This window comes from Glycomyces arizonensis DSM 44726 (genome assembly GCF_000482705.1).
GTDB lineage: Bacteria > Actinomycetota > Actinomycetes > Mycobacteriales > Micromonosporaceae > Glycomyces > Glycomyces arizonensis.
Map to the genome: position 1 here is coordinate 1 of NZ_KI519474.1, position 54,860 is coordinate 54,860.

At 70.4% G+C, this 54,860-nt stretch carries 57 protein-coding genes and 1 pseudogene (1 of these 58 running past the window's edge); 21 read left to right on the top strand and 37 right to left on the bottom strand.

Annotation, left to right across the window (positions count from 1 at the left end; all coding sequences use genetic code 11):
* Positions 1-320: pseudogene (locus tag H613_RS28050) on the bottom strand (sugar ABC transporter permease); the annotation flags it as partial.
* A gap of 95 nt (positions 321-415) precedes the next feature.
* Positions 416-2,116, bottom strand: coding sequence for a type 2 periplasmic-binding domain-containing protein (locus tag H613_RS0120615; RefSeq protein ID WP_026925263.1), 1,701 nt, complete (start codon positions 2,114-2,116; stop codon positions 416-418).
* Positions 2,117-2,361: 245 nt separating this feature from the next.
* Between H613_RS0120615 and H613_RS0120620 the strand changes: the two genes are divergently transcribed.
* The 8 genes from H613_RS0120620 to H613_RS28060 all read left to right on the top strand — a co-directional run bounded on the left by H613_RS0120620 (position 2,362) and on the right by H613_RS28060 (position 11,127).
* Positions 2,362-3,519: an ROK family transcriptional regulator gene (locus H613_RS0120620; protein WP_084546815.1), complete on the top strand. Its 1,158-nt coding sequence runs from the start codon at positions 2,362-2,364 to the stop codon at positions 3,517-3,519.
* Positions 3,520-3,623: 104 nt separating this feature from the next.
* The gene (locus H613_RS0120625; protein ID WP_084546863.1) at positions 3,624-5,825 is read left to right on the top strand and encodes an alpha-galactosidase; all 2,202 of its coding nucleotides are present in this window, start codon (positions 3,624-3,626) and stop codon (positions 5,823-5,825) included.
* Between the two features lie 154 nt (positions 5,826-5,979).
* Positions 5,980-7,656: a cellulase family glycosylhydrolase gene (locus H613_RS0120630; RefSeq protein ID WP_051393629.1), complete on the top strand. Its 1,677-nt coding sequence runs from the start codon at positions 5,980-5,982 to the stop codon at positions 7,654-7,656.
* A 124-nt stretch (positions 7,657-7,780) separates the two neighbouring features.
* The gene (locus tag H613_RS0120635) at positions 7,781-8,977 is read left to right on the top strand and encodes an LppU/SCO3897 family protein (protein WP_026925267.1); all 1,197 of its coding nucleotides are present in this window, start codon (positions 7,781-7,783) and stop codon (positions 8,975-8,977) included.
* Between the two features lie 148 nt (positions 8,978-9,125).
* On the top strand, positions 9,126-9,518 hold the full coding sequence (locus tag H613_RS28055; protein WP_211234912.1) for a hypothetical protein: 393 nt from the start codon (positions 9,126-9,128) through the stop codon (positions 9,516-9,518).
* A complete protein-coding gene (locus H613_RS0120645; RefSeq protein ID WP_026925268.1) occupies positions 9,515-9,937 on the top strand; it encodes a MerR family transcriptional regulator in 423 nt (140 codons plus the stop codon). Before H613_RS28055 ends, H613_RS0120645 begins: the two co-directional genes overlap by 4 nt.
* Before the next feature lie 17 nt (positions 9,938-9,954).
* A complete protein-coding gene (locus H613_RS0120650) occupies positions 9,955-10,287 on the top strand; it encodes a YnfA family protein (RefSeq protein WP_026925269.1) in 333 nt (110 codons plus the stop codon).
* Positions 10,288-10,305: 18 nt separating this feature from the next.
* Positions 10,306-11,127: an SDR family NAD(P)-dependent oxidoreductase gene (locus tag H613_RS28060; RefSeq protein ID WP_035738853.1), complete on the top strand. Its 822-nt coding sequence runs from the start codon at positions 10,306-10,308 to the stop codon at positions 11,125-11,127.
* Between the two features lie 58 nt (positions 11,128-11,185).
* Here the strand turns inward: H613_RS28060 and H613_RS0120660 are convergent, their stop codons facing one another.
* The 3 genes from H613_RS0120660 to H613_RS32465 all read right to left on the bottom strand — a co-directional run bounded on the left by H613_RS0120660 (position 11,186) and on the right by H613_RS32465 (position 15,261).
* Complete coding sequence (locus H613_RS0120660) at positions 11,186-13,222, bottom strand: NACHT domain-containing protein (RefSeq protein ID WP_156926168.1); 2,037 nt, start codon at positions 13,220-13,222, stop codon at positions 11,186-11,188.
* Between the two features lie 242 nt (positions 13,223-13,464).
* On the bottom strand, positions 13,465-14,490 hold the full coding sequence (locus H613_RS0120665; RefSeq protein ID WP_026925271.1) for a LacI family DNA-binding transcriptional regulator: 1,026 nt from the start codon (positions 14,488-14,490) through the stop codon (positions 13,465-13,467).
* 57 nt (positions 14,491-14,547) lie between these two features.
* Positions 14,548-15,261, bottom strand: a complete 714-nt coding sequence (locus H613_RS32465) for a TetR/AcrR family transcriptional regulator (RefSeq protein ID WP_026925272.1) — start codon at positions 15,259-15,261, stop codon at positions 14,548-14,550.
* 90 nt (positions 15,262-15,351) lie between these two features.
* Here H613_RS32465 and H613_RS0120675 point away from each other — a divergent pair, with 90 nt between their 5' ends.
* Complete coding sequence (locus H613_RS0120675) at positions 15,352-16,221, top strand: NmrA family NAD(P)-binding protein (protein ID WP_026925273.1); 870 nt, start codon at positions 15,352-15,354, stop codon at positions 16,219-16,221.
* An 8-nt stretch (positions 16,222-16,229) separates the two neighbouring features.
* Here the strand turns inward: H613_RS0120675 and H613_RS0120680 are convergent, their stop codons facing one another.
* The 5 genes from H613_RS0120680 to H613_RS0120700 form a co-directional block, all read right to left on the bottom strand.
* Entirely contained in the window at positions 16,230-16,991 is a 762-nt protein-coding gene (locus H613_RS0120680; RefSeq protein WP_026925274.1) for an ABC transporter permease, read from the bottom strand.
* Complete coding sequence (locus tag H613_RS0120685; protein ID WP_026925275.1) at positions 16,988-17,779, bottom strand: ATP-binding cassette domain-containing protein; 792 nt, start codon at positions 17,777-17,779, stop codon at positions 16,988-16,990. The genes H613_RS0120680 and H613_RS0120685 overlap by 4 nt, the downstream gene beginning before the upstream one ends.
* A 131-nt stretch (positions 17,780-17,910) precedes the next feature.
* Positions 17,911-18,339: an SHOCT-like domain-containing protein gene (locus tag H613_RS0120690; RefSeq protein ID WP_026925276.1), complete on the bottom strand. Its 429-nt coding sequence runs from the start codon at positions 18,337-18,339 to the stop codon at positions 17,911-17,913.
* Positions 18,340-18,389: 50 nt separating this feature from the next.
* Positions 18,390-18,650, bottom strand: a complete 261-nt coding sequence (locus tag H613_RS0120695; protein WP_026925277.1) for a hypothetical protein — start codon at positions 18,648-18,650, stop codon at positions 18,390-18,392.
* On the bottom strand, positions 18,647-19,009 hold the full coding sequence (locus H613_RS0120700; RefSeq protein WP_026925278.1) for a DUF2089 domain-containing protein: 363 nt from the start codon (positions 19,007-19,009) through the stop codon (positions 18,647-18,649). The genes H613_RS0120695 and H613_RS0120700 overlap by 4 nt, the downstream gene beginning before the upstream one ends.
* A gap of 204 nt (positions 19,010-19,213) precedes the next feature.
* Between H613_RS0120700 and H613_RS0120705 the strand changes: the two genes are divergently transcribed.
* Positions 19,214-19,618, top strand: coding sequence for a hypothetical protein (locus H613_RS0120705; protein WP_026925279.1), 405 nt, complete (start codon positions 19,214-19,216; stop codon positions 19,616-19,618).
* 51 nt (positions 19,619-19,669) lie between these two features.
* Here H613_RS0120705 and H613_RS0120710 read toward each other — a convergent pair whose 3' ends face one another.
* A complete protein-coding gene (locus H613_RS0120710) occupies positions 19,670-20,026 on the bottom strand; it encodes an ArsR/SmtB family transcription factor (RefSeq protein ID WP_026925280.1) in 357 nt (118 codons plus the stop codon).
* A 56-nt stretch (positions 20,027-20,082) separates the two neighbouring features.
* On the opposite strand from H613_RS0120710, the gene H613_RS0120715 reads away from it, so the two are divergent.
* Complete coding sequence (locus H613_RS0120715) at positions 20,083-21,936, top strand: heavy metal translocating P-type ATPase (protein ID WP_084546864.1); 1,854 nt, start codon at positions 20,083-20,085, stop codon at positions 21,934-21,936.
* A gap of 29 nt (positions 21,937-21,965) precedes the next feature.
* On the opposite strand, the gene H613_RS0120720 is transcribed toward H613_RS0120715, so the two are convergent.
* The 6 genes from H613_RS0120720 to H613_RS28075 form a co-directional block, all read right to left on the bottom strand.
* The gene (locus H613_RS0120720; RefSeq protein ID WP_084546816.1) at positions 21,966-22,220 is read right to left on the bottom strand and encodes a hypothetical protein; all 255 of its coding nucleotides are present in this window, start codon (positions 22,218-22,220) and stop codon (positions 21,966-21,968) included.
* Complete coding sequence (locus tag H613_RS32920) at positions 22,217-22,843, bottom strand: hypothetical protein (protein ID WP_084546817.1); 627 nt, start codon at positions 22,841-22,843, stop codon at positions 22,217-22,219. The genes H613_RS0120720 and H613_RS32920 overlap by 4 nt, the downstream gene beginning before the upstream one ends.
* Positions 22,844-22,988: 145 nt before the next feature.
* Positions 22,989-23,735: an ABC transporter permease gene (locus H613_RS0120730; RefSeq protein ID WP_026925283.1), complete on the bottom strand. Its 747-nt coding sequence runs from the start codon at positions 23,733-23,735 to the stop codon at positions 22,989-22,991.
* Positions 23,732-24,670 (bottom strand): daunorubicin resistance protein DrrA family ABC transporter ATP-binding protein, encoded by a 939-nt coding sequence (locus tag H613_RS0120735; protein WP_026925284.1) that lies wholly within the window; start codon positions 24,668-24,670, stop codon positions 23,732-23,734. Before H613_RS0120735 ends, H613_RS0120730 begins: the two co-directional genes overlap by 4 nt.
* 58 nt (positions 24,671-24,728) lie before the next feature.
* A complete protein-coding gene (locus H613_RS28070; RefSeq protein ID WP_051393632.1) occupies positions 24,729-25,730 on the bottom strand; it encodes a class I SAM-dependent methyltransferase in 1,002 nt (333 codons plus the stop codon).
* 8 nt (positions 25,731-25,738) lie between these two features.
* The gene (locus H613_RS28075; protein WP_051393633.1) at positions 25,739-26,344 is read right to left on the bottom strand and encodes a TetR/AcrR family transcriptional regulator; all 606 of its coding nucleotides are present in this window, start codon (positions 26,342-26,344) and stop codon (positions 25,739-25,741) included.
* 107 nt (positions 26,345-26,451) lie between these two features.
* Here H613_RS28075 and H613_RS0120750 point away from each other — a divergent pair, with 107 nt between their 5' ends.
* The 4 genes from H613_RS0120750 to H613_RS0120770 all read left to right on the top strand — a co-directional run bounded on the left by H613_RS0120750 (position 26,452) and on the right by H613_RS0120770 (position 30,717).
* The gene (locus tag H613_RS0120750) at positions 26,452-27,858 is read left to right on the top strand and encodes an FAD-dependent monooxygenase (RefSeq protein WP_035738859.1); all 1,407 of its coding nucleotides are present in this window, start codon (positions 26,452-26,454) and stop codon (positions 27,856-27,858) included.
* 226 nt (positions 27,859-28,084) lie between these two features.
* The gene (locus H613_RS0120755; protein WP_026925286.1) at positions 28,085-28,660 is read left to right on the top strand and encodes a GNAT family N-acetyltransferase; all 576 of its coding nucleotides are present in this window, start codon (positions 28,085-28,087) and stop codon (positions 28,658-28,660) included.
* A gap of 753 nt (positions 28,661-29,413) precedes the next feature.
* Positions 29,414-29,710 (top strand): hypothetical protein, encoded by a 297-nt coding sequence (locus H613_RS0120765; RefSeq protein WP_026925288.1) that lies wholly within the window; start codon positions 29,414-29,416, stop codon positions 29,708-29,710.
* A gap of 134 nt (positions 29,711-29,844) precedes the next feature.
* Positions 29,845-30,717 (top strand): hypothetical protein, encoded by an 873-nt coding sequence (locus H613_RS0120770; protein WP_026925289.1) that lies wholly within the window; start codon positions 29,845-29,847, stop codon positions 30,715-30,717.
* Between the two features lie 77 nt (positions 30,718-30,794).
* Here H613_RS0120770 and H613_RS0120775 read toward each other — a convergent pair whose 3' ends face one another.
* Positions 30,795-30,989, bottom strand: a complete 195-nt coding sequence (locus H613_RS0120775) for a hypothetical protein (RefSeq protein WP_156926169.1) — start codon at positions 30,987-30,989, stop codon at positions 30,795-30,797.
* Between the two features lie 247 nt (positions 30,990-31,236).
* Here H613_RS0120775 and H613_RS0120780 point away from each other — a divergent pair, with 247 nt between their 5' ends.
* Complete coding sequence (locus tag H613_RS0120780) at positions 31,237-33,306, top strand: PhoX family protein (protein WP_035738862.1); 2,070 nt, start codon at positions 31,237-31,239, stop codon at positions 33,304-33,306.
* Between the two features lie 50 nt (positions 33,307-33,356).
* On the opposite strand, the gene H613_RS0120785 is transcribed toward H613_RS0120780, so the two are convergent.
* The 10 genes from H613_RS0120785 to H613_RS28085 all read right to left on the bottom strand — a co-directional run bounded on the left by H613_RS0120785 (position 33,357) and on the right by H613_RS28085 (position 41,516).
* Positions 33,357-34,376 (bottom strand): aldo/keto reductase, encoded by a 1,020-nt coding sequence (locus tag H613_RS0120785; RefSeq protein ID WP_051393634.1) that lies wholly within the window; start codon positions 34,374-34,376, stop codon positions 33,357-33,359.
* Between the two features lie 229 nt (positions 34,377-34,605).
* Entirely contained in the window at positions 34,606-35,454 is an 849-nt protein-coding gene (locus tag H613_RS0120790; protein ID WP_026925293.1) for a hypothetical protein, read from the bottom strand.
* Positions 35,455-35,456: 2 nt separating this feature from the next.
* Positions 35,457-36,083 carry a hypothetical protein gene (locus tag H613_RS0120795; protein ID WP_026925294.1) on the bottom strand — a complete coding sequence of 209 codons (627 nt, stop codon included), beginning with the start codon at positions 36,081-36,083 and terminating at the stop codon, positions 35,457-35,459.
* Positions 36,084-36,185: 102 nt separating this feature from the next.
* Positions 36,186-36,500, bottom strand: coding sequence for a YciI family protein (locus H613_RS0120800; protein ID WP_084546818.1), 315 nt, complete (start codon positions 36,498-36,500; stop codon positions 36,186-36,188).
* Positions 36,497-37,276 carry an AfsA-related hotdog domain-containing protein gene (locus tag H613_RS0120805; protein ID WP_051393635.1) on the bottom strand — a complete coding sequence of 260 codons (780 nt, stop codon included), beginning with the start codon at positions 37,274-37,276 and terminating at the stop codon, positions 36,497-36,499. The genes H613_RS0120800 and H613_RS0120805 overlap by 4 nt, the downstream gene beginning before the upstream one ends.
* Complete coding sequence (locus H613_RS0120810) at positions 37,273-37,560, bottom strand: phosphopantetheine-binding protein (protein WP_051393636.1); 288 nt, start codon at positions 37,558-37,560, stop codon at positions 37,273-37,275. The genes H613_RS0120805 and H613_RS0120810 overlap by 4 nt, the downstream gene beginning before the upstream one ends.
* Positions 37,554-38,291 carry an SDR family NAD(P)-dependent oxidoreductase gene (locus H613_RS0120815; protein ID WP_026925298.1) on the bottom strand — a complete coding sequence of 246 codons (738 nt, stop codon included), beginning with the start codon at positions 38,289-38,291 and terminating at the stop codon, positions 37,554-37,556. Before H613_RS0120815 ends, H613_RS0120810 begins: the two co-directional genes overlap by 7 nt.
* Positions 38,288-39,637 carry a class I adenylate-forming enzyme family protein gene (locus H613_RS0120820; protein ID WP_026925299.1) on the bottom strand — a complete coding sequence of 450 codons (1,350 nt, stop codon included), beginning with the start codon at positions 39,635-39,637 and terminating at the stop codon, positions 38,288-38,290. The genes H613_RS0120815 and H613_RS0120820 overlap by 4 nt, the downstream gene beginning before the upstream one ends.
* A gap of 133 nt (positions 39,638-39,770) precedes the next feature.
* Positions 39,771-40,496, bottom strand: a complete 726-nt coding sequence (locus tag H613_RS28080; protein WP_084546820.1) for a 4'-phosphopantetheinyl transferase family protein — start codon at positions 40,494-40,496, stop codon at positions 39,771-39,773.
* A 21-nt stretch (positions 40,497-40,517) separates the two neighbouring features.
* Positions 40,518-41,516 (bottom strand): DMT family transporter, encoded by a 999-nt coding sequence (locus H613_RS28085; protein WP_051393637.1) that lies wholly within the window; start codon positions 41,514-41,516, stop codon positions 40,518-40,520.
* 198 nt (positions 41,517-41,714) lie between these two features.
* Here H613_RS28085 and H613_RS0120835 point away from each other — a divergent pair, with 198 nt between their 5' ends.
* Positions 41,715-42,065, top strand: coding sequence for an ArsR/SmtB family transcription factor (locus H613_RS0120835; RefSeq protein ID WP_026925300.1), 351 nt, complete (start codon positions 41,715-41,717; stop codon positions 42,063-42,065).
* 186 nt (positions 42,066-42,251) lie between these two features.
* On the opposite strand, the gene H613_RS0120840 is transcribed toward H613_RS0120835, so the two are convergent.
* The 4 genes from H613_RS0120840 to H613_RS29550 form a co-directional block, all read right to left on the bottom strand.
* Positions 42,252-43,448 carry a sulfotransferase family protein gene (locus tag H613_RS0120840; protein WP_026925301.1) on the bottom strand — a complete coding sequence of 399 codons (1,197 nt, stop codon included), beginning with the start codon at positions 43,446-43,448 and terminating at the stop codon, positions 42,252-42,254.
* Between the two features lie 232 nt (positions 43,449-43,680).
* Positions 43,681-44,418, bottom strand: a complete 738-nt coding sequence (locus H613_RS28090; RefSeq protein ID WP_084546821.1) for an SDR family oxidoreductase — start codon at positions 44,416-44,418, stop codon at positions 43,681-43,683.
* 82 nt (positions 44,419-44,500) lie between these two features.
* Positions 44,501-45,205, bottom strand: a complete 705-nt coding sequence (locus H613_RS0120850) for an HAD family hydrolase (protein ID WP_026925302.1) — start codon at positions 45,203-45,205, stop codon at positions 44,501-44,503.
* Entirely contained in the window at positions 45,202-45,945 is a 744-nt protein-coding gene (locus H613_RS29550) for a helix-turn-helix transcriptional regulator (protein ID WP_051393640.1), read from the bottom strand. The genes H613_RS0120850 and H613_RS29550 overlap by 4 nt, the downstream gene beginning before the upstream one ends.
* A 494-nt stretch (positions 45,946-46,439) precedes the next feature.
* Between H613_RS29550 and H613_RS0120860 the strand changes: the two genes are divergently transcribed.
* Together H613_RS0120860 and H613_RS0120865 are read left to right on the top strand one after the other, a co-directional pair.
* Positions 46,440-46,742, top strand: a complete 303-nt coding sequence (locus tag H613_RS0120860; protein WP_026925303.1) for a hypothetical protein — start codon at positions 46,440-46,442, stop codon at positions 46,740-46,742.
* A 108-nt stretch (positions 46,743-46,850) separates the two neighbouring features.
* Positions 46,851-47,846 (top strand): malate dehydrogenase, encoded by a 996-nt coding sequence (locus H613_RS0120865; protein ID WP_026925304.1) that lies wholly within the window; start codon positions 46,851-46,853, stop codon positions 47,844-47,846.
* Positions 47,847-47,897: 51 nt separating this feature from the next.
* On the opposite strand, the gene H613_RS0120870 is transcribed toward H613_RS0120865, so the two are convergent.
* The gene (locus H613_RS0120870) at positions 47,898-48,503 is read right to left on the bottom strand and encodes a TetR/AcrR family transcriptional regulator (protein ID WP_035738865.1); all 606 of its coding nucleotides are present in this window, start codon (positions 48,501-48,503) and stop codon (positions 47,898-47,900) included.
* Between the two features lie 152 nt (positions 48,504-48,655).
* Here H613_RS0120870 and H613_RS28100 point away from each other — a divergent pair, with 152 nt between their 5' ends.
* On the top strand, positions 48,656-50,137 hold the full coding sequence (locus H613_RS28100; protein ID WP_035738867.1) for an MDR family MFS transporter: 1,482 nt from the start codon (positions 48,656-48,658) through the stop codon (positions 50,135-50,137).
* Positions 50,138-50,188: 51 nt separating this feature from the next.
* Here H613_RS28100 and H613_RS0120880 read toward each other — a convergent pair whose 3' ends face one another.
* The 3 genes from H613_RS0120880 to H613_RS0120890 all read right to left on the bottom strand — a co-directional run bounded on the left by H613_RS0120880 (position 50,189) and on the right by H613_RS0120890 (position 53,395).
* On the bottom strand, positions 50,189-51,616 hold the full coding sequence (locus tag H613_RS0120880) for an RICIN domain-containing protein (RefSeq protein ID WP_211234913.1): 1,428 nt from the start codon (positions 51,614-51,616) through the stop codon (positions 50,189-50,191).
* A 476-nt stretch (positions 51,617-52,092) separates the two neighbouring features.
* On the bottom strand, positions 52,093-52,944 hold the full coding sequence (locus H613_RS0120885) for a haloalkane dehalogenase (RefSeq protein WP_026925307.1): 852 nt from the start codon (positions 52,942-52,944) through the stop codon (positions 52,093-52,095).
* Between the two features lie 22 nt (positions 52,945-52,966).
* Positions 52,967-53,395 (bottom strand): nuclear transport factor 2 family protein, encoded by a 429-nt coding sequence (locus H613_RS0120890; RefSeq protein ID WP_026925308.1) that lies wholly within the window; start codon positions 53,393-53,395, stop codon positions 52,967-52,969.
* A gap of 96 nt (positions 53,396-53,491) precedes the next feature.
* Here H613_RS0120890 and H613_RS0120895 point away from each other — a divergent pair, with 96 nt between their 5' ends.
* Positions 53,492-53,962 (top strand): MarR family winged helix-turn-helix transcriptional regulator, encoded by a 471-nt coding sequence (locus H613_RS0120895; RefSeq protein ID WP_026925309.1) that lies wholly within the window; start codon positions 53,492-53,494, stop codon positions 53,960-53,962.
* On the opposite strand, the gene H613_RS0120900 is transcribed toward H613_RS0120895, so the two are convergent.
* Positions 53,959-54,860, bottom strand: partial view of an aldehyde dehydrogenase family protein gene (locus tag H613_RS0120900; RefSeq protein WP_026925310.1) — the 3' portion only. The gene runs 478 nt beyond the window's last position; only the last 902 of its 1,380 coding nucleotides appear in the window; its start codon lies beyond the right edge, outside the window; its stop codon occupies positions 53,959-53,961. The two genes, H613_RS0120895 and H613_RS0120900, sit on opposite strands and share 4 nt — an antisense overlap.

Consider the following 54,860-nt stretch of genomic DNA (forward strand, 5'->3'; position numbering starts at 1 on the left):
AGCAGCTGCGCGAAGGCGAACTGCAGCGTGTTGAGCAGCGCGTCGACGAAGTACGGGTCTGCGAACAGGATCTGGAAGTGCGTGAACCCGATGATCGGGTTCGCCCACAGCGGCCGGTACGGACTGTAGTCCATGAACGCGATGACGCTGTAAGCCGAAGGGGTGTAGAAGAAGACCGCCAACTGCACCATCGCGGGCACGACGAGCACCACCAGCGGCCAGTCCCGCCGCAGCCGATGCCGCAGCGGCCGACGCCCGGCCCCCGGCGCCCTGCGCTTCGTCGATGCCCCGGCGGCGCGCCCCGCCCGTGCTGCTGTCACTGCCATATCGCCCTCGTCGTCTCCGATGGGAATCGCTTGCTGGACCGTCCTCAGTGGTATGCGAAGGGGCGGAACCGGAGTTCCGCCCCGTCCCCTCACTCGCCGTGGAGCTGCTTGTAGGCCTTCTCGTAGAACTCGCGGGCCTCGTCGCCGCCGTCGGCCTTCCAGGTCTCGATGGCCGCGTCGAGCTCGCTGAGCTCGGCCCGGCCGTACATGATGTCCTTGGCCTTCTCGTCGAAGACCGCTCCGGCATTGGTGCCGGCCTCGGGGCCGGTCAGCCGCAGCCCCTGGAACGGGTTCTCGTCCAGATAGGGCTGGATGGCCTCGTCGAACGCGAAGCGGGCCTCGACGATGTCGGCGGGTCCTTCGAGCAGGTACTCGGTGGCGCCGCTCATCGCGGTGTAGCACAGCGAGTCCTGGAATCCCTCGATGCCCGCCTCGGTGAACGCGGGCCTGCCGTTCTCGTCGTACTCGAACTGCTGGCCTTCGAAGCCGAAGAAGGTCGTCTCGTACTCCTTGGTCCCGTAGGGGGCCGCCGCGTAGTTCGACACGTCGAGCAGCTCGGCGATCGCGTCCTCGCCCAGGTCCTTCCTGAAGAACAGCCAGCCGCCGACGCCTCGGGCGGCGTGGTACATCGGCTCGCGGCCGGAGTAGGTGAGCGCGCCCACCGGGCCGAGTTCGAAGTCGGGGTTCTCACCGGTCGCCCGGACCTGCTGGGTCATCTGCCACCAGCGGCTCCAGCCGTCCTGGTCGAACAGGACCTCGCCGGTCCGCTGGAGGGTCTTGCCGTCGAAGTCGGCGCTGCCGACGCTGGGGTGGCGCAGCTTCTCGTCGGTCAGGGTGCGGTGGAAGGCGACCCACTCCTTGAACTCGGGGCGCTCGTAGTTGTGGACCAGGCCCGAGCCGTCCCACAGCCAGCCCGTGGCCTCGAGTCGGAACCATGCCTTGGACATGTAGTCGGATCCGCCGATGGCCCATCTGCCGGCCCGGTCGTCCGACCAGGCGCGGGCGGTCTCCAGCAGCTCCTCGACGGTGGTCGGCACCGCGAATCCGTCCTCCGCCAGCAGGTCGGCGCGGTGGAAGAAGGCGTTGCCGGGCCCGCCCAGCAGCGTCCAGGGGACGCCGTAGATCCCGGCGGTCTCGGTGGGGTTCTCGGGGTCGCTCGACCAGACCGAGTCGGCCCAGGCGGCGTCGCCGCGACCGGCCAGCAGCGGCCAGCGCTCGGCGATGTCGCCCGATACGATGCCGGTGATGTCGGCGAACCGGTTGACGACGGTCTCGTTGAAGTTGGCGTGCGAGCCGGTCATCCACCCGAACATGAAGATCGCGTCGCCGAACTCATCGGCCTGGATCCACTGGGTCGACGCCTCGGAGAACGCTTCGCCGTCGCTCTGGACGAACTCGATCTTCGTGCCGCCCGTGGCCTCCTGCATCGCGAGGAGGTACGGGTCGTCCTTGGACAGGGTCGGGCCCCAGTTGGGGACGTAGACCTGGTAGGAGCCGGAGTTGTTCGGCGGGTTCGGGATCGCCTGCGCGGGCGGGTTGGGGTAGGCGAGGTATCCGCTGGGGTGGTCCGGCGGGTCGCCGACCAGGTCCGGCTCGATCGGCAGCGGCCATTCCTTGTATTCGGGCAGGATGTCGAGGGTCTGGTCGAGCTCTTGGACGTTGCCGTCGCCGCCGCTGACCTCGCCGCAGGCGGACATCAGAGGAACGCCGGCGGCGCCGGCGGTGCCGAGGCCGGCGGCCTTGAACAGGGAGCGGCGCCGGAGCGGGGAGCCGCCGGGGGGAGTAGCCATGTTGTCGTCCTCGTCTTCGGTAAGGGGATGCGGATTCGTCCGGGTCGGCCACGTCAGGATCGATGTATTTGCATGGCGCGCCTCGTGCGCCGTACGCTACACAGCCTTCCCTCACTTTGTCAATACATGAAATCAAGTCGACCTCGATTCTGAACTGGAATCGCCTAAATTGCGCATAAATCGCCTAACAGGACTGTGGGCGTAGAGTAGAGAAGCTTGGTCCGAAACAAAGCGAGGAGCTTGAAATGACGAGTGCAACGGCACACTCGAACGGGGAGTCCGAACCGTGGCCGGCCCTCGGCGGCGTCGAACGCCAAGCCCTGCGCGAACTGCTGGTCCACGGCCCGAAGTCGCGGGCCGAGATCGCGCGGCAGCTCGGCATGTCGCGCGCGAGCCTCACGCGCGTCACCCGCACGCTGGTCGACCACGGCTTCGTCGCCGAAGGCGCCGCCGAGCTGCGCGGGGCCACCGGTCGGCCCAGCGAGCTGCTCCACGTCCGCCCCGACGCGCGGAGCTTCCTCGGCATCAAGCTCACCGGCGAGGACCTCTTCGCCGTGGTCACCGACCTCACCGCGAAGCCCCTCGCCTCCCATGAGGAGCCGCTGCGCTCCAAGGCCGTCGACGACGTCGTCGCGCAGATCGGCGAGGTCTACGACCGGCTCAAGCCCTCCCATCCGGACATCACGGCGGCGGGAATCTGCCTCGCCGGCGACATCGTCGACGCGGACGGGCGCCAGGTCGTCGTGGAGTCGCTGTTCCTGGGCTGGTACCAGGTCGAACTCGCCGAACTCGTCCGGGGGCGCCTCGGCATACCGGTCGCCACCGAGAACGACGTGCGATCGCTGACGGCAGCCGAGCACTGGTTCGGGGTGGGGGCCGGCTTCGGCTCGATGGCGCTGCTCACCGTCGGCGCCGGCATCGGCCTGGGCCTGGTCGTGGACGGGAAGGTCCTCACCGGCGCCCACGGCAAGAGCGCCCGCGTCGACCACCAGCTGGTCGACCCGAACGGACCCCCTTGCGGAGGGCACCGCGGCTGCGTCAGCTCCTATCTCACGAACTGGTCCATCGTCGCCTCACTGCGCACGCCCGGGCTCGACTACGAGGCGGTCGTGGACCTCGCCCGGAACGGCGACTATGCGGCCATGGCGGCCTTCGGCGACGCCGGACGCGCGCTCGGGGTGCTGGTGGCGACCGTGGCGAACACCATGGACCCGGAGAAGATCGTCATCACCGGCGAGGGCATCGCCGTGACCGAGCTCGCACGGGCCGCGATGGAGGCCGCGATCGAGACCCACCGCCACCCCACAGGAGCCCCCATCACCCTCGACATCCAGCCGTTCGAGTTCGGAGAGTGGGCCCGGGGCGGGGCCGTGCTGGCCATCCGCTCCTGCCTCCAGTTCTGAGACCTTCGACAAGCGTTAGTTTCATGCGTTGACAAAGCAACAAGCCGTGCGCATACTGGGTCGGCCGTTGCAGTCGTCCCCGAGAGGCCCGCATGAACGAGTCGATGTCCGCCATCGCACCGGTATCGTCCCTCCCGGCACGGGACCGGCGCCCATACCCGCGCGGAGCCGCCGATCCCGCCGCCGAGGAGCGGATCCGCCTCCTGCGCGGCGGCGGCGTCGCGGTGGTCGTGCACCTGCCCGAGACGGGCCTTCCCGAGGTGCTGCACTGGGGAAGGGACCTCGGCGAGCTCGACGCGGGCGATCTCGACCAACTGCGCCTGGCCCGGTCCAGGCCGGTCTCGCCGAGCGCTCTGGACGAGCCGTGGCCGCTCACGCTCCTGCCGGGCGAGCACGACGGCTGGGAAGGGCGCCCCGGATTCGCGGCCCACCGCGACGGCCGCGCCGAACATCCCCGGTGGACGGTCACCGAGACCGAGACGGGGCCCGGGGCACTGCGCGTGCGGGCAGCCGCGGACGGCCTCGCCATCGACTGCGCCATCGCCCTCGACGCGGCCGGGATCGTGCGCGTCGAACTCGAAGTCACGAACACCGGAGCCGTACCGCTCGCGCTCGCCGCCCTGGAGGCCGCGCTGCCGGTCGGCGACCGCGTCGGCGAGGTCCTCGACTTCACCGGCCGCTGGACCCGCGAACGGGTCCCGCAGCGCCGGACCCTCGCCCAAGGCAGCCACGTGCGCGAGACCCGGCGCGGGCGCACCGGCCACGACGCCCCGCACGTCCTCGCCCTAGGCACCGGCGGGTTCTCGGCCGACGCTGGGGAGGTCTGGGCCGTCCACCTGGCCTGGAGCGGCGACGCGGTCTACCGCCACGACGCGCTCCCCGAGGCCGGGCCGCTCCTGGGCGCCGGGCCGCTGCTGCGCCCCGGTGAGATCGCACTGGCGCCCGGCGAAGCGTTCCGCTCCCCGACCGCGGTCTTCGCCTGGAGCGACGAAGGCACCGACGGCATCGGCGTCCGCCTGCACCAGTCGGTGCGCGCACGCCCCGCCCACCCGCAGGGGCCGCGCCCGGTCGTGCTCAACACCTGGGAAGCGGTGTACTTCCAGCACGACCTCGGCAAGCTCGCAACCCTCGCCGAGACCGCCGCCGCGGTCGGCGTCGAACGGTTCGTGCTCGACGACGGCTGGTTCCGCGGCCGCCGCGACGACACCACGGGCCTGGGCGACTGGACCGTCGACCCCGACATCTGGCCGCAGGGCCTGCACCCGATCGCGGACCGGGTCCGCTCCTTGGGCATGCAGTTCGGCCTGTGGTTCGAACCCGAGATGGTCAACCCCGACTCCGAGATCGCCCGCGACCATCCCGAATGGATGCTCCAGCCCCTCGACGCCGGGATCCGGGCCTGGAGGGGCCAGTACGTGCTCAACCTCGCCCACCCCGCGGCGTTCGAGTACCTGCTCGACGCGATCTCGGCGATCGTCGGCGAGTACCGGCTGGACTACATCAAATGGGACCAGAACCGCGACCTGATCGAGGCCGTCCACGACGGGCGGGCGAACGTCCACCGTCACACCGAGGCCGTCTACCGCCTGCTCGACCACCTCCGCGCCCGCCACCCGGCGCTGGAGATCGAATCCTGCGCCTCCGGCGGCGCGCGAGTGGACCTGGGCATCCTCGACCGCACCGACCGGGTGTGGGCCTCGGACACCAACGACCCGATCGAGCGCCTGGCGATCCAGCGCTGGACCGAACTGCTCCTCCCGCTCGAACTCATCGGCTCCCACATCGGACCGCCGGTCGCCCACACCACGCACCGGGCCGCGAGCCTCGACTTCCGCATCGCGGTCGCGCTGTTCGGCTCCGCCGGCATCGAATGGGACCTCACCTCCTGCACCCCAGCCGAACTCGAACAACTGCGCTCCGGCATCGCCTGCTACCGGCGCCTCCGGGGCCTGCTGCACACCGGCCGACTCACCCACCCCGACACCGGCGACGACGGCGCCGACGCCACCGCCGTCATCGCCGAGGACCACAGCCGCGCGGTGGTGCGCCTCGCCCGGCACGCCACCGCGAACCGCGCCCTCGCCCCCCTGCTCCGCATCCCCGGACTCGACTCCCGCGCCCGCTACCGCGTGGCACCGGTGGCGGAACTGCGCACACCCCGCGGACTGGACGAGACACCGCCGCCATGGCTGCGAGACGGGCTGCTCCTGCCCGGCGCCGCCCTCGCCGACGTCGGCCTCCAACCGCCCCTCCTCGCCCCCGGCGAGGCCCTCGTCCTCGAACTCGTCCGCGAGACGCGCGACTGAACGGCGCCGTGCGCCCGTGCTCGCGGGCGCCCGCCTCGGCCGAATGTACGATCACCGATCGGTCGATCGGGTATTGACATAAATATTTAATTCTATAAATATGAAGGGGCCCTATTGGGAGCGATCCCAAACCCAGCTGCGATCAGGAGCGCACATGTCCCCGTTGCGAGAACCCCCAGGGAAGCCGAGGAACCGCCGGAAGATGATCGGCGCCGTGGTCGTCTCGGCCGCCCTCATGATCGCCGGCAGCCTGTTCTCGGTCGTGCTGGCCAGCCCGGCGAGCGCCCAGGTGCAGGGGACCGGCACCGGCTTCCTCAGCACCGACGGCAGCCGCATCGTCGACGAGACCGGGGCCGAAGTGCAGCTGACCGGCATCAACTGGTTCGGCATGGAGACCGACAACCACACCTTCCACGGCCTCTGGGCCAGCGCGCCCGCCACCTGGCAGGGCCAGATCGACCGGATGGCCGACCTCGGCTTCAACACCCTCCGCATCCCCTACACCGGCGACTCGCTGCGGCCCGGCGCCGAGGCCGCGGGCGTCAACTACTACACCAACCCCGACCTCGAAGGGCTGAGCCCGCTCGAGATCCTCGACAAGGTCATCGAGCACGCGGGCAGCCGGGGCATGCGCGTCATCCTCGACCGGCACCGCCCGACCGCGGCGGGGCAGACGCCGCTGTGGCACACCCCCGAGGTCTCCGAGCAGAGCATCATCGACGACTGGGTCATGCTGGCCGAGCGGTACGCGGGCGACCCGACCGTCGTCGGCGCCGACCTCTTCAACGAACCGCACGCCGAGGGCACGCTGCCCGACGCGACCGGCGCCTGCTGGGGCTGCGGCGACCTCGACCGGGACTGGCGCCTGGCGGCCGAGCGCATCGGCAACGCCGTCCTCGCCGCCAACCCCGACTGGCTGATCCTCGTCGAGGGCGTCAGCACGCTCTCCGGCGGCCTGTCGAACCCGTGGGACAACGACCCCGCGACCGACGACGAGAGCACCTGGTGGGGCGGGAACCTCAGCGGCGCCGCCGCGTACCCGGTGCGACTGGACGTGCCGAACAAGCTGGTCTACTCCGCGCACGACTACGCGCTCTCGGTCTACGACCGGCAGCCGTGGTTCGAGGACCCGGCCTTCCCCGAGAACCTGCCGGAGGTGTGGGACCACTTCTGGGGCTACCTGGTCAAGCAGGACGTCGCGCCGGTGCTGGTGGGCGAGTTCGGCTCCACGCTGGTGAACCCGATGGACGAGCAGTGGCTGTCGGCGCTGCTGGACTACCTGTCGGCCAACGGCATGTCGTTCACCTACTGGGCGTGGAACCCGAACTCCGGCGACACCGGCGGGATCGCCGGGAACGACTGGTGGACCATCGATCAGCAGAAGTACGACCTCATCGAGCCGCACCTGGTGTACCCGGTGGGCGAGGACCCGAACGACGGCGACCCGACCGGTGACGATCCCACCAGCGATGACCCCACCAGCGACGAGCCGACCGACGACGACCCGACCAGCGACGAGCCGGTCGAAGGCGGATGCGAGGCGACGTACGCGGTCACCAACCAGTGGCCGGGCAACTTCCAAGCCGACGTGACGGTGGAGAACACCGGCGACTCGGTCATCGACGCCTGGACGGTGAGCTGGACCTACGGAGGCGACCAGGCCCTCTACAACTGGTGGCAGGCCGACATCGTCCAGGACGGACAGCAGGTGACCGCCGCGAGCCCGGTCTCCGCCTCCGGACTGGCGCCCGGCGCCACCGCGACGTTCGGCATCCAGGGAACGGCGTCCGACCCGAACGCCGTTCCGGCGCAGATCACCTGCTCGAACTGAGCGGGAGCGCAGTGCTGTCCGGTGCGGGGCCGCTCCGAAGCGGCCCCGCACCGGATGCGCAGTGGACGAACGGCCCGATTCCGGCTCCGAGGCGGGAGTTGCGCCGACCTGGCAAAATGGCGTCATGGACCCCAATTCCTCCTACGACCCCAACGCGAACATCCCCCCGGACTCCGGCTACCCCTACGGTCCGAACGGCGCGCCCGCGGACCCCGGCGCGGGCTACGTGCCGGGCCAGGCCCCCGGGTACCCCGACCCCAATCCCGGTTACGGCCCGAACCCGGCTCCCGGCATGGGATACGCCCCGACACCGGACACGACCCACAACATCGGGTACCCGCCGGCCGGCCCGCCCCCGCCGGGACAAGGGCCGTACCCCGGCGCCCCCGGGATGCCGCCGCAGTATGCGCCCATGCCGCCGCAGAGCTCGGGGATGCCGGTCGCGGGCTGGATCGGGATCGCCCTCGGGGCAGTGCTGGTGATCGCCTTGGGGATCGCCGGTGCCGTCTTCGTCCTGGACCGCTCCGAGGATTCGGGCGGCATCGCCTCGGACACCGACTCGGACTCGGGCGCCGACTCCGGCACCGACACCTCAAGCGACACCTCCGGCTCCGATCCGACCGAGCCGGCTGTGCCGGACCCGGTGGCGGACGCCGTGATCGGCGACTGCTTCTACGACTACGGCGACGAGACCACCGCGGATCTGGAGGCGACCGCCTGCGGGGCCGGGACCTTCGAGGCGATCGACATCGTCGAGGGCACCACCGACCTGTCGGCCTGCGACGACGTGGCCGCCGTCGACACCGCGGTCTCCTCCACCGAGGCCAACCGCGTGCTGTGCCTGAGCTACACCGCGATCGCGGGCGACGACGCGTACCACGCCCAGGTCGACGACTGCGTCTACGGATACTCCACTCCGGACACCCCGTGGAACGTCATCGACTGCCAGGACGGCGCGTTCAAGGTCATCGAACGCCTCGAAGGCGAGTCCAGCGCCAGCGCGTGCAGCGATTCGACCTACTACATCTACAGTATGAGCTACTCCACCGGTCAGTCCTATCTGGACGTGACGCTGTGCCTGACGATGATCTACGCCAGCGGCGACGCCGGGTACGCCGAGATCGACGACTGCCTGTCCATGAACTCCGACTACACGTACTTCGAGTTCGTGTCCGACTGCGGCGACGCCAACGTCTACGTCACCGGCCGCACCAATGAGGACGTCGACGGCGAAAGCTGGTGCAACGGCTGGGGCTGGGCCTACGAAGACGTCCCCGACTTCCCCGAGCTCTCCTACACGATCTGCTGGGGGTATCTGTAGACAAGGCGGCGGGGAGCGCGGTCCGGATGCGGAAGGCAAAGGACGGTGGCCCGCTCGCAAGTACGCGGGTGGCAACCGGTACCGGGGTACGGGTTTACGGTTGATGCCCGCCCAGTACACGGGCATTCCCGTCAGGAAGGCGCCAGCCATGACCTCACCGCACCTTTCCGCCATTGGACCGGACCGCGCCCCGGACGCGACGGCGAGCGAACCGTCGTGGGTGCCGGTCGACGCCTGCCTCCTGCCGAGCGACGAGCGGCCGATGCGCCTGGACGCCTTCGAGGACCTGTTCGCCGTCGCGGTCCGCTCGATCGCGCGCCCCGAGCCGACCCGGCTGCGCTTCGCGCTGGTCCCCGAACCGGCCGTGGCCGCCCGAGCCGCCGCGCTCGCGGCGCGCGAGGCCGACTGCTGCGGCTTCTTCACGTTCGCGCTCACCGCGGCCCAGGGCCGCCTCGTCCTCGAAGTGGCGGTGCCCGAAACCCGGGCCGGTGTCCTCGACGGCCTGGCCGCCCAGTCCGCTGCGGCCGGAGCGCCGTCATGAGCACCGCGCTCAGGACCGGCGAGGTCGCCGCGGCCGTCGGCATCGGCCGCGAGACCCTGCGCTACTACGAGCGCCGCGGCCTGCTCGAGCGGCCGCCGCGAACCCTGGGCGGCCACCGGCTCTACACGGCCGAGACCGTCACCCGGATCCGGGTGATCAAGGCCGCCCAGCGGCTCGGGTTCACCCTCGACGAGATCGCCGACCTGACCGATCCCCGCCGACACCGCCGCCGCCCCGACGGCGGTCTCAGAGCGGGCGCGAGCGCCAAGCTCGCCCAAGTCGAGGAGCGCATCGCCGAACTCGAGGCCGTCGCCGACCTGCTGCGCGCGGCCCTGTCCGCCGGGTGCGACGACCTGGACGCCTGCGCGGCCGCGCCGGAGTGCCCGCTGCCGTTCCCCCAGCCCGCGTCCGGACCGTGATCGGTAGGGTCGTGCCCGTGGACGTCGCCCGATCGATCCTGCTGTTCGCGCTGGCCGCCCTCGCCGAGATCGGCGGTGCCTGGCTGGTCTGGCAGGGCGTGCGCGAGCACCGGGGTCTGCTGTGGATCGCCGCCGGGATCATGGCCCTGGGCGCCTACGGCTTCGTCGCGACCTTCCAGCCCGATCCGAACTTCGGGCGCATCCTGGCCGCTTACGGCGGCATCTTCGTCGCCGGGTCCCTGGCCTGGGGCATGGCCGTCGACGGCTTCCGCCCCGACCGGTGGGACCTGATCGGGGCGGGCCTGTGCCTGCTCGGCGTCGCCGTGATCATGTACGCCCCCAGAACCTGACACCCTCGGAGGAACATCGTGGACTCACGCCCCGTCGCGCTGGTGACCGGCGCCTCCTCGGGAATCGGCGAGCAGATCGCGCGGGCGCTGGCCGGTGACGGGTTCCGCGTCTTCGGCACCAGCCGCCGCGACCGCGCCGACCGGGACGGGGTCGAGATGCTGCGGCTGGAGGTGACCTCGCCGGAGTCGGTGCGTTCGTGCGTCGAGCGGGTGCTGGACCGGGCCGGGCGGATCGATGTGCTGGTCAACAACGCCGGGGTCATGCACGAGGGCCTCGCCGAGGAGACGTCGATCGACGAGGCGGGGGACGTGTTCGCGACCGACTTCTTCGGCGTGGTGCGCCTGACCGACGCGGTGCTGCCCGGGATGCGCGAGCGCGGTGCGGGGCGAGTGGTCAACATCGGCTCGCTGGCCGCCTGGGTCGGCGAGCCCGGCGAGGGCTTCTACGCGGCCGCGAAGGCCGCGCTCGCCCGGTACACCGAGGCCCTGGGATACGAGGTGCGTCCTTTGGGGATATCGGTGTCGCTGGTCGAGCCCGGCGCGTTCGTCACGCCCGTGGTAGAGGCGGCTACGGCGTCCGAGCACGCGATCGCCGACTACGACGCGATCCGCGAGGCCGCCCGGGGCACGCTGCGGCGCGGCCTGGAGAACGGAGGCGACCCGCGCCGGGTCGGCCGCCTGGTCAGTGCGATCGCCCGCGCCCGTTCGCCGCGACCGCGCTACGGCGTCGGCCGGGGCGGCACGGCGATCCCGCTGCTCAAGGTCCTGCTGCCGCGGCGCTGGTTCGACGCCCTCCTCACCCGGGCCTACGGCCTGCCCGCTCGAACGACACGGCAGTGAGCGGGCGTGCCCGTGTTCCAGGCAACTCGCCGGTCCTGACCGAACCGAGGCCGCGGCGTCAGGCTTTGCCCGCGCTGGGAATCGGCGCGGTCAAGAGGGCCTTCAGCTCGCCGTGCCGGAACTCATAGGTGGCACCGACCTGCCGGAGCACGCCTCTCCGGTGGGCGTCTTCGAGGAAGCGCATGAGCCGCAACGGCAGGCGGCTCGGCCTGGAGCACGCGAGGTCCAGATGCGCCGTCCGGTACAGATGCCAGGTGGCCGGGGAGAGGAGGGTCGAGACCGTCACCGACATCAACCCGAAGCTCAGGCCCGCCCACACTGCGCGCTCGTAGTCGAGAACGACGCCGAACCACGCCCAGAGGAACAGGCCCACGGCGATCGCGTACAGCACGGTCGTCACCGCAGTGGCGTTGCGCGTACTGGAAAGCACGCGCCGCGGACCGAGTATCTGCAGGTGGTGAACCGACCGAGCGCCGTTCACCAGCGCGATCAAGGCGACCAGCAGCATGTACCCCAGCGCCGCAATGGTCAAGGAGGCCGATCCGGTCGTCCACCAGAACGTCGGCACAACGGCCGGCATCGCTATCAGCCATGGATACACGAAGCGCCGCGCCACTCTGGACGAGAACTGCTCTCGCCTGAACGTCAGGTACTGCGGCCCCTCGTTCTGCCGATCGACGTCTCGCCGCATGTCGGCGCCCACCCAGCTGACCGCCCAGGCGATCACGACCGCTGACGCCGCGGCAAGTCCGATCCCTCTCGGCAGGCCGGACATCGAGGTGAACAGCGGACCGAACGCCAAGAAGAGCAGCGGCCAGGACAGCAGAAATGTAACTATTTGGATTGTGGTCTTGTATCGCTGCGGCGCAACCGCATTGAACAGTTCCCACCATGCGAAGCGAGTCGTGTCGCCCTGTTCGAGTTGGCGCGCTATGGACCGGAGCCATCGTATGGCGCGGTCCCGGTCGTACCGCGGACCGCCCTCGTGCGCACTGCCGTCGTACAGCGCCGGCAGATAGGCGGACAGCAGGTGCCGCTCCACCGTGGCCCGGTCCTTCAACCGCGCCAGCACGGCACGGTCCGGCCGATCGTGCTTGTACACCTCACTGCACAGGTACACCATCAAGGGCGATTCGAGCGCCTTGGCGACGGCGCTGCCGTGCTCGTCGATCAGGTCGATGATCGGAGCCCAATGGCCTTCGGCCTGGGTGCCGTCCAGGAGGAACCGCTTCGCCTGCTCCGGCGCGACCGTGCCGAGCGTGATCACCGCCGTCGAGGGAAATCGCCCGGCCCGCTTCAGCGCGTCCTCGTATTCGGTGATGCGCGAGGCCAGCACCACGGAGCAGTGGGTGTCGGTCAGGAGCCGACGAAGCCGCTTGAGCGCCTTGTTCCTCCTGGGACGCGGAATCTCGTCGAATCCGTCGAGCACGAGCAGCAGGTCGCCGTCCCGCACCAGATCCTCGGCCACCTCGGCATCGGCGACGTCGAACTGATCGGTGAGCTCGGCGGCCGCCCACTCCGGCAGCGGGGTCTCGGGGTCCCAATCGCCCACGTGGAGCAGCACGGGGACCGGGATGTGCCGCGCATGGTCGCGGTCGTCGTGACGCAGCTGGAGCAGCTGGTGCGTCAGGAGCATCGCGGTGACGGACTTCCCCGAGCCCCTGTCGCCGAGGATGACTCCCAGCCGCGGCCGGATCGCGAGCCAGTCGAGCCCGAGTCTCGCGGTGCCGAAGTCGTCCGAAATCCGCTCGCCGCGCTCCTCGGCCGCAGCGTTCCCGGTGTCGTCGTAGGACCATTCGACGTCGATGTAGTCGTCCCCTGAAAGGCCGAGCCGGTCGATCTCCTCACCGACCCGCTTGAACTGGAGCTTGGCGATCACCTCGACGATCGGCTCCTCGGCCCCGGCCCGTCGCTGATTGAGGGCCAAGACGATCGAGACGCCCGTCAGCACCGTGGCGAGCATGCCGCTCGCCAGTGTCGCCGCCTCGTACCAGTCCTGGTCCGAGGCCGACGCCAGCTGCAACGACACTGCGAGGACCACGGCGACCACCGCGGTGGTGATCAGCAACCCCCACAGCCATTGAGGAATTCGCATGCACCTCATCGTATTGGGATCCGGCCACTGCGTGAATGTGAAGGAGCCTCCATTCCGGCTACGGCACCGACCCGCGCGAGCGTGATGTCTGGTTCCGCCGGCGCGCCCGTTCTGCGATCGCCACGGCGTGCTGGACCCACGGGATCGGTGACCGGGACTTCGAGGCGCAGGGGCACCGGATGATCGCCGACGTCCTCGCCGAAGCCGCGACCGCCTCGCCCTGAGCGGTGAGCGACGCGGGCTCAGCCGTTGCGCGGCGCGGCGGTGCTGTCGCGCACCACCAGTTCGGTGGCGAGGTCGAGGCGCTGCCGGGGCAGCGGCTCGCCCGCGGCCAGAGCGACGACCATGTCCGCGGCGGCGGCGCCCATCTCCTTGAGCGGCTGGCGCACCGTGGTGAGCGGCGGGATCGTCCAGCGGGCCTTGGGCAGGTCGTCGAAGCCGACGACGCTGAGGTCGTCGGGGATGCGGACGCCCAGTTCCGCGGCGGCGTGGTAGACGCCGAGGGCCATGCCGTCGTTGCCCGCGAAGATCGCCGTGGGCGGCTCGTCGAGGCGCAGCAGCTCGGCGGCCAGGTCGCGGCCGCCTTCGATCTCGAAGTCGCCGTGGCGTTCCAGCGCCGGGTCGAGCGGTCGCCCCGCGAGGTCCGCCCCGGCCCGGAAGCCGTCGAGGCGCGCCCTGGCGGCCTCCATGCGGGCCGGGCCGGTGATCACCGCGATGCGCCGGTGCCCGAGCCCGATCAGGTGCCTGGCGGCGGCGAGGCCGCCGTTCCAGTTGCTCGCCCCCACCGACGGCGCGTCGTGGTCGGGGTCGCCGGTGGGGTCGAGGAGCACCAGCGGGATGTCGCGGCTGTAGAGGCGCTCGCTCTGCTCGGTGGTCAGCCCCGAGAACACCGAGATGACCCCGGCGGGGCGGCGGGCGAGGACCTGCTCGATCCAGCCCTGGCCGGGGACGTGGTGCCCGCCCATCTCGGAGAGGACGACGCCGAGCCGGTGCCGCCTGGCCACCTCCTCGACGCCGTTGAGGACCTCGATCGCGTACAGCCCCCGCAGCTCGTGGAAGAGCACGTCGATGAGCGCGGACGGCTTGGTCGGGCGGCGCTGGCGCCGGTAGCCGCGGCGGCGGATGAGGTCCTCGATCTGCTCCCTGGTCGTGGCCGCGACGTCCGAGCGGCCGTTGACCACTTTGCTCACCGTGGCGCTGGAGACGCCAGCGAGCTGCGCGAGTTGGGCGATGGTCAGTGGACCTTCGGGGTCAGGGGTACGGCTCATCGCGGCAGTTTATCGCCACAGGCCACACGCGCACCGACCGTCGAGAAGACGAGGCGGCTACGTCTCCGGGCTACTGGGGGAGTCGGCGATCCGGTCGAGCCACTGCCGCAGGAGGCCGCGTTCGGCGTCGGTCAGGGCGTCGGTCCGCGGCAGCGCGGCGCGGAGGGCGACGGCGGCCGCGACGGGTCCGGGGTCGGCGGTGGCGGGGGCGTCGGTGGTGATCGCGGCGATGGCCGCCTCGCGGGCGCTCAGCGAGAGCTGCGGGTCGCGGTGCTCGGCGGGGGTGGCGATGAGGGTGAGCGCCGTGCCGGTGCCGGTGGCGTGGATCAGGGCCGCGGCGCGGTCCTCGGGGACGGCCAGGCGCCCGGCCTCGGCGATGCGGCGGATGTGCCCGGCGAGGACCGCGAAGGCGGACCGGGCCGCCGGTGACGTCTCGGCGGCGCGGGGCCGGACGTACATCAGCGTGTAGAGCGCCGGGTTGGCCAGGGCGAACTCGAGGTGCAGGTCCCAGCCGGTGCGCAGGTCGCCGACGGGGTCGGCGGTGGGTTCGAGGAAGGTCTTGTCGTCCAGGTACTCGCGGAAACCGTGGGCGGCGGCCGCGTCGAGCAGGCCCTGCTTGTCGCCGAATAGGCGGTAGATGACCGGCGGCTGCACCCCGGCCGCGGCGGCTATGGCGCGGGTCGAGACCGCCTCGAACCCGCCCTCGGCCAGCAGCCGGGTGACGGCGGCCATGATGCGCTCGCGGTGTCCCTCCGCGGTCCCCGTTTCCATGATTCCGATGATAACAGGATCGTGTTTGCGGCGATACCGTTCCGGTGGTACGGTCGTGGCGATATCAACGGAAACAATTGGAGGTTACCAGTGATCATCGTGACCGGAGCCAACGGCCGACTCGGCGGCGGGACCGTCGAGCACCTGCTCAAGCGCCTTCCCGCCGACCAGATCGGCGTCAGCGTGCGCGACCCGGAGCGGGCGAAGGGACTCAGCGACCGCGGGGTGCGGGTGCGCCACGGCGACTTCACCGACGCGTCGAGCCTGGAGCACGCCTTCGAAGGCGCCTCGCGGGTCCTCATCGTCTCGTGCGACACCCTCGGCGAGGAGGGCGTGCGCCAGCACCGCACGGCGATCGACGCGGCGGTCGGCGCCGGGGCGCGCCGCATCCTCTACACCAGCCACATGGCCGCGAGCGCGGACTCCTCGTTCGTCCCCGTGCGCGACCACACCGCCACCGAGGAGTACCTGGCCGCCACCGGCGTCCCGTTCACCTCGCTGCGCGACGGCTTCCACGCCTCCAGCGCCCCCATGATGCTCGGCGACACCGCCGAAGGAACCCTCGCGATCCCCGCAGACGGGCCCGTCGCCTGGACCGACGTGAACGACCTCGCCGAGGCCGCCGCGATCCTCCTCGCCGGGGAGGCCGTCTTCGAGGGCCCGACCCCGCCGCTGACCGCCGAGGCCACCTACACGCTCCCCGAGGTCGCCGCGATGGCCGCCGGGGACCGGCCGGTCGCCACCGAGCGGCTCAGTGACGACGACTACCGCAGCCGCATGAAGGAGCGGGGGCTGCCCGACATCGCGGTCGAGATGATGCTCGGCTTCTTCCTCGCCGCCCGCGCCGGGGAGTTCGCCGGGACCGACCCGGCGCTCGCCCGACTCCTGGGCAGGTCCCCGCGACCGCTGCCCGAGGTCCTCCCCGAACTCCTCGGCCGCCCCGCGCCGCAGTGGCATTAGCCGGGGGGTCAGGCGATCTTGCGCCGGTAGACGGCCGTGGCGATCGCGTAGGCGACGACGAGGACGCCGGTGCACCACGCCAGGGCGATCCAGATGTCGTTGCCTACCGGTCGCTGCGCGAACAGGTCCCGGATCGTGTCGACGATGGAGGTGACCGGCTGGTGCTCGGCGAAGGCCGCCACCGGCGCGGGCATCGTGTCGGTGGGGACGAACGCCGAGCTGACGAACGGCAGGAAGACGATCGGGTAGGAGAAGGCGCTCGCGCCGTCCGGAGAGGACGCCGACAGTCCGGCGATCACCGCGATCCACGTCAGCGCGAGCGTGAACAGCACGAGGATCCCGGCCACGGCGAGCCACGCCAGCGGGCCCGCCGAGGATCGGAAGCCCACGAGGAGCCCCACCAGCACGATGAGGGCCACCGAGATCGCGTTGGACACCACCGAGGTCAGCACGTGCCCCCACAGCGCGGCCGAGCGCGCGATCGGCATGGAGTGGAACCGTTCGAAGATGCCGCTCTGCAGGTCGTTGTAGAGCCGGTAGGAGGTGTAGGCGACGCCGCTGGCGATCGCGATGAGGAGGATGCCGGGCATCAGGTAGTTCGCGTAGTCGCCGGTGCCCGCCTCGATGGCGCCGCCGAAGACGTAGACGAACAGCAGCATCATCGCGATCGGCATGACCGTGACCGTGATGACGGTGTCCATGCTGCGGGTGATGTGCCGCAGGGAGCGGCCGAGCATCACGCCGGTGCCGCTGTAGGTGCGCGCGCTCATCGCCGCTCCTCCTCGCTGCCGCTGGTGGCCTTGCCGCCGACGATGGACAGGAAGATCTCCTCCAGCGTGGGCTGCCGTTCGACGTATTCGACCTTCGCGGGCGGGAGCAGCTCCCGCAGCTCCGCGAGGGTGCCGGAGGTGATGATGGCGCCCTCGTGCAGGATCGCGATGCGGTCGGCGAGCTTCTCGGCCTCGTCGAGGTACTGGGTCGTCAACAGGACCGTCGTGCCGCCGTCGGCGAGGTCCTGGACCACCTGCCACACTTCGAGGCGGCCCTCGGGGTCCAGGCCGGTGGTCGGCTCGTCGAGGTAGATGACGGCCGGGTCGCCGATGAGGCTCATGGCGATGTCGAGGCGGCGGCGCATGCCGCCGGAGTAGGTCGACACCCGGCGCCCGGCCGCGTCGGCGAGGCCGAACCGTTCGAGCAGGGCGTCGGCGACCGTGCGGGGCTCGGCCACCTGACGCAGTTTGGCGATCATGACCAGGTTCTCGCGGCCGGTGAGGATCGCGTCCACGGCCGCGAACTGCCCGGTCAAGCTGATTGACTCCCGCACGCGCTCGGGCTCGGCCACGACGTCGTACCCGTTGACGCTCGCCGTGCCCCCGTCCGGCTTGAGCAGCGTCGCGAGGATGCGCACCATCGTGGTCTTGCCCGCGCCGTTGGATCCGAGCAGCGCGACGATGCTGCCGCGCGCCACGTCGAGGTCCACGCCCCTCAGGACGTGCAGGTCCTTGTAGGACTTCCGCAGTCCCCGTACTCGTATGGCCGTTTGGTCGGCGGTGTTCATGGCTCCTCGTCTCGGTGGGGGGTAGAGGGTGAGCAGCAGGCCGAGATCGAGCACGGCGGTTCACTCCTCATAGATATGTCTAATATGGACTAATAATGGACGCGGGGCGCCCCCGGAGGGCACGGCGTCCCCTACTCGCAGAAGACCCGGATCTTGGAGGTGGCGTCGTCGACGTCGACGGTCAGCTCGTCGAGGGCGTCGACGAGATCCTCCAGCTGCTGCGGCTTGAGCTCGGCCAGGTCGATCGGGACTCCCGCCCTGCTCAGCTCCTCGTTGGCCTTCGTGATCGCCACCGGCGGCAGCAGGCTCGCGAGCCGGACCCCGGCGCGCAGCAGCTGGAGCGGGACGCGGACGTTGATGTCGGAAGGCCCGCCGCCCGCGCCGTCGTCCTCGGCGTGCACCACCACCCGCAGGTACTTCACCCGCGCCTTCGCGCGGGGCGCGGCCGCGGGCGACTCGTCCGGTTCGCTCTCGACGGCGCCGAGCAGCCGCTCGGCCTCGTCCGCGGTGATCTTGCCGTCGGCCAGCATCTCGAGGATCTGGCGTCGCTGCTCGTTCATGTCGTTTTCCTCTGTCTCACCTAATGCTCAGTCTCACTCGATACTCAGGCTCACCTGATGCTCACGAGCACGGCCGTTTGGCCCTGCTCCATCTCGAACCGCGTGCCGGGCAGCGCCCACAGCACCCGCCCCACGCCGCGCACCGCGTCCGTCGGACTGATCTCGTAGCAGAAGCAGACGACCATGCCGCCCACCACCGCGATGAGCAGCAGCGGCGACAGCAGCACCACCACCGGCACCACCGGGATGAACCAGCGCCGCCACCGCCCGTCGCGCTTGCGGTAGCGCACCGTCACGATCTGCGGCATCATCGCGGCCGCTCCAGCTCGTCCAGCGCGTCCTGGACGCTGATCTCGCCCTGACGCAGCCGCTCGATGACGTCGGCGCGGGTGGGGGCGGGATCGGTGTCGACGAAGTCGAGCCGCTCGCCGATCCGGTTCAGCCGGGCCTTGACCGTCGGGTAGCTCACCCCGAAGATCCGCTCCATCTCCTTGATGGAGCCGTGCGCCCGCACGAACGCGGCGACGAACACCTGGTCCTCGACGCCGAGATTGGCCAGCTGCGGCGGCTCGAACTCGCCTTCGACCGCGATGCCGCTGTCGGCCAAGCGAACCCGCTCGACCACGAACGCCCGGCCGCGCGTCAAGTCCGTCAGCTCCTGCCAGTCCATCCTCGGTTCCCTCACTCTCGACGACCTCGTTCTTCATTTGTATCTTGATTTCTTCAAGTTTTCAACATCAAAAACTTAATTTTTATGAATCATCACTGTCGCGCGCCGCCGACAGGTGCCGTGTCAGCGCGGTGTCAGTGCCGTGTCAGGCCGCCCGCCCATAGTTGCCGCATCAACGAGATCCGAACCGAAGGAGCAACCGCCATGACCGTCACCCTCACTGCCCAGGACGAGACCACCATCCGCACCGCCGCCTGGGGCACCGTCACCCTGCTGTCCTTCGCGGGCATCTCCGGCTCGGCGCACAAGGTCGCCACCGACGCCTCCCTGGCTCTGAACGCCGCCACCGGTGCGGTCGGGCACGTCATCGCCGACAAGGCCGGGAGTGTGAAGATCAAGGGCAAGTCCGCGGCCGCCATCGCCGACCAGGTCCTGCCCGCGCTCACCGAGTCGGTGCGGCTGCTCGAAGCTCAGGACGCGGCCGAGGCGGAGAACTTCCGCAACACGATCACGGTCGCCGTCGCGGCCGCGAACCGCGCCCACAAGGGCGAGCCGGGCCCCGTGATGGCCGAGATGACCCGCAAGATCGACGAGGCGCTGGGCGCCTGACCCGGAAACCCGAAGGGGCCCGTCGCGATCGCGGCGGGCCCCTTCGTCGTCTCAGCGAGCGGCGTCCGCCGCCGCGGCCGCCGCGTCCCGGCCCGTGGCGTGGCCCGCGTGGGCCAGGGCCTGCCGCAGGAGCGGCTCGATGTGGTGGTCGGCCGCCGAGTAGTAGACGAAGGTCCCCTCGCGCCGGGTGGTGACGAGCCCGGCGAGGCGGAGCTTCGCGAGGTGCTGGCTGACGGCGGTGGGGCGGGCGCCGGTGAGCTCGGCGAGGCAGGCGACGTTCTCCTCGCCCTGGAGCAGCGCCCACATGAGCTTGAGGCGGGTGGGGTCGGCGAGCATCCGCAGGGCGTCGGCGGCGACGCGCGCCTGCTCGTCGTCGGGCATGGTGAAGTTCGGCAGCCCTTCGTGCATGTGCCGAGCCTACCGCACCTTGATATCTGCGTGATTGCGAATATAAGATGATGCGCATGTTCGCTTCCATGTTCCGGCTCGCCGACGTCCGCTGGGCCGCCGCCGCGCTCGCCTGCTTCGCGATCGGCGGCGCCGCCGAATTCGCCGGTGCGCCCGCGTGGGCGTGGCTGCCCGCCTACCTCGCGTGCTACGCCGCGGGCGGCTGGGGCCCGGCCTGGGAGGGACTGACCGCGCTGCGCAAGCCCCGCTTCGAGGTCGACCTGCTCATGGTCATCGCCGCTGTCGCGGCCGCGGCGATCGGGCAGTGGTTCGACGGAGCCCTGCTCATCGTCATCTTCGCGACCTCCGGCGCGCTGGAGGCGGTCCTGACCGAGCGGACCGCCGACTCGGTCCGGTCCCTGCTCGAACACGCCCCCGACCGGGCCGTGCGCCTCACCGGCGGCCGGGAGGAGACCGTGGACGCCGCGGACCTGGCCCCGGGCGACGTGGCCCTGGTCCGGCCCGGCGACCGCGTGCCAGCCGACGGCACGGTCACCGCCGGGGAGTCTGAAGTGGACGAGTCGACGCTCACCGGCGAGGCCCTGCCCGGCCGCAAGGCCCCCGGATCGAACGTCCTGGCCGGGACCGTCAACGGCACCGGGGCGCTCGAAGTGCTCGTGACACGCGCGGGCGCCGACTCCGTCCTGGCCCGCGTCGCCCGCCAGGTCGAGGAGGCCTCCGAGGCCAAGTCGAAGACCCAGCTGACCATCGAACGCGTCGAGCAGCCCTACTCGCTCGCCGTCGTCGCCGCCACCCTCGCGCTGCTGGCGGTCCCGCTCCTGGCCGGGGCGGCGTTCGAGCCGTCCCTGCTGCGCGCCATGACCTTCATGATCGTCGCCAGCCCCTGCGCGATCGTCCTGGCGACCATGCCCCCGCTCCTGGCCGCCGTCGCCCTCGCCGGGCGCCGCGGCGCGCTCGTCAAGAGCGCCCTCGTGATCGAGCGGCTCGCCGAGGCCGACCGGGCCGCGTTCGACAAGACCGGCACCCTCACCAACGGGCGGCCCCGCGTCGAACGCCTCACCGTCCTCGACGGCACCGAAGCCGAACTGCGGCGCCTGATCGCCGCCGCCGAGGCCCGCTCCGAGCACCCGCTCGGGCGCGTCCTCGCCGCGCTCGGCGACGCGAGCGGCGCCGAGGACTTCCAGGCCCTGCCCGGGCGGGGCGTCCGCGCCCGCGTCGACGGCGTCGACGTCCTCGTGGGACACCCCGTCCTGCTCGACGGGACCGACGACCGCGACGCCCGCGCGGCGGTGGCCGCGATGGAGGCCGAAGGGCTCACCGTCGCGGTCGCCGTCGCCGACAAGCGCCCCGTCGGCGTCATCGGCCTGGCCGACACGGTCCGCCCCGAGGCGGCCCGGGCGATCGGGGAGCTGGGCGAGCGGCTCGCCGGTGCGCCGCGGCTGCTGACCGGCGACCACCCGGCCGCCGCGCGCCGCGTCGCCGCCGAGGTCGGCATCGGCGACGTCGAGGCGGGACTGCTGCCCGGCGACAAGGCCGACCGGCTCGCCGGGACGAGGACCCTCTACTGCGGCGACGGCATCAACGACGCCCCCGCCCTGGCCGCCTCCCACGTCGGTGTCGCCATGGGCGGCAACGCCTCCGATCTCGCCCTGGAGACCGCCGACATCGTCTTGGCCGGGCAGCGCCTCACCGCGCTCCCGGCGGCGCTCGACCTGGCCCGCAAGGCCCGCCGCGTCGCCCGAGCCAACCTCGTCTTCGCCGCGACCGTCATCGCCGTCCTCACCGCCTGGGACCTGGCCGGCCACCTTCCGCTCGTCCTCGGCGTCGCCGGGCACGAGCTCTCAACGGTCATCGTCGGCCTCAACGGCCTGCGGCTGCTCAGCGGGCGCCACTGGAACGAGCCGAACTAGGCCCCGCGCGGGGCGACGCCGACCGCCGTCTACGTCCGGGGCGCCCGAGCGGCGTCCGGCTCGTCGGGTTCGGCGCTCACTTCGAAGCGGTACTCGACGCGCACGTCGCGGTAGTCGACGCCGGGTTCGACCGGCTCGGGCAGGTTCACGCGGCGGCTGCGCTCCGCCGACGTCCGGCCCGGCTCGCCGCTGAAGGTCACCTCGGTGCGCGGCGCTTCGCGGAAGCGCAGCTCGCGGGCCTCCACGGTCGAGGCGAACTCGATGTCGGGCTCGGGCGAGGTCACGACGACCGCTTCCTGGCGGCCTTCTTGGCCGCCTTCTTCCTGGCCGTCTTCTTCTCGGCGGCGCGCTGCTTCGGCTTCCGCTCGCCGCCGTCCTCCTCGCCGCCCCCGGCACTGTCCCTCTGGTCGCTTCCAGCGACGCGCTCGGCGGTCCCCGGCACGGACTCGATCGCCTCGCCGACGGTCTCGACGGCCCTCCGGCCGCCCTCGGTCACCGGCGCGATCGTCCGCTCGACGGCGGACAGGGTCCGCTCCAGGACCTGCGGGTTCCGGTCGACGGTCGCCAGCACCCGCGCGACGATCTCGGCGACGCGGTCGAGCCGCACCTTGAGCAGCGCCTGCGCGTGCACGCCCTTGAGGTCGAGGTGCACCTTGCCGAGCGCGACGTCCGCGCCCACGTTGAGCCTGACCAGGTCGAGCACCTCGACGCTCAGCGACACGCGCGCCCGCAGGTCGTCGACGTCGACGACCAGCTCGTCGACGTCGACCTGCGGCACGTCGAGGTAGACGTCCGGTTCGACCACCGCGCTCGGCTCCCGGGGCTCGCCCGTCTCGAGCTCGTCGGTTTCGGGCTCGTGGGTCTCGGGCCTGTCGGTCTCGCGGTCGCGCTTGTCCTTCGCGGGCATGTCGACGCTCCTGCCTTCGTGCTGTCACACAGGGTAAGCACCGCGACCGTCCGGCGTCCGGCGATGAGCGATTCCGGCAGCGCCCCAGCACGCGAATGGAAGGCACGGCCCAGGCCGTGCCTCCCCGATGTTCCGTTCGGCGCCGTCACGCCCGCTTCGTGAACGCCGAGCGCGCCCACACGTACCCCACGAGGGCGATCCCGACGCACCAGGCGACGGCGGTGATCGCGTCGCCGGTGTCCGGCGTGCCCGCCAGCAGGCCGCGCATGGTCTCGATGATCGGCGTGAAGGGCTGGTACTCGGCGAACTGCCGGATACCGGGGCCCATCTTCTCGGCCGGGACGATCGCGCTGCTGAAGAAGGGCAGCATGACCAGCGGCACCGAGGCCAGCCCGGCGGCCTCCGGCGACTTCGCCGCCAGGCCGAGTGCGACGGTGAACCAGCCGGCCGAGACGGCGAGCAGCACGACCAGGCCGATCACGCCGAGCCAGTCGAGCGGGCCCGCCGCCGGGTCGAAGCCCAGGGCGAAGGCCACCCCGACGACTGCCGCGACGGCGACCGCGTTGGTCAGCACGCTGGCGACGACGTGGCCGGTGAGCACCGCGCCGCGGGAGACGTCCATGACCTTGAACCGGTTGATGATGCCCTTGGTCATGTCGGCGTTGACCGACGTCGCGACGGCCCCGAGCCCGTAGCAGACGGCCAGCAGGATCACGCCCGGCGTCGCGTAGTCGACGTAGTCCACGCCGACGCTGAACGCGTCGCCGAGCATGTACACGAACATCAGCATGACCACGACGGGCATCAGGACCGCGTTGAACACGGTGATCGGGTTGCGGGCGATGTGCTTGAAGTTGCGGCGCAGCATCACCGTCGAGTGGGACTTGCTCATTTCACGGCCTCCGTGGTGCGGCCCGTCAGGGCGAGGAAAACGTCGTCGAGGTCAGGGGTGTGGACGGAGAGTCCTTCGGCGCTGAGCGAGTGCTCGTCGAGCCGGTCCAGCAGGGCCCGCAGCGAGCTCGTGCCGCCGTCGCCGGGGACGTTCAGCGTGAGCGCCTCGTCGTCCCGCGAGGCGTCGGGGAAGAGCCGGGCGGCCGCGTCGAGTTCGGCGGCGGCGGTGAACCGGAGCCGGACGTGCGTCCCGGGGATCTGGCGCTTGAGCTCGTCGGGCGTGCCCTGGGCGACCAGGCGGCCCTGGTCGAGCACCGCGACCCGGTCGGCGAGCTGGTCGGCCTCTTCGAGGTACTGGGTGGTGAGGAAGACGGTCACGCCGCCCGCCACCAGCTCGCGGACGATCGACCACATCGTGCGGCGGCTGCGCGGGTCCAGGCCCGTGGTCGGCTCGTCGAGGAAGATGATCTGCGGGTCGCCGACGAGCGTCATCGCCAGGTCGAGCTTGCGGCGCATGCCGCCGGAGTAGGTCGAGGCGGGCTTGTCCGCCGACTCGGCCAGCTCGAAGCGCTCGAGCAGTCCGGCGACGATCCGCTTGCCGCCCTTGGCGGGCAGCGGGCTGAGGTCGACCATCAGCTGGAGGTTCTCCCGGCCGGTGAGCAGCTCGTCGACCGCCGCGAACTGGCCGGTGACGCCGATGGCGGCGCGCACCGCCTTGGCGTCGGCCGCGACGTCGTGCCCGGCGACGCGCGCCGTTCCGCCGTCGGCCTTGACCAGCGTGGTCAGGACGTTGACCGTCGTGGTCTTGCCCGCGCCGTTGGGGCCGAGCAGGGAGAAGACGGTGCCCGCGCGGACGTCGAGGTCGATGCCGTCGAGGACGGTCTTGTTTCCGAAGGATTTGCGCAGTCCTGCGACCGCGATGGCTGCATCTGTCATGCGGCCAACTGTCGGCGCACGTCCTGACACCGACCTGACACGACCCTGACACGGGACCTTACGCCGCTTCGCGGCCTCCGACGAGCACGGTCGCGGGGTGGCCGTTGACGAGCACCTCGTGGGCCGAGCCGATGGCGAGGCCGCGGTTCGTCAGCGCCCGCTCGGCCTCGTCGGCGACCATCCGGGCGACCAGGACCACGAACCGCCCGTGCTCGCGGTCGAGCACCCGGTCGAAGGACCGGGCCATCGCGTCGAGGAATTCGGGCAGTGCCATCGGCAGCTCCCCGTACTCGCCCCACGGGGGATCGGTGACGATGACGTCCACCTCGCCGTCCCCGATGGAGGGGAGCGTCAGCGCGTCGTCGGCGAGGAACTCGATGCCGCCCTCGCGCACCGCCTCCGGGAAATCGCCCCGCAGCCGCTCGAGTTCGCTGTCGGAGTAGACGATGCGCTTCGCCGGGAACGACAGCCGGGCGTTGGTGAACGAGCCCGAACCGGCGAACGGGTCGAGGAAGACGTCCTCGCGCCGGGGCCGGGAGGCCGCGACGAGCAGCGACGACAGCTCGTGCGAGATCGCGCCCGCCGCCTTCGCCGCGCGCCCCGGCCGCATGTGGCGGCGGCACAGCATGAGGCGGTCGAAGTCGGTCCTGCCGACGGCCCAGTACTCCTCGCCGAGGCCCCGCCCTACCATGCGCTGCCCGGACGCGGCGGCGATCGCCGACTCGAGTTCGCCCCGCGCCCGGCGGCCGACCGAGACGAGCTCGCCGTCGACGTGGAACATGACGCGGAACGTGTCGGCGTAACCGTCGAGGCCGCCGTCGTAAACGGTGTCCGCGAGCGCTTCGACGCTCCAGTCGAGGTCGCGCCGGAGCACGTCGGCGATGACGGTGAAGGAGTTCTTCACGAAGGGCATCTGCTCGACGCGCGAGCGGCGCGTGTCCGACTCGAAGATCATCGAGCTGTCGTCCGCGTACACGACGTCCGGCCTGTCGACGTACGACCCGATCGACTCGGCGACCAGCTCGCCGGTCCCGGCCGGAAACTGAATGTAGTAGCGCACCGCGGCAACTATACGGACGGCGGCCCGTCGCCGGGCGTCCCGCGTTCGGGGGCCGGTCCGGTGAGGTAGCGCTGAATGGTGGGGCCGTACCAGGCCGCGAGTTCCTCGATGTCCATCGCGGCCACGGCCGGGGCCCGAAGGATGTAGCGGCACAGCGCGATCCCGAGGATCTGCGTGGCGACGAGGCCGGCGCGCAGCTGCGCCTCGGCTGCGTCGGCCGAGTAGGGCTCGGCCAGGGCCGCGCCGTCGTGCTCGATGGTCCCGCGCACCTGGGCGGCGGTGTCGTCGTCGGTGACGGCCCTGCGCAGGCGCGCGAGGAGGACCGGGTCGCGCTCCCAGAGCGCGAACATGCTCCGCACCACGGTGGCGCCCAGCTCGTCGGCGGGGACCTCTTGGGGCCTCGGCAGGCGGAACGGGACGTCGATGGCCGTGGCGAACAGCTGCTCCTTGCTGCCGTAGTAGCGGATGACCATCGACGGGTCGATCCGCGCGTCGGCCGCCACGGCCCGGATGGTCGTCCGGTCGTAGCCCTCGTGCGCGAAGCGCTGCCGGGCGGCTTCGAGGATGGCGGCGCGGGTGGGGTCGGAGCGGCGCGGCCTGTTCGCATTGTCCATGCGCCGGATTCTATGCCAACGCTTGTTGACGCGATTTGACCTCTCGTTGTAAAGTGTCAACACACGTTGGCCAACAAACGTTGGCATTCAATCCCTTGGAGGATGCGATGACCGATGTCGTCATCATCGGAGCCGGTCCCACCGGCCTCCTGCTCGCCGGCGATCTCGCCGAAGCCGGCCTCGACACCCTGGTGCTGGAGCGGCGCAGCGCCGAGATCTCGAACCTGTCGCGCGCGTTCGTCGTCCACGCCCGGACCATGGAGGCGCTCGACGCGCGCGGCATCGCCGAGGACCTCCTCGCGTGCGGCGGCGCGAAGCTGCCCGGGATGCGCCTGTTCAACCGGATCTCGCTCCACCTCGCCGAGCTTGAGACGCGCTTCCCCTACCTGCTCATGACCCCGCAGTACGACGTCGAGAAGGTGCTGCTGCGCCGCGCGCTCGACAAGGGAGCCGAGATCCGCTACGACCACAAGGTCACCGGCGTCGAACAGGACGAGGTGGGCGTCACCGTCCACACTGATCAGGGCGAGTACGCGGCGGCCTACGCGGTCGGCGCCGACGGCGTGGGCTCGGCCGTGCGCAAGGCCATCGGGATGCCCTACCCCGGCGAATCGGTGCTCAAGTCGATCATGCTCGCCGACGTCAAGCTCGCCGAGCCGCCCGCCGACAGCCCCGCCATCCACGGCCTCAACGGCGCGTTCTGCTTCGTGGCCTCCTTCGGCGACGAGTACTGGCGCGTCTTCGGCTGGAACAGCGGGGACCAGAAGGCCGACGGCGACCCGATCGAGCTCGACGAGATCAGGGAGGCCACCCGGCGTGTCTTCGGCACCGACTTCGGCATGCACTCGCCGCGGTGGATCTCCCGGTTCCACTCCGACGAGCGCCAGGTGCCGAACTACCGCGACGGGCGCGTCTTCCTCGCCGGGGACGCCGCGCACTGCCACTCGCCCGCGGGCGGCCAGGGCATGAACACCGGCCTCCAGGACGCCGCCAACCTCTCATGGAAGCTCGCCGCCGTCCTGCGCGGCGCCGACCCGGCCCTGCTCGACACCTACAACAGCGAGCGCCACCCCGTCGGCAAGGCGGTCCTGCGTTCGAGCGGCGCCATCGTCCGCCTGGCCGCGGAACGGTCGAAGATCAAGGCCGCGGCCAGTGTCCTGGCGGTCGTCACCGCGCTGCACATCAAGCCGATCGAGCACAAGGCCATGGGCATGATCAGCGGTGTCGGGATCCACTATGGCCATGAGTCGGGAGAGGACGCGTTGGTCGGCCACAGGGCCAACGACATTCAGCTGGCGGACGGCTCGCGGCTGTACGAGGCGCTGCGCGGGGGCAGGTTCGTCGTGCTCGACAGTGATGGGCGCTATGAGGACAAGTTCGTCGCCGATGCCGCTTCGGCCGCGTCTGACGGCGAAGCGAAGGTCATCCGCCCCGACGGCTATGTGGGCTGGGCCGGTGGCGACGACCCGACCGCGATCCGGGCGTATCTGGAGACCCACGCGGGCAAGGCGTAAGGGGATGAAGGGGCTGAGTGCTCCGGTGCCGCGTCCGCCGGATGTTCGGGCTGATCGGCGATGAGCCCTCGGCCTCGACCGGGAGCGCCGGGAAGTCCGCTTTCGGGCGCGACCGGCGTTCTCGCGGACGGCGGCGCCTGAACCGCACCCGCGAAACCCTCTTGCCGTGGGGTGCCCGGCGGTAGACAATTCCTGTCAACCACTCCTACCACTGAGGACCGCCGCCATGGACTTCGCCGTACGTCGCTACCTGCCGAGTGACGAGACCGCCTGGCTGCGCTGCCGGGCCCTCGGCTTTTTGGACACCACCTATTTCGATGCCGTCGAGCGGACGAAACCGGTCATCCCCGCTCCGGGCATCGAGCTCGTCGCGACCGGCCAGGACGGCGAGGTCATCGGCGTCATCGATGTCGCGGTCGAGGGCGATGAGGCCACCATCGAGACCATCGCAGTCCATCCCGACCACCGTTCCCGAGGCATCGCGAGCGCGCTTCTGGAAGAGGTGCTCGCCTACCTCCGGACCCAGAACGTGGCGACACTCGACGCATGGGGCAGGGAGGATCCGAGCGCGCTGCGCTGGTACCGGTCCAGCGGATTCGCTGAAGGCGAGCATTACCTGCACGTGTACGCCGACTACGACGCCGACGCGGCGGAACCCGACCGCGCGATCGGTGAACGGCGCCCGGGACTGCGCCCGGTGCGGGCCTTCCTGCACGCCAAGATTGAGGATGAGGCCGTCATGCGCGAGCAGTTCGCCCGCGTGCATGTGTGCCGACGCTTCGTGCAGGACGTCAACAGCTGATCTGAGGCCGGTTTCGTTCCGCGGCAGTGTGTCCGGACTGCTGTGACGACGGTCTCTAGACGCTTTTGGACCGTTAGTGTGTCGTAAGTTGCGCGGTGCCAAATGATGTGTAAGAGTTTTTGACACGCACGTATCGCACGTGCCTCAACCGAATACCGAAACGCGGCGGGCCGCCGCTCCTAACGCCAATCAAGTTCGGCGGCCCGCCCCTAGCCAGAGAGGAAACCTCCCATGGTTGGCTTCAGCCTACCCCAAGACCCGGTTCCCGCCTCGGTCAAAATCGACCTGGAACTTCACCAGCCGTACCGCACGTGGTTCGGTTTCGGTCGTCTGCGGTGCGAGTGGTGCCATCACAAGTGGGGCGCTCACGGTTGCCCCCAGCGGCGTTCTGCCGTGAAGCTGCTCGCCTCCTGCGTCGGCTCTCCTTCGCTTCGCGGGGTGCTCGCCAACCTCATCGGTTTCTCGTGGGGTGGTGCGGCGTGAACCCTGAGCGCATCGTCCTGGGCCGCTTCACTCTCGAACACCGCCGCATCGAGGTCTACCAGGTCATCGGCGCCTCCATCAGCTCTGTGCGCCTGCGCCGCATCGAACCCGAACCTGCCATCGACCTCGGGTACATCAACCGGATCGGCTCGCCCTTCGCCCGCCTCCACTTGTACCGGGCCGAGTGGTCCCGGCGTTGCGGCGGGTCGCCAAGGAGCACGCTGCGGGGATCTGGCTCCACGCCGCGCAGCATGAGGCGGAGGTGGATGGATGAGCCTGCACTTCGTCGACAAGCTTCCGGTGTTCGGCTACCGCGAGATCGACGGCTTTGAGCTGGCCTTCGCCTGGATCTGGCGGCAGTCCGCCCTGCGGGTGACCTTCGTCGAGACCGAACCGGCCCTGATCGGCCGGGTCACCCACCTTGACGGCCTCCCGCGCCTGGTCGCCGCCCCGGACAACCTCGCCTGGCTGCATCAGGACGACCCGGCCCGCACCCTCGCCGTCCTCGACTTCGCCACCGACCTATGGCGCCGAAAGGACTCCATCATCCGCACCTGCGACGGCTGAAGGCCCATTGCCCGATCGGGCCACCGGAGGCGGTATCGGTCCGAACTGGTGTCGGCTACCCGACAAATATTCCGACAGCGAGGCTCGCGTGTCGTACGAGCCTTACGAGATGAAAGTGAACTTAAGGTCTTTCCATGGCGAAGATTCCCCATGAAGCACTCCATCACCTGTTCCGAGAAGACCCCGGCCTGTTCACGCAGACCATGCGCCGCGTCTTCGACGAAAGGTTCCCCGACATCAAGGAGGTCGCCGAGGTCATCGTCGACACCACCAGCCTCGATGCCGTCGAGCGCTATATCGACACCTCACTGCGGGTGACCACCGACCAGGGCGAGGAGATCCTGGTCATCGAACCGCAGACCGAGCCGCCCTCACCGCAGAAGATCCGCTCCTGGGCGTGGTACTTGGCGTTCTTGGAGAACAAGTACCAGTTGCCGACGAGCCTGCTGATCCTCACCGCGAAGGAGCCGACCGCCCGAGCATGCCGCAGGGAGCTCTTCTTGGGGCCGCCCCGCAGTCCGGTCATGCGGCTGTTTCCTCGCATCGTCGGTCCCGACAACATGCCGCTGATCACCGATGCCGCCGAAGCGGCCGAGGACGTGCCGTTCGCGGTGCTCGCGTTGCTGACGCAGCGGCTCAATCCCGGGGTCGAGCGGGCCATGCGTCCGCTGATGGACGCGCTGGACACGCTCGACACCGACACCGCCCGCTATTACGCCGAGTTCGTGGAAGGCGGACTCGGTGAAAGTTGCCAACGAGAGGTTTGGAAGCAGATAATGAAGACCATGACCTACGGATACGTCTCCGAGCTCAAGCAGGAGTTCCGCGAGGAAGGCCACCTCGAAACTGCGGTGAAGACGCTGCTGGCCGTGCTCGACGCCCGTGGCCTCGACGCGACCGACGCCGACCGCGACCGCATCCGCTCCTGCACCGATCACGAGCGGCTGCTCGCGTGGACCGTGTGCGCCGCCACCGCGTCGAGCACGGCCGAGGTCTTCGGCGATTAACCGCTCTGCCGGGACCATGTCAGCGGAAGGCCCCCGCGCCGCTTTCGGCGGCGTGGGGGCCTTCGGCTGCAGCGGGCCTACTGACCGCCGCGTTCGTTCTTGAAGTTCTCGTAGGACTCGCGGGCCTTGTCCTTCGCGTTCTGGACGGCGTCGCCCATCTGCTCACCGGTCTGCGAATCCTTGGCCCGGTCGATCATCTCCCCGGCCTTGTCCTGGGCATCTTCCGCAGCCCCCGACAACCGGTCTTTCCACTCACCGAACTTGTCAGCCAAGCCCATGGTGTATTCCCCTCTCTCGTCGGTATGTCCCACTGTATGCCTCTGCGTCGCTCAGGGAAACCCTTCAGCGCAGTGCGGGACCGCGCCGCTGCCCCGATTCGAGGCCGTTCGCCGGCTGTTCATGTCTCGTTGGTGGAACGGGCCACCGGCTCGGCATAGCGTCCGGAGTCGAGGCGCACCGGTCAGGTCCCGCCGCCCGGCCGGTGGCGCCCACACCCGCTGAACTGCTTTTGGAGTTGCCATGGGCCCCCGATCCTCTGCCAGACGGCTGCCGCTGCTCACCCCGCCGCACCAAGGCGGGCGCGCCGCCATGACGTGCGTCTACCGCTGCGGGAACGCGTGCAGCCACCCCGTGCCGAACACGTCGGACAACCCGTACCTGAACGACCTGATCGCCCAGGCCGTCTCGCGCCGCTCGCTGCTGCGCGCCGGTGTGGTGGCCACGACCGCCGCCGGTGCCGTCGGGGCGCTCGCCGCCCCCGCTGCCGCCGACCCCTGGTGGCACGACCACGGCCACGACGACGCGCCCCGCGGCCTGCGCTTCGAGGCGGTGCCGCCCAACACCGACGACCAGGTCACCGTGCCCTCCGGCTACCGGCCGCAGGTCGTCATCCGCTGGGGCGACCCGATCCTGGACGGCGCCCCCGAGTTCGACCCCGACGCCCAGACGCCCGAGACGCAGGCCGGGCAGTTCGGCTACAACTGCGACTACCTGGCCCTGCTCGACGCGCCGTGGGAGTGGCGCCGCCGCGTGCTCGTCGCCAACCACGAGTACACCGACGAGGAGCTGATGTTCGCCGGTTACGACGGCGACGCCCCCACGCGCGAGCAGGTCGAGATCGCCTGGGCCGCACACGGACTCTCCGTCGTCGCGCTCGACGAGGACCGCCGCTCGGGTGACCTCACGCCGGTCGTGGGCCACCGGCTCAACCGGCGCATCACCGCCACCACCGAATTCGAGGTCACCGGCCCCGCCGCCGGGAGTGAGCTGCTCAAGACCTCCGCCGACCCGACCGGCACCGTCGTGCTCGGCACGCTGAACAACTGCGCGGGCGGGACCACCCCGTGGGGCACGATCCTGTCCGGCGAGGAGAACTACAACCAGTACTTCGCCAACGCCGAGTCGGTCACCGACCCGCAGGCCCGGGAGCGGCTGAGCCGCTACGGGTTCGGCGGCGGCGCCACCCAGCGCAAATGGGAGCAGTTCGACCAGCGCTTCGACATCGCGGCCGAACCGAACGAGGTCAACCGGTTCGGGTGGATCGTCGAGATCGACCCGCTCGACCCCGACGCGAAGCCGCGCAAGCGCACCGCGCTGGGCCGCCTCAAGCACGAGGGCGGCGGGCCGCGCCTGACCCGCTCGGGCCGCGTGGTCGTCTACATGGGCGACGACGAGCGCTTCGACTACTTCTACAAGTACGTCTCCGACGACAAGGTGCGGTGGGGCAGCAGCCGCTGGGCGCGGCGGCACAATGACACCCTGCTCGACGAGGGCACGCTCTACGTCGCGAAGTTCACCGGCAACAGCCCCGCCGAGGAGATCGACGGCTCGGGCGAACTGCCCTCCGATGGCGCCTTCGACGGCGCGGGGGAGTGGATCCCGCTCGCCAGCGGCGACGAGTCGTTCGTCGAGGGCATGAGCGCCGACGAGGTGTACGTCTACACGCGACTGGCGGCCGACAAGGTCGGGGCGACCAAGATGGACCGCCCCGAGGACGTGCAGCCGCACCCGTACACCGGAACCGTCTACATCGCTCTGACGAACAACTCGCAGCGCGGCACGGACGGCAAGCCCGCCGCCGACGAGGCCAACCCGCGCAACAGCAACAAGCACGGCCAGGTCTTGGAGGTCATGGAGGAGGACAACGACCCGACGTCGCTGGAGTTCGGGTGGCGGCTGCTGCTCGTGTGCGGTGACCCCGAGGACCCCGCCACGTACTTCGCGGGCTTCCCGAAGGACCAGGTCAGCCCGATCTCCTGCCCCGACAATGTCGCCTTCGACCCGCACGGGAACCTGTGGATCTCGACCGACGGCAACGCGCTCGGCACGCACGACGGCCTGTTCGGCGTGGCGCTGGAGGGCCAGCACCGCGGCCAGGTCAAGCAGTTCCTCACCGTCCCGAACGGGGCGGAGACCTGCGGGCCGATCGTGGAGGACCGCCACGTCCTGGTGGCCGTGCAGCATCCCGGCGAGGTGGACGGCGCGAGCGTGGAGGAACCGGCCTCGGAGTGGCCGGACGGGCCGGGGAGCATCGTGCGCCCCTCGGTGGTCAACGTGACCAAAGAGGACTGCGGCCGCATCGGCCGCTGACCTCCGGATCGGGTGCGGGGAGGCCGCCCCCGCACCCGATCCGCTCGCGGTCAGCGCGTGACGGGCATGATCGCGGCCGGGTAGCGCTCGCCGGAGACCCGCTCCGGCCCGAAGGCCGCGTCCAGGTCGGCGAGCTGCTGCACGGTCAGGGCGACGTCGGCCGCGCCGAGGTTCTGCGCGAGGTGGTCGAGCGAGCGCATGCCCGGAATTGGGACGATGTCCGACCCCTGCGCCAGCACCCACGCCAGCGCCACCTGTGCGAGCGTCGCGTTCAGGGACGCGGCGATGTCGCGGATTCGTTCCAGGAGCGGAAGGTTGGCCTCCAGGTTGCCGCCGGAGAACCGCGGGTTGGAGCGCCTGAAGTCGCCTTCGCCGAGTGCGGCCGCGCTGCTCACCGCTCCCGTGAGGAATCCGCGGCCCAGCGGCGAGTAGGCGACCGTGGCCACGCCGCGCTCGCGGGCGACGGCGAGGACGCCGTCGTCGATGAGATTGCGAGTCCACAGTGAATATTCGCTCTGCAGTGCCGCCACCGGGTGCACGGCGCAAGCCCGGCGCAGCTGGTCCGCGCTCACCTCGCTCAGTCCGATGTGGCGGACCTTGCCCTCCTTGACGAGCTCGGCCATCGCGCCCACGGTCTCCTCGACCGGGGTGGTGCCGTCGAGCCGGTGCGCGTAATAGAGGTCGATCACGTCCACGCCGAGGCGGCGCAGCGAGGCCTCGCAGGCGCTGCGGGCGTACTCCGGCGAGCTGTCGTGCCAGCGGCGCCCTCCGGCGGTGTGGCGGATGGCGAACTTGGTGGCGATGACGGCGTCCTCGCGGCGGCCCTTGACGGCCCGGCCCACGAGTTCCTCGTTGTGGCCCCTGCCGTACATGTCGGCGGTGTCAAGGAGAGTGACACCCGAGTCGAGGGCCGTGTTGATGAGGCCGATGGACGCGTCGTCGTCGGCCGCGCCGTAGTAGTCACCGCTCATCGCCATGCAGCCCAGCCCGATCGCCCCGACCAGAGGGCCATCGGTGCCGACGCGGCGGTGCGGGGCGGTCAGGAACGGCGGCTGCGGTTGTTCGTTCATGCGTTCTCCTCATGATAGCAGGTATCTTATAAGATATAAGATATGTTATATAGGCTATAACATATACGCGACGGCTCATCTCATGGCATCGAGTATGTTATAGCCTATAATTTATAAGTTATGTGTAACGGCAGATTCCTCGCGGCAGCACGGCGTTATAAGTTATAGAAACGGTTTCCTTGCAGTAACCGCGCGCGGCGTTCACCTCGCCGTATCCGTCTCGCCGTGTTCACCTCGCGGTGGTGACGAATTCGGAGAAGCTCGCCTCTTGCAGCTTCAGCTGCGCGTGGATGTCCCCGCCGAGCCCGTAGAAGCCGATCGCGCCGCCGTAGTTCTGCTGGTAGCTCATCCACAGCAGCACGATGTTGACGATCCGCTCGGGTCCCGGCGCGCCCGGTGCGGGGAACGGGTTCGGCAGCTTCGCGTGGTACTGCGCGTTCCCGCGCCGGTCGGTCATGAACACGTTCGGGATCCCGAGCGGGCCGGGCCGGTGCGGGCCCATCGGCGCGGGGGCGAGGTCGTAGGTGCGCAGCGACATCACCGTGTACATGCTCTGCGGGATCAGGCCGGTGAACTCGAAGGCGAACTCGGCCTCGTGCCCGGCGCCGGCGAGCGAGACGTCGAGCCCGCCCTCGGCCTGCACCCACTGGCCGAGGGTGATCGGCTCGTCGACGCGCCGCCCGTCCTCGGGCCGCAGGTCGGGGATCGGCACCCGGTGGAACGGGTAGCTCGGCCGCTCGACCTCGTGCGCGTCCGGGCGCTGCTCGGGCGCGAACAGCATCGGGTAGTTGTTGACCGGGAGCGGCAGCGGCAGCGTGTGCAGGACGGTGTCGCTGTCGCGCTGGCCGAGCCGCTCGGGCAGCTCGCGGACGATCGTGTAAGGCACGTTCCGCCCGTGCGGCGGCACCTCGCTCTTGGAGGAGACGATCGCCCGCCCCCAGCTGGTGCGCACGCCGTCCGGCGAGGGCCGGTTGACCATGCCGATGACGATGAAGTCGCCGTTGCCGTCCATGACCTCGCTGGGCGGATAGGTGGGGCCCTGCGTCGTCAGGCTCAGCTCGTAACTCTGCTTCCGCATGGTCAGGACCCGATGCGGGCGTAGGTCTCCAGGAACAGGCCCGCGTCGCCGCCGATGTCGGTGACGATGAAGTTCTCCCTGGCCTGCACGAGGATCGCCTCGTAGGCGGGGGTCCGGTACACGGCATTGTGGACTTCGGGTTCGCAGGAGAACCCGGCCACGAACAGCACGCCCGGGTCGGCGCCGAGCAGCGAGTGGTAGGCCAGGAAGACCTCGGAGGCGTCGGAGGCGCGCACGATCTCGAAGATGGTGCGCTCGCGCCACGCGCGGTAGTCCTCGAACACCGGCGGCCTCACCTCGACGCGCCGCAGTTGGAGGTACGGGCTGTCGGGGAACGGGGCGTCCGTCGGCCGGGGCGCCTCGACGAACTCGTGGACCTGGCGCCGGAAGTCGCCCGCCAGTCGCGGCGCGAGCGCTTGCCACTGGGCCGCCCACAGAGGACGCAGCCCGTCGAGTTCGGCCAGGCCGTTCGCGGCCCGCACTTCGAGCAGGACCGGGCGCTCCAGCGACCGGTAGAGCAGGGCGTCGCCGCCGTGCTCGGCGTTGACCTGCTCCCAGGCCTTGGCGGTCTGGTCGACGGCGTCGGGCTGGACGGGGAGCTGGGTGACCAGGAGTAGCTGAGAGGACATGGTGGTGCCTTTCTTCGAAGGGGGACGACTGAGCGGTGATGAGGGCGCGCCGCAGACCCGCCGGACTGCGGCGCAAGGCAACGTGAACGGCGGCGGCCGGGTCTAGGGGCTTGTGGGAAATTGCACCGACGCGTTGGCGGACTGCCGGAAGGCGTGGATGCGCACCTCCCGCCACACGCCGCCGCTGCGGAACGGATCCGCCTCGATCCACCGTTCGGCGGCGTCTCGGTCGGCGACGTCGATGATGAACAGGCTCCCCAGGCCGCGCTCGCCGTCGTCGGACAGCAGCGGCCCGCAGACCAGCGGCCTGGGGGAGGCGGTGCGCAGGCGGGCCGAGTGCTCGGCCCCCAACTTGGCGCGGCGCTCGGCCGCGTCGTCGCCGTCGAGGCAGTGGAGGGCGAACAGCACCGGCCTCACGCCCCCACCGCGGGGGCGACCGGCTCCAGCGCCGTCGCCTCCCGCAGCGTCTGACGGGCGGCCATGACCTCCTGCTTGGCCGCGAACACCTCCGGGATCACGCGGATCTCCGCCTCGAAGCGGGCGGCGACGCGCCCGGCCTGGTGGATCTCCACAGTGCAGCCGATGACGTGGCCCACCGGCCCCTCGTCGTGGCGGACCAGCCGGTACTCCAGGTGCGCCGGGAGCGGGAAGACGAAGTTCAGGAACATCGAGTTGACGTGGGCGATGACGAACCGGGTGGCCGGCTCGGCGGCGATCAGGAACCGCTCGGTGACGGCCGTCCACGTCTGCCGTGCCGCCTCCAGCAGCGTCACGGCCGGGATGTGGAGGCCGGTGAGGTGGTCTTCGAGGACCTCGACGCGCTCGTCGAGCACCAGCGCGGCCCGGTACCGGTCGGCGCCCGCCTGCTCGATATCTCCGATGAGGACGTTCTTGTCGTGGGCCTTGTGGGTCACTGCGCGTCCCACCGGCTCCGGAGCGCGCCCCTGCGCGGCGAGCACGCAGCGGCCCTCGTCGGCCAGGCGGTTGAGCTCGGCGATCTGCTCGCCGGTGAGGCCTTGGCCGACGGTGATCCGCGGCGGCCCCTCGTCGTGCTCGCCGTGCTCACCGTGCAGCGACTTGAGCAGTGCGGAGACGCCGATGGTGCCCGGCTGTGCGAGGAACGCCTCGAACCGGTCGCCGACGACCATGACCGGCCGGTCCTGCGCGGTTTTGTCCACAGTGGCGGTGCTCATGCGCGCACCTCCGCTTCGCCGGAGGCCTTGGCGTAGGCGTCGGCGAGCGCGCCGACCGTGCGGACGTCGGCGATCACCAGCTCGCCGTCGCCGAACGGGTCGACGCCGAGTTCGAGTTCGAGCTGGATGAGCAGGCGGGCGAGCAGCAGCGAATTGAGCCCGACGGCGTTCAGCGCGTCGGCCCCGGTGATCTCGCCGTGCTCGGTCCCCGCCTCGTCGAGCAGGTCGGTGATGTAGTTGCACACGGTGGTCAGGATCTCGAGATTATCCAAATTGTCTAGCATGTGATTCCTCCGTCGACGACGATGGTCTGGCCGGTGATGAACGAGGCGCCGGACGAGATGACGAACAGGACGGTGTCCGCGATCTCCTCGATGCCCGCGAGGCGCCCCAGCGGGGTGCGCCGCCTGATGCGCTCGCGGTTCTCCGCGGTCACGCCGGCGGTCATGCCGCTGTCGAAGAAGCCCGGGATCACCGAGTTGACGCGGATGTTCAGCGGCCCCAGCTCGCGCGCGAGGCTGCGGCTGAAGCCGTCGAGCCCGGCCTTGGCGGCCGAGTAGACCGCCACGCCCCGGTAGCCGCGGATGGCGTTGATCGAAGAGACGTTCACGATCTGCCCACTGCGCCGGACGCTCATGACCTTCGCGCACGCCTGCGTCAGCGCGATGGGCGCCGCGAGGTTCTGCGCGATGAGCGCGTCCAGGCGCCCGTCCGGGACGGTGAGGAACAGCTCCTGGTCGGTCAGGACGGCGGCGTTGTTGACCAGGAGGTCGATCCGGCCGAAGCGGCGCGTCGCCGCGGCCGCGTACGCGCGCAGCCCCGCCCGGTCGCCCAGATCGACCGGCGCCCACAGGAAGTCCTCGGGGCGCTCCGCCGCGGTCTGCTCGGTGAACTCACTGGGCTTCCGGCTGAACGTGGCCACCTTCCAGCCGTCGCCGAGCAGCCGCTCCACCAGGAGCCGCCCGAGCCCGCGGCTGCCGCCGCTGACCACGGCCACGCGTCCGGCGGCGCTCACGACGCACTCCGGATCTTCTTGAAGCGGTCCGAGTGCTGCCGCGCGGTGGAGACCTCCACGACCGCTGGGACCTTGAACGCCTCCAGGCGCCGGGAGCAGTGGGCGCGCACGCGCCGCTGCACCGAGCGGTGGTCCTCGGCCACGTCCGGCCCGAGCAGCACCGTGGCCTTGACGACCATCCCGGTCACATGGCTCGGATGACCGCTCACGGTGGCCTCGGCGATGCCCGGGACCTCCAGGACCGCGCTCTCGACCTCGCTGGGGTAGACCTTCTCGCCGCCGACGTTGATGATCTCGGAGCGGCGGCCGAGGATCCTCAGCCATTCGCCGTCGGTCTCGACCACGTCCTGGGTGTTGAAGAAGCCGTCGGCGTCGAACGGCGCCTCGGCGTTGAGGTAGCCGAGCATCGCCATGTCCGAGCGGATCCACAGGATGTCGTCGATGATCTTGTGCTCGAACCCGGCGTCGCCCAGCTTGACCCACAGCGTGTCGTCGCCGCGGGACTTGGTCGGCAGGATGCCGAGCTCGGACAGGCCGTACGTCTGCTTGAGCCGCGCGCCGGGGAGGTCGCGGGCCAGCCGGGTGAGGGTCCGGATCGGCATCGGCTCGGTCCCGTAGGTGACCAGCCGCAGCGAGGAGCAGTCGAACCGTTCGAGCACGCCGGAGATGAGGACCATGTTGAGGAAGGTCGGCGTCGTGGGCAGCACCTCGACGCGGTGGCGCTCGACGGCGGCGAAGACGGTCTCGGGGCTGCGGTCGGCGACGGTGACCACGGTGCCGCCCTGGACGAGCGTGTGCAGGAGCGTGTTGATGCCGCCGATGTGGTCCAGGCTCAGGAAGGACAGGATGCGGTTGGCGCGGCCGCCCGCGGTGTACCGGTCGAGGGCCTTCTGGAAGTCGAGGACGGAGGCCTTGCTGCGGCCGGTGGTGCCGGAACTGAAGAGCACCAGGCCGGGGCGGTCGGCGTCGCGCAGTTCGCGGTAGAGCGGATGCGCCGCCTTCGTTCCGGTGCGCACGACGTCGCCGGGGCCGGTCTCGTCGGCGGTGACGGCGATCTCGACCTCGGCCACCTCGAAGAACTCGGCGCGCTTGGCGGCCGGGAGGGCACTGAGCGGCACGGCCACCACGCGGCGCTCGATGAGCGCGAGCAGGCCGGCGCACAGCTGCGGCGAGTAGGCCCCTTCGAGGGCGACGACGCGGCCGGGGTCGATGTGGTGCTCGTCGAGGAACACGCGCCAGTCGGCGACCATGTCGACGAGCTGCCGGTAGGTGCAGGTGCGGCCGTGGAACACGACGGCCTCGCCGTCGCCGTGCTTCTCCAACTGCTCGATGATGGTCATGCTCATGCGGCCTCCCGGGAAAGGACTTCAGGGGTGTTCCTGCTGCGACGCTCTACCGGCCCCGAGGAATGCACTTCCGTTGCGATGGAATGTGATGTCCGGACCGTTCGAGTGCCGTCTGTGAGAAGCCTAAGCACCGCTATTGTGGATCACAAGCTCCACTTTCAGGCAGCGCATATGGTGTATCCGCAAGGGCATACCCGTTCATGGGCACAGAAGTTGACTGTCCGGCGATCACCGAGGTGACCATGATGCGGCCGTCGGTGTGCCAACGGCCTTGGAAGACGGGAGACAGCGCTTTGCCGGTTTCATGACAGGGCACTCGTACATCCACTGTAAACTTTCCATCGTGTTCCGGCCCGATGCGCGCGTCGTGGAATCCGAGCCAGCGGCCGGTCAGCGGGAACCACGCCTTGTAGAGCGATTCCTTGGCGCTGAAGATCAGCGTCTCCCAGTGGACGCCCGCGCCCAGGCGCCGCACGTGCGCCCGCTCCTCGGGCAGCAGCACCGTCTCCACCAGTTCGGGCGGGAGCGGGCGGTGCTCCTCGGCGTCGATGCCGATGCCCTGGATCCGGCCCCGGCGGGCCGCCGCGGCGGCCCGGTACCCGCGGCAATGGGTGATGCTGCCGACGATGCCGTCCGGCCACAGCGGTTCGCCATGCGCCCCGGAGGGGATGGCGATGTCCGGCACGCCGAGCCGCGCGAGCGCCAGGCGGCCGCAGCGCCGCCCGGTGGTGAACTCCAGGCGGCGCGCGTCCACCGCGCCGCGGAGGCGGTCCTCCTCCTCGGGAAAGAGGACCGCCTCGGCGGTGTCGTGCGCGGTCCAGGCGGTGGCGACGGCGTCAGGCAGGAGACGCTCGATCACCTCGGCCCTCGCCGCACCCGCTCAGCCCTTGCCCGCGGGCGCCGCCGGAGCGGCGCTGTCGGCCTCCGCTGACGAGGCCATGGCGGGTTCGGGCGCGGCCGCGACCGGCGCGGGGCGGAATCTCGCCAGCATCCGGCGGTGCGTCCCGGTGGCGACCAGGACGCCCGACATCACCACGATGCCGGCGATGACCTGGAGCCAGGTGACCTCCTGGCCGAGCGCGAAGGAGCCCAGCACGGTGAACACCGGGACCAGGTGGAAGAAGACCGCGGTGTCGGCGACGCCGATCAGCCTGATGCCGCGGTTCCAGAAGATGTAGGCCAGCACGGAGCCGAGCGCGCCCATGAAGAACAGCGCGCCGTACACCTGCCACGGCAGGCCCGCGAGCACGCTCGGCGTCGGCTGCGGGGCGACCATGGCCGCGACTATCCACATCGGGATGAAGCCCATGACCGTGGTCACGCCGGTGGTGATGATGGGCGTGCTGTCCTTGACGTAGCGCTTCTGCAGCACCGCGTACAGCGCGAAGCAGATGTTGGCGATGAGGAAGAAGATGTCGCCGACGTTGGGCGCCTCCAGGCGCTGCACCGATCCGGTCAGGATCAGCGCGGCGACGCCGATGAAGCTGATGGTGGTGCCCACCTTGTGGTTGCCGCTGACCTTCTCTTTGAACAGGACCGCGGCGACGATCGCGGTCACCAGCGGGTTGGTGGCCTGGATGAGGGCGCCGTTGGTCGCCGAGGTGAAGTGGACGCCCAGGAAGAAGAACGTGTTGAAGCCGAAGACGCCCAGCAGGGCGACCACGGCGAAGATCCCGAGGTTCCGCTTGGCCGCGTCGACGACCTTGGGGAACTGCGGGGCCAGGATGACCGCGATGATGACCGCGGCGAGTGTGAAGCGCAGGGCCGCCCCGGCGGCCGGGGTGAGGTAGCCGACCGTGTATTTGGCCAGGTTGAACGTGATGCCCCAGAAGAAGGCGGAGAGTGTGAGCAGCGGATAGACGCTGCGCGCGGTGCTCATCGCATCGCTCCGGCGGCGTTGCGGCCGGTGCGGTGTTCAGGCGCTGGTGGACAGGGGTGCGAGCTGGTGCGGGCCATGGGACGACTCCTTCACGGTAGTACCAATGAAGTCGAACTAGTTCGATTACAGTCGAACATACACTGTAGTACGATTGAATTCGAACCACTTATAAGTGACATGAATCACAGGAGGTAGATCATGCCGGCGCAGGCCGCAACCGAATCCGAGACCGGCTACCTTCCCGAGCCGGCCAGGGCCGAGATCCGCCTGGAGAAGGTGCTGAGCGCGCTCAGCGACCCCCTGCGGCTCAACATCGTCCGGGCCTACCTGCTCGACGCGGGGGGCGTCGAGCGATCGTGCAGCTGGTTCGCGATCGACCGGCCGAAGTCCACGCGCACGCACCACTGGAAGGTGCTGCGGGAATCGGGGATCATGCGGCAGCGCATGGTCGGCCTGGAGAAGCGCAACACCGTGCGCGAAGAGGACCTGGACGCCAGGTTCCCCGGCCTGCTGGACCTCGTCCGAGCCTGGGAGCCCGAGGCCGAATAACCGGGTGCCGCGCCAGACGGGCGCTGCCCGCCTTCAGCCGGCGGTCTTACACGCGCGCAGGCGCAGGAGCGGTGCGAACCGCCGCGGACGCCCGTCCCGCCGAGCGCTGCGACGCCCGCGCCCCGCCGACGGCCAAGTCCTGCCCGGCATGCACGCCGGGGCGTGCGGAACCGCCGTTCCGTGGTGTCAGTTCAGGTTGGCGACGAGGTTGACGTAGTCGCCGAATGCCCGGTCGACGTCGGCATGGGTGAGCCCGTAGTCGGCGAGGCTGTACTCGTGCTTGCGGTCGGCCGAGGGCCGCTTCAGGGCCTGCTCGAGGTTGGCCTCGTCCTTCGGCCCCCACTGCGCCCCGAGCTTGCCGTAGAGCTCGGGCACGTAGGTGTGCGGATCGGCGTTGAGCCGGTGGTAGGGCACGTCGATCACCGAGCCGGGCCGCAGGTACGGCCGGGCCTCCCGCGCGTGCTCGATGCCGTCGGCGAGCAGGTCCAGGAACCTCCGCCCCAGGGCGTGCCTGTCGATCCTGCGCAGCATCAGCCCCATGGCCGTCTCGTTGAGCGAGCAGGTCGAGGCGATCACGGTTATGGGGTCGCGGTGGTTCCACACGAACGTCGCGTCGGGGAACACCGTCTGGATCTCGCGGAGATTGAACGTGTCCATCGGGGACTTCAGTATCCAGCGCTTGCGTTCCCGCCCGTACTGGAGCACCTGCAGCGCCTCCTTGAGATAGGTGTAGTCGGGCACCTTGTCGTGGGTCTCCAGCCACTTGGCGTAGTGCGGGATCGGCGCGCGCGTGAGGTGGTAGTGGGTGTGCGGGACGATCAGGAACGACTCCTCGGGCCCGGTCGCCACCATCGGATGCTGGATCGGGAACACCGGCATCAGCTTCTCGAGCATCGACAGGTCCCTGGCCACCTTGGCGATCCGCGCGTCGCGCTGCTTCGGCGGCAGCTCCAGGTCGATGTTGTACATCTCCCAGGTGAGCGGGCCGCGGTGGCCGGGCGATCCGGCGAGGATCTTGTGCGTGAGCGTGGTCGCGGTGCGGGGCAGGCCGAGGATGAACACCGGTTTCTCGATCGGCTCGTCGGCGATCGCGGGGTGCTCCGCGCGCAGGCGGCGCACCCGCAGGCGGTTGGTCAGGCGCATCGCGAACTCGGCCTTGACCCCGACCCAGCCCATGGGCGCCATGCCCTCGACCTCGGTGTAGCACTTGAACGCGAAGCCGAGGTCGTCGACCCACTGCCGGTCGTCGTCGAAGGTGAACTCCTGGTCGGCCTCGGCGGCGGAGACCATTTTGGACCAAGTCCTGTCCGGATTGCGGCGAGAGCCGAGTGCGGGGGCCATGGCGAGGTTCAGGACGGAGGCGAGGGCGGAGACGCGACGCATGAGGGTGCATCCTCTCTAGAGGGTTGGCGTCACTCTACCGCCGGTCGCCTGTTACGGGAACGAGTTGTTCGCGGTATCCGCGGGCCGCGTGAGCGCCGCGATCGACGCCGCCTTCGATCCCCGCCGACCGGTTCCAGGGCTCATCGCGACGCTGGAACGACCACCGTGCCGCGATGAGCCCTGGAATCCGCCCGTGGAGGACGGGTCCCTTGTCATGCCGCTGAGGCGCGCCTCAGCGCCACAGCCACGCGTCGAGTTCGATCGACGACGGGTGGGCCCGGCCGGAGCTGTTCAGGACGGCCATTGTGGCGTCCACGACGTCCTCGGCGCTGAGCATCCGATCCCGCTGCTCGGCGCTGTAGTCGATGTGCGGGCGCATGTTGTCCCTGAACGCCGTGTCCACCTTGTCCAGCACGATGCTCGAGACCTTCACGCCCCACGGGTTCGCCTCCTCGATCAGGCACTTGGTCAGGCCCTCGACCCCGAACTTCGAGACCGCGTAGGCGAGCATCGCGCCGGGAGGGGCGCCGCGCTTGCCCCAGATCGACGACATGTTGACGATCGTGCCCCGCCCCGCCGCCTTCATGTGCGGCAGCACCGCCTGCGCCATCAGGAAGTACCCGGTCAGGTTGGTCCGCAGCGTCTCCTCCCACACCGCGACGTCGGTGTCGAGGATGCCCCCGTGGTAGGCCACGCCCGCCACGTTGAGCAGGTTGTCGACGCCCCCGAACCGGTCGACGGCCGCCGCGACGGCCGCCGTCACCGCCTCGGCGTCGCCCACGTCGTGCGCGGCGGTGAGCACCTGCGCGCCCGTCCACCCCGCGTCCGCCACGGCCTTCTCCAGGCCCTGCCCGTCGTTGGAGTGGAGGACGAGCGCGTGGCCCGCCGTGGCCAGCCGCCGGGCCAGCGCGAGTCCGATGCCGCGGTCGGCGCCGGTGATCAGCGACACCGGGCGATGGTCTGTACTCATGTGCTTCTCCTTCTTCCGTGCGCCCGGCCGACCGTCGGCCGGGTCGCTGCGCCGCGCCCCGCTCGGGGCGCGGACGGTGTGGTCATTCGGCGGCGAGCACGGCGGGCAGCGGGCCCGCCTCGGCCGGGAGGTGCGCCCAGCCGTGCCGCCGGGCGTGCTCGGCGAGCACCGGGTCGGCGCCGACCACGCACGGCCTGCCGACCTGCCGGAGCATGTCGAGGTCGCTCGCGTGGTCCCCGTAGCAGCAGCACTCCTCGGGGTCCAGCCCGAGCGCGGCGATGGTCTCCCGCACCGCCGCCGCCTTCGCCTCGCCGATCATGGGGCGCACGACGTCGCCGGTGAGCCGCCCGTCGGGGCCCACCACCGGCTCGGTGCCGATCGCGAGGTCGGCGCCCAGCTCCTCGGCCAGCGGCTCCAGGCAGGCGCGGAACGACCCGGAGACGAAGACCGTGGTGTCGCCCGCCAGCCGGTGCCTCCCGATCGCCTCCAATGTGGCGCTGACGTAGGCGTCGGGTCTGGCCCGGTACGCCGCGTACCAGCGGCGGCCCTCGGCCAGCAGCTCCTCATAGGAGGTCCCGGCGAAGCCGCGGTAGTACGTGCGGTTGACCTCGGAGCGGTGGACCCCCGAGGCGGCCATCGCGTGCAGCCTCCCGGCGGCCTCCTCGTAGGTCGGCCCCTCGCCGCCGGGGCGTTCGAGCCAGTGCCGCAGGAAGTCGAACATGCTCTTGGCGCTGATGACGGTCTCGTCGACGTCGAAGAACGCCGCCCTTCGGATGCTGTCGGTCATCGCGTTCCCCTGTCGTTGTCGTCGTGTGCGGCGCCCGATCGCCCGAGCGCCACGGCCGGGCGGCCCGTCGCGCCGCCGCCCGCGTGGGCGGGCACGTTCGTGGAGAGGCCCTCGCGCAGGATCCGCGTCACCGCGAAAGTCCTATTAGGTGAGTCGAGCTTGGCGAGGATGTTGCCCACCAGCCGCTTGGCCCCATGTGGAGAGATCGCCAGGCGCCGGGCGATCTGCTTGTTGCTCATGCCCTCCACCAAGAGCGGTAGCACCTCCCGCTCACGCGCGGTCAGTCGCGGCGGCCGCCTCGCGTCACTGCCGGGACAGGCGGTCAGCAGCCGCTGCGCCAGGCTCGGGGGCATCGGCACGTCGCCGATGGCGATGCGCCGCATGCACTCGCGCACCGTGTGCGGGGTCAGCGCCCCGGCGTCGAGGATCCCGGCGCTCGGCACGCGGGGGACCCGGGACAGGTCGACGCGGGCGGGGTCGGCGACCAGCAGCACGGCCCGCAGGCCCGCCGCGTCGAGCGATGCCGCGGTGGCCGGTTCGAGTTCGTCGAGGGCGAGGAAGACCAGGACGGGCCCGGCGCGGACCTCCAGGTCGGCCGCGCTCCGTATCGCGGACTCGGGGGCGGGGTGCGAGTCCAGCGTCCTGATATGGTCTACTATGGAGAGTGTTCTTTTCAGTTGCGACCGGAGCAGGCCGTCGCCGACGCCGATGACGACGTCGAAGAGCGCTTCGGTCCCCACCTGTACGGCTCCTCCATCCAGCACGTTTGATCAACTCCTTTCCTGGATCGGGCACACGCCGCCTACCGGCGGATGCGGTGGTGTTCCGGCGTCGTCCGGGCGGCCGAGAGGCATGGCTGGCGGCGGATCGACGACATGGCGCCGCGCAGGCGGCATCGCCCCGGCCGACGGGGTCGAGCGCGTGCGGTGGCGGTGAAGGAGGCCGTTGGGGCGGCGATGGCCCAGCGGTGCTCTCTATAAGGGGCCGTGGATATCCGCTCGGGGGGATCGCGCGGTCTGGTCGGCGCGTGTGACCGGACGGATGAGGGTTGTACGCCCTTGACTACTCCACGCTACCGATCCTTGCCATACCGTACAAGTGTCATGTTCGAAATCGAACATACCGCCCGCCGGGACTCCTGCGCGCACACACGGAAAGCGCCGGGCCTGTTACCGTGAATCGGTTTGGCGCGCAGCCGACCACCCCACACCCCTCCGAGTGAAGAGAGAGTGAAGTGAGCCCTCGGTCTTCAGTCGACTCGCGAATATTCACCACAGGAGACGGCGAGCTGCTCAGCTGCCTCATCGCCGCCCCCAGCCAGGCGCTGGCCGCCGAGTGGCTGGACATCACGCCCACCCACCTGCGCAGGCAGCTCAAGGAGCTCCGCGACAAGGCGGGCGTCGACACCAACTCGCAGCTGATCGTCCTGGCGACGGTCAGCGGCGTGGTCGACCCCGCGAAGGTGCTGCCCTACACCGTGTCTCCGTGCAATCGGTGCCGGCCCTCCCCTCAGGACCGACATCGGAGTGTCGGATAGCCGACAGGCTCCTCGATCACATACCGCATCGATCATCTTGCCGGGGAAGCGCATCGGGTCCACACTGCTATGCTGTGAGACCGTCACCGAGCGTTCCCGGGAGTTCCCATGCCTGAACCGTCGTCCGCGCCAGTCCACGTCACCGTCACCGGTGCCGCAGGCCAGGTGGCCTACGCGACGCTGTTCCGCATCGCGGCCGGCGAGATGCTGGGGCCGGACACCCCCGTCGTGCTCAGGCTCCTCGAAGTCGAACCGGCGATGGACGCGCTCGAAGGCGTGGCCATGGAACTCCAGGACGGCGCCTTCCCGCTCCTGGCCGACGTCGTCACCACCTCCAGCGCCGAGACCGCCTTCGAGGGCACCTCCTGGGCCCTGCTGCTGGGAGCCTCCCCGCGCACGGCGGGCATGGAGCGCGGCGACCTGCTCACCGCGAACGCCGGACTGTTCGCCCCCCAGGGCCGCGCGATCGCCGCCGGTGCCGCCGCCGACGTCCGCGTCCTCGTGGTCGGCAACCCCTGCAACACCAACTGCCTCATCGCCGCCTCCCACGCGCCCGACGTCCCGCGGGACCGGTGGTTCGCCATGACCCGCCTCGACGAGAACCGCGCCAAGGCCCAGCTGGCCCACCGCGCCGGAGTCTCGGTGGCGCAGGTGACCAACACCGCCATCTGGGGCAACCACTCCGCGACCCAGTACCCGGACGCCGCGCACGCGCTCATCGGCGGGCGTCCCGCCCCCGAGGTGATCGCCGACGACGCCTGGCTCGACGGCGAGTTCGTCTCCGTGGTGCAGCAGCGCGGCGCGGCGATCGTCGCCGCGCGCGGCAAGTCCTCGGCCGGTTCGGCGGCGAGCGGCGTCATCGACTCGGTCCGCTCGATCGCCGAGGGCACGCCCGAGGGCGACTGGACCTCGCTCGGCGTGATCAGCGGCGGCGAGTACGGCGTCCCCGAAGGGCTCGTCTTCAGCTACCCGGTGGAGTCCGACGGGCGCGGCTGGAAGGTCGCCGAGGGCCTCAAGCACGACGCGGCCGCCCAGCGGCGCCTCGACGCGACCATCGAGGAGCTCGTCAAGGAGCGCGAAGGCGTCGCCGACCTCCTGAAGTAGCGCAAGCGCAGCGTCCCGTCCGCCGACACCGGCGGGCGGGACTCGTCTTTGTCACCGCTGCGAAGGGATCAACGCCGGGCGCAGTGCGGTCATGGCCCGGTCCAGGTGGCTGCCGAACCGCTCGGGGTCGCCGCCGCACGCGACGTGCGAGATGGCCGCGTGGAGGCACGCGAAGGCCGAACCGACCACGGCCCGCATGACGATCCGGTCGCCGTCCTCGTCGCGCGCCATGAGCTCGTCGGTCAGGCGCTGCTGGATGCCGTCGAGGCGCTGGAGGTAGGCGGCCAGCAGCCGCGGGCTGTCCTCGATGATCCGCTGCACCGCCGCGCCGTGCTCGCGGCGGGCGCGGTCGGCGAACTGCTCGATGAGGGGGTCGAAGGCCCGGCGCAGCGTGTCCCACTCCGGCTCGCCGTCCGGGCGCTCGGCGACGGCGGCCGCCAGATCGTCGGCGAGGCGCTCGAGGTTGTCGAGGATCACATCGTCTTTTGAAGCGAAGTAGCGGAAGAAACTGCGCTGCGACATCCCCACCGCGGCGGCGATCTCGTCGACCGTGGTCTCCTCGAATCCCTGGGCGATGAACAGCGCTTCGGCACTCGCGGCTATCTGCGACTGCACGGCCCGCCGCGACAGCTCGCGCAGACCCCCACCAGTGGTCATCGGTGAATTGTACCGAATCAAAACGTTGGCAGTCGCTGACAGAACGGACGTAGACTGCAACGCGGTGCGCCGCGTCGCGCGCCGAATCCCACGACCGCACGGCGGCGACCTCTCGCCTTCCGCCTGAGCCAGAACGCAAGGAAAGGTACCCCATGAGCGTTGACCAGCGCCGGGACGACGCCCAGGCGGCGTCCGCCGAGCAGCCGGAGTCGGCGATCCCACGCCAGATCAAGCTCGTCATCGGGCTCCTGCTCGGCGCCTCGTTCGTCATGATCCTGAACGAGACCGTCATGGGCGTGGCGATCCCCAGGCTCATGGAGGAGCTCACGATCAGCGCCGCCACGGCGCAGTGGCTCACCACCGCCTTCATGCTCACCATGGCCGTGGTCATCCCGACGACCGGGCTGATCCTCCAGCGCTTCACGACCAGGGCCGTCTTCATCACCGCGATGTCGCTGTTCACCGGCGGCACCCTGCTCGCCGCGGCCGCGCCCGCCTTCGGCTTCCTCGTGGCCGCGCGCGTCATCCAGGCCAGCGGCACCGCCGTGATGCTGCCGCTGCTCATCACCACCGTGCTGACGTTCGTCCCCGCCGACCGGCGCGGGCGGACGATGGGCCTGATCACCATCGTCATCTCCGTCGCACCGGCCGTCGGGCCGACGTTCTCGGGGTTCATCCTGTCGGTCCTGGAGTGGCGCTGGATGTTCCTGTGCGTCCTGCCGATCGCCGGAATCAGCCTCGCGTTCGGCGCAGTGCTGGTCAAGAACATCACCGAGCCGAAGTCGGTCAAGTTCGACGTGCCCTCGGTGGTGCTCTCGGCGCTGACCTTCGGCGGCCTCATCTACGGCCTCAGCAGCATCGGCCAGGCCGCCGAGTCCGACGTCCCCCTGCCCCCGGCGGTGCCGCTGGCGGTCGGGGCCGTCGCCCTGGTCCTGTTCGTGCGCCGCCAGCTGGTCCTCCAGCGCTCCGACGCCGCCCTGATGGACCTGCGGCCGTTCCGCGACCGCGCCTTCGTCGTGGGCGTGGTCATGATGCTCATCTCCATGGGCGCCCTGTTCGGGACGCTCATCCTCCTGCCGATCTACCTGCAGAACGTCCTCGGCCTCACCACGCTGGACACCGGCCTGGTGCTGCTGCCCGGTGGCCTGGCCATGGGCTTGATCGCGCCGGTCATCGGGCGGCTGTTCGACCGCTTCGGCCCCCGGCCGCTGGTCATCCCCGGCGCGGTCGTCGTCGCCTCGGCGCTGGGGCTGCTGAACCTGCTCGACGAGACGAGCCCGACGTGGTTCGTGCTCATCGCCAACCTCGTGCTCAGCATCGGGCTCGGCTTCATGATGACGCCGCTGATGACCTCGGCGCTCGGCTCGCTCAAGCCCGAGCTGTACCCGCACGGCAGCGCGATCGTGAACACGCTCCAGCAGCTCGCCGGGGCCGCCGGGACCGCGCTGTTCATCACGATCATGACCACCGGGACCACCGCGAACCTCGAGGACGGCATGGAGGCGGCCGCGGCGCAGTCCGGCGGCATCCACAGCGCGTTCCTGTGGGGCGCGGCGCTCGCCGTCGTCGCCGTCGCGGCGTCCCTGCTCGTCAGGCGCCCGCCCGAGCCCGCCGCCGCGGTCGCGGCGCACTGACCTGAACGCGAGCGGCCCCGCCGACTGGCGGGGCCGCTTATTCGTCGCCGGTCAGAGGCTCCACTGCTGGTTGGCGCCGCCCCAGCAGTCGTACTGCTGGAGTCTGGTGCCGTTGGCGGTCGAGGAGTCGATGACGTCGAGGCACTTGCCGGAGTGGCGGGCGACGAGTTCGACGTGGCCGCCTCCGGCGTCGCGCACCTCCCACTGCTGGTTGGTCTGCCCGTTGCACGGCCACTGGATGGCCCTGGCGCTGTTCGATGTCGAGGCGCCGTCGATGTCGAGGCACTTGCCCGAGGCCTGGGAGATGATCTGGTAGTAGCCGCCGCCCGCGTCCTGGAGCATCCATTGCTGGTTGGCGCCGCCGTGGCAGTCGTACTGGATGATCTCGGCCCCGTCGGCGGTGGAGCCGTTGACCACGTCCACGCACTTGCCGGAGTTCCGGTTCACGATGTCGGTGACCTGCCCGCCGCCCCCGGCCCCTTCGACGACGCCGGTGGCGGTGTCGATGGTGATCTGCGAGTACCAGTCCATGGCCAGGGTGTTGTTCGAGGGGAAGCGGAGCGGCAGCCACACGTACGTCGACTCGTTCGGCGTGCCGCCGGTCGCCCCGGCCCACCGGTCACCCATGTACATATAGGACGTCTGCTGGGAGCCGGCGACCTCCAGCACGTACGTCGACTGCGAGTTGTAGGTCGTGCCGTTCCCGAAGTTCTGCCACCCGCTCCAGCCGGTGGGGAAGCTCGTGGTGGTCGCGTACTGCGCCTGGTTCGGGTTCCAGCCGGTCGCCCCGGAGGTGACCAGGAAGTACACGCCGTTGCGCTTGAAGATCGCCGGGGCCTCGCGGTGGTCGCCGTCGAAGGAGTACAGCAGCTCCTCGACGCCGAGGTAGTCGTCGGTGAGGCGGTAGATGTGCAGGTCGTAGTTCTCATTCGCCGCCGAGATCAGATAGCCGGTGCCGTCGTCGTCGACGAAGACCGTCTGGTCCCGCGACATGTGGCCCAGCGGCCGGAAGGACCCCTGGTAGGTGTAATCGCCGTCGATGGTGTCCGAGACGGCCACGGCCGCTTCGGCGTCGCCGTAGTCCGAGCCGTTCTCCTTGTGCGCCCACAGCACGTAGTGGTCGTACTCGGCGTTGTAGATCACCTTGGGCCGCTCCAGGTTCGCCGGGTCCAGGGCCGGGTCGGAGTCCTTGGTGAGGATGTCGTTGACGTGGGTCCAGTGGACCAGGTCGCTCGAGCGGTACATCGAGACGGCCTCGAAGAGGCTGCCGCCGTCGACGCGGTGCTCGCCGAGCATGTAGTAGTAGCCGCCCTCTTTGATGACGCCGCCGCCGTGGGCGTGCATGACGCTGCCGTCGGTGGTGATGATCTGGGTGCCGTTGGTGAACGTCTGCTCCGCCGCCTGGGCGGGGGAGGCGCCCAGCGCGGCCGCGAGCAGTGCCGCGGCGCCGATCGCGGCGGCCTTCCATCGCATTCGCATGATGGTCCTTTCGCTCGTCACCCGTCGTCCGGTTCGGCGCCGCTCGGGCCGGGCAGGGGCCGCCGGCCGTCCGGGGATCGGACGCGGCGCCCGCGTTCGCGTGGTCGCCGGGGGTGAACATCTCCAGCATTCCATATATTTAAATGCTTGTAAATACCGTCAGAGGAAGCGGGCGGGCCGTTGACCGGGACCGGTGTCATTCAGTTGTCTAAAGAGGAATCAGTGTTCCGTGAGATGGAGCGCATCTCATTGGGAGCGTGGGCAATGCCGACCGACGGGTAGGTCAGTAGCGCGCGCAAGTGGTCTGGTAGAGTTCTGCGCGGATCGCCGAACGGCGATCCGAGGCCGGGTGCCTGCGGGGGCACCGATCCGGTTCGATCCCGGTCCTGGCCGCTGCGCCCGATGCGGCGCACCGACTTGTCTTCGAGGGGTATGGGCCCTGATCAGCGGCAACGCTGATCAGGGCCTCTCTTCGCTCATGCCAGGCGCTCGAGCAGCCCGGCGACGGCCCGGCCGATCGCCTCCGGGGCGTCCTCGGGCGCGTGGTGGCCCACCGGGCCGATGTCGGTGACTTCGAGCCCGGCCACGTGCTCCTCGGCCCACGCCACGATCCCCTCCGAGACGAGGCTCTGCCCGAGCCCGGTGGTCAGCAGCAGCTTCGGCACCTCAGGCGTGGCTTCCATCCACTTGCCGTAGGCCTCGAACCGCTCGGCCACGTCGGCCGGTTCGCCGTCGAGCGGGATCTCGCGCGGCCACTGCAACAGCGGACGGCGCGACTCCGGCGTCGGGTAGGGCTCGCGGTAGACGTCGAGGTCGGCGTCGGCGATGCCCGGATTGGTGGCGCGCAGGGCGCTCTCGATGAACCAGTTCTCCTCCAAGGCCATCTGTTCGCCCTCGCCGGGCGTGCGCAGCCGCTGGAACAGCGGCACGGCCGGGGCCGGGTACTCGGCCCACGTCATGGGCCGCAGGAACGTCTCGGTGAGGACGACGCCCCTGGTGCGGCCGGGATGCCTTGCGGCCCAGTCGAGGGCGAGCGAGCCGCCCCAGTCGTAGCCGACGAGGACGACCTCGCCGAGGCCGAGCGCCTCGATCCAGGCGTCGAGGTACTCGGCGTGGTCGGCGAAGCGGTAGCCGATCTCGGGCTTGCCGGAGGCGCCCATGCCGATGAGGTCGGGTGCCAGGACGCGGGCCGAGCCGCTCAAGTGCGGGACGACGCCGCGCCAGATGTGCGAGGAGGTCGGGTTGCCGTGCAGGAGCACGACGGTCGGACCGCCCGTGCCTTCGTCTGCATAGGCCATGTGGGAGTCGAGGATGTCGATGGCGTGCATGTCGGTGCCTTTCTTCGAGTGGTCAGAGGGCCCGGTCGATCGCCGCGGTCAGCGCGACCGGGGCGACCTCGAGGCGGTCGAAGCGCCAGCCGTTCGCGGTGCGGCGCGCGCCGTAGCGGTGGACCGCGGCCGCGAGGGCCTCGGTCTTGTCGTCGAGGACGTAGACGGCGAGGCCGTCCGCCCGCACTGCGGCGGTGTCGCCGTCGAGGTCGATGACGAGGTTGGACTTGTGGTGGAGGGTGCGGGCGTACTTGTCGTGGCCTTTGCGCGCGATCGCGACGAGTGCCTCGGCGCCGCGGGCTGCGCCGCGCACGGACTTGACGGTGACGTCCTCGGTGAAGAGCCGGTCGGTCTCGTCGTAGCGCTGCTCGTCGAGCCACACGCTGTGGCGGGCGACCAGGTCGGCCAGCTCGGCGCGGTCGGCGAGCTCGCGGACCAGGGTGTCGGTCATGGCGGCCTCCTTCAAGTAGTTAATCTTACTAACGTTTATGTCGCTAACGAATATACATCGTTAGTGTCACTAACGCAAATGGGGTAGGGTGTGCCCATGGATCACGGCAACGACCTGCGCTTCGACCGCGGCGAGCAGATGCCCGAGCGGTTCCGGCGCCAGACCTCCCGGCTGCTCGGCATGACCGCCGCGCAGGCCTCACGCGTCGCCCAGAGCGCGTTCGCGTCCGTCGGCGCGCACCGCTGGCACTACGGGGTCCTCGCGGCCTTGGACGAGTCCGGGCCCGGCAGCCAGTCCCAGATCGCCGACCGCACCGGCATCTACCGCTCCGACCTGGTCGCCACCCTGAACGAGCTCGTCGAAGGCGGCCACATCGAACGCAGCCCCGACCCGTCCGACAAGCGACGCAACATCATCACCATGACCGAGACCGGCAGGGCCAGGCTCGCCGAGCTCGACCGCGTCACCGCCGGGATCAACGAGCACATCCTCGCCCCGCTCGACGAGGCGGAGCGGGAGCGGCTCTTCGCGCTGCTACGGCGCCTCAACGACCACCTCTCGGCCTAGCGCAGCCGCCGCATGATCTTCTCCTTGACCGACGTGAACGGCGGATAGACCACCTGCATCGTGTCCGGCGCGAGCGGCTTCTCCAGCACCGCCTTCGCGTGGCTGAACGTCTCGATCGACCACTTCCCGTGGTACGCACCGAGGCCCGAGGCGCCGACGCCGCCGAACGGGAGCCCCGGCACGTCGATGTGCGCCGTCGGCACGTTGAACCCGACCGCGCCCGAGGACGTCCGCGTCAACAGCTTCCGCTTCGTGGTGTCGGCGTTCGTGAACGCGTACAGCGCCAGCGGCTTCTCCCCGGCGTTGACGTGCGCGATCGCCTCGTCGAGCGTCTCCAGCGACAGGATCGGCAGGACGGGCCCGAAGACCTCCTCGGCCATCACCGCGTCCTTGGCGTCCACATCGGCCAGCACCGTCGGCGCGATGTAGCGCGCCTCCCGGTTGTGCCCGCCGCCGCACACCAGGCGGCCCTCGTCGAGGAACGCGGCCAGGCGGTCGAACGAGCGCTCGTCGACGATCCGCCCGTAGTCCTCGCTCTCGGCCGGGGCGTGCCCGTACATCTCGCGCACCGCCTCGGCCAGGTGCCTCTCCAGTTCCGGGCCGACGCCGTCGAGCGCGATCACGTAGTCCGGCGCCAGGCACGTCTGCCCGGCGTTCATGAACTTCGCCCACGCGATCCGCCGCGCCGCCGCGGCCAGGTCCACGCCCGGCTCGACGATCGCCGGGGACTTCCCGCCGAGTTCGAGCGTCACCGGCGTCAGGTGCTCGGCCGCCGCCTTCGCGACGATCCGGCCCACCTTGGCCGACCCGGTGAAGAAGATGTGGTCCATCCGCTCGCCCAGCAGCGCCGACGTCGCCTCGGCGCCGCCCTCGACGACGGCGACCGCCTCGGGGTCGA

What these genes read in the sequence shown, in the direction of transcription:
- H613_RS0120615 (WP_026925263.1), bottom strand. Translation starts at nt 2,116, where the DNA reads ATGGCTACTCCCCCCGGCGGCTCCCCGCTCCGGCGCCGCTCCCTGTTC.
- H613_RS0120620 (WP_084546815.1), top strand. Translation starts at nt 2,362, where the DNA reads ATGACGAGTGCAACGGCACACTCGAACGGGGAGTCCGAACCGTGGCCG.
- H613_RS0120625 (WP_084546863.1), top strand. Translation starts at nt 3,624, where the DNA reads ATGTCCGCCATCGCACCGGTATCGTCCCTCCCGGCACGGGACCGGCGC.
- H613_RS0120630 (WP_051393629.1), top strand. Translation starts at nt 5,980, where the DNA reads ATGTCCCCGTTGCGAGAACCCCCAGGGAAGCCGAGGAACCGCCGGAAG.
- H613_RS0120635 (WP_026925267.1), top strand. Translation starts at nt 7,781, where the DNA reads ATGGACCCCAATTCCTCCTACGACCCCAACGCGAACATCCCCCCGGAC.
- H613_RS28055 (WP_211234912.1), top strand. Translation starts at nt 9,126, where the DNA reads ATGACCTCACCGCACCTTTCCGCCATTGGACCGGACCGCGCCCCGGAC.
- H613_RS0120645 (WP_026925268.1), top strand. Translation starts at nt 9,515, where the DNA reads ATGAGCACCGCGCTCAGGACCGGCGAGGTCGCCGCGGCCGTCGGCATC.
- H613_RS0120660 (WP_156926168.1), bottom strand. Translation starts at nt 13,222, where the DNA reads ATGCGAATTCCTCAATGGCTGTGGGGGTTGCTGATCACCACCGCGGTG.
- H613_RS0120665 (WP_026925271.1), bottom strand. Translation starts at nt 14,490, where the DNA reads ATGAGCCGTACCCCTGACCCCGAAGGTCCACTGACCATCGCCCAACTC.
- H613_RS32465 (WP_026925272.1), bottom strand. Translation starts at nt 15,261, where the DNA reads ATGGAAACGGGGACCGCGGAGGGACACCGCGAGCGCATCATGGCCGCC.
- H613_RS0120680 (WP_026925274.1), bottom strand. Translation starts at nt 16,991, where the DNA reads ATGAGCGCGCGCACCTACAGCGGCACCGGCGTGATGCTCGGCCGCTCC.
- H613_RS0120685 (WP_026925275.1), bottom strand. Translation starts at nt 17,779, where the DNA reads ATGAACACCGCCGACCAAACGGCCATACGAGTACGGGGACTGCGGAAG.
- H613_RS0120690 (WP_026925276.1), bottom strand. Translation starts at nt 18,339, where the DNA reads ATGAACGAGCAGCGACGCCAGATCCTCGAGATGCTGGCCGACGGCAAG.
- H613_RS0120695 (WP_026925277.1), bottom strand. Translation starts at nt 18,650, where the DNA reads ATGATGCCGCAGATCGTGACGGTGCGCTACCGCAAGCGCGACGGGCGG.
- H613_RS0120700 (WP_026925278.1), bottom strand. Translation starts at nt 19,009, where the DNA reads ATGGACTGGCAGGAGCTGACGGACTTGACGCGCGGCCGGGCGTTCGTG.
- H613_RS0120705 (WP_026925279.1), top strand. Translation starts at nt 19,214, where the DNA reads ATGACCGTCACCCTCACTGCCCAGGACGAGACCACCATCCGCACCGCC.
- H613_RS0120710 (WP_026925280.1), bottom strand. Translation starts at nt 20,026, where the DNA reads ATGCACGAAGGGCTGCCGAACTTCACCATGCCCGACGACGAGCAGGCG.
- H613_RS0120715 (WP_084546864.1), top strand. Translation starts at nt 20,083, where the DNA reads ATGTTCGCTTCCATGTTCCGGCTCGCCGACGTCCGCTGGGCCGCCGCC.
- H613_RS32920 (WP_084546817.1), bottom strand. Translation starts at nt 22,843, where the DNA reads ATGCCCGCGAAGGACAAGCGCGACCGCGAGACCGACAGGCCCGAGACC.
- H613_RS0120730 (WP_026925283.1), bottom strand. Translation starts at nt 23,735, where the DNA reads ATGAGCAAGTCCCACTCGACGGTGATGCTGCGCCGCAACTTCAAGCAC.
- H613_RS0120735 (WP_026925284.1), bottom strand. Translation starts at nt 24,670, where the DNA reads ATGACAGATGCAGCCATCGCGGTCGCAGGACTGCGCAAATCCTTCGGA.
- H613_RS28075 (WP_051393633.1), bottom strand. Translation starts at nt 26,344, where the DNA reads ATGGACAATGCGAACAGGCCGCGCCGCTCCGACCCCACCCGCGCCGCC.
- H613_RS0120750 (WP_035738859.1), top strand. Translation starts at nt 26,452, where the DNA reads ATGACCGATGTCGTCATCATCGGAGCCGGTCCCACCGGCCTCCTGCTC.
- H613_RS0120755 (WP_026925286.1), top strand. Translation starts at nt 28,085, where the DNA reads ATGGACTTCGCCGTACGTCGCTACCTGCCGAGTGACGAGACCGCCTGG.
- H613_RS0120765 (WP_026925288.1), top strand. Translation starts at nt 29,414, where the DNA reads ATGAGCCTGCACTTCGTCGACAAGCTTCCGGTGTTCGGCTACCGCGAG.
- H613_RS0120770 (WP_026925289.1), top strand. Translation starts at nt 29,845, where the DNA reads ATGGCGAAGATTCCCCATGAAGCACTCCATCACCTGTTCCGAGAAGAC.
- H613_RS0120780 (WP_035738862.1), top strand. Translation starts at nt 31,237, where the DNA reads ATGGGCCCCCGATCCTCTGCCAGACGGCTGCCGCTGCTCACCCCGCCG.
- H613_RS0120785 (WP_051393634.1), bottom strand. Translation starts at nt 34,376, where the DNA reads ATGAACGAACAACCGCAGCCGCCGTTCCTGACCGCCCCGCACCGCCGC.
- H613_RS0120790 (WP_026925293.1), bottom strand. Translation starts at nt 35,454, where the DNA reads ATGCGGAAGCAGAGTTACGAGCTGAGCCTGACGACGCAGGGCCCCACC.
- H613_RS0120795 (WP_026925294.1), bottom strand. Translation starts at nt 36,083, where the DNA reads ATGTCCTCTCAGCTACTCCTGGTCACCCAGCTCCCCGTCCAGCCCGAC.
- H613_RS0120805 (WP_051393635.1), bottom strand. Translation starts at nt 37,276, where the DNA reads ATGAGCACCGCCACTGTGGACAAAACCGCGCAGGACCGGCCGGTCATG.
- H613_RS0120810 (WP_051393636.1), bottom strand. Translation starts at nt 37,560, where the DNA reads ATGCTAGACAATTTGGATAATCTCGAGATCCTGACCACCGTGTGCAAC.
- H613_RS0120820 (WP_026925299.1), bottom strand. Translation starts at nt 39,637, where the DNA reads ATGAGCATGACCATCATCGAGCAGTTGGAGAAGCACGGCGACGGCGAG.
- H613_RS28085 (WP_051393637.1), bottom strand. Translation starts at nt 41,516, where the DNA reads ATGAGCACCGCGCGCAGCGTCTATCCGCTGCTCACACTCTCCGCCTTC.
- H613_RS0120835 (WP_026925300.1), top strand. Translation starts at nt 41,715, where the DNA reads ATGCCGGCGCAGGCCGCAACCGAATCCGAGACCGGCTACCTTCCCGAG.
- H613_RS0120840 (WP_026925301.1), bottom strand. Translation starts at nt 43,448, where the DNA reads ATGCGTCGCGTCTCCGCCCTCGCCTCCGTCCTGAACCTCGCCATGGCC.
- H613_RS28090 (WP_084546821.1), bottom strand. Translation starts at nt 44,418, where the DNA reads ATGAGTACAGACCATCGCCCGGTGTCGCTGATCACCGGCGCCGACCGC.
- H613_RS0120850 (WP_026925302.1), bottom strand. Translation starts at nt 45,205, where the DNA reads ATGACCGACAGCATCCGAAGGGCGGCGTTCTTCGACGTCGACGAGACC.
- H613_RS0120865 (WP_026925304.1), top strand. Translation starts at nt 46,851, where the DNA reads ATGCCTGAACCGTCGTCCGCGCCAGTCCACGTCACCGTCACCGGTGCC.
- H613_RS0120870 (WP_035738865.1), bottom strand. Translation starts at nt 48,503, where the DNA reads ATGACCACTGGTGGGGGTCTGCGCGAGCTGTCGCGGCGGGCCGTGCAG.
- H613_RS28100 (WP_035738867.1), top strand. Translation starts at nt 48,656, where the DNA reads ATGAGCGTTGACCAGCGCCGGGACGACGCCCAGGCGGCGTCCGCCGAG.
- H613_RS0120880 (WP_211234913.1), bottom strand. Translation starts at nt 51,616, where the DNA reads ATGCGAATGCGATGGAAGGCCGCCGCGATCGGCGCCGCGGCACTGCTC.
- H613_RS0120885 (WP_026925307.1), bottom strand. Translation starts at nt 52,944, where the DNA reads ATGCACGCCATCGACATCCTCGACTCCCACATGGCCTATGCAGACGAA.
- H613_RS0120890 (WP_026925308.1), bottom strand. Translation starts at nt 53,395, where the DNA reads ATGACCGACACCCTGGTCCGCGAGCTCGCCGACCGCGCCGAGCTGGCC.
- H613_RS0120895 (WP_026925309.1), top strand. Translation starts at nt 53,492, where the DNA reads ATGGATCACGGCAACGACCTGCGCTTCGACCGCGGCGAGCAGATGCCC.